This window comes from Pseudomonas sp. B6(2017), from assembly GCF_002112765.1.
Lineage (GTDB): Bacteria > Pseudomonadota > Gammaproteobacteria > Pseudomonadales > Pseudomonadaceae > Aquipseudomonas > Aquipseudomonas piscis.
The window spans coordinates 443,962-489,807 of sequence record NZ_NEIQ01000002.1; the positions used below are offsets into that span (position 1 = coordinate 443,962).

The 45,846-nt window shown below is 56.7% G+C and carries 40 protein-coding genes and 1 tRNA gene (1 of these 41 only partly in view); 30 read left to right on the forward strand and 11 right to left on the reverse strand.

From position 1 onward, the window contains the following. Positions 1 to 1,016, forward strand: partial view of a helicase HerA-like domain-containing protein gene (locus CAG11_RS05395; protein WP_085595221.1) — the 3' portion only. 469 nt of this gene lie to the left of the window's left edge; the window shows 1,016 of its 1,485 coding nt (coding positions 470-1,485); the start codon falls outside the window, past its left edge; its stop codon occupies positions 1,014 to 1,016. Between the two features lies 1 nt (position 1,017). Here CAG11_RS05395 and CAG11_RS05400 read toward each other — a convergent pair whose 3' ends face one another. Continuing rightward, positions 1,018 to 1,473 carry a DUF721 domain-containing protein gene (locus CAG11_RS05400; RefSeq protein ID WP_085595223.1) on the reverse strand — a complete coding sequence of 152 codons (456 nt, stop codon included), beginning with the start codon at positions 1,471 to 1,473 and terminating at the stop codon, positions 1,018 to 1,020. 323 nt (positions 1,474 to 1,796) lie between these two features. On the opposite strand from CAG11_RS05400, the gene secA reads away from it, so the two are divergent. The 3 genes from secA to CAG11_RS05415 all read left to right on the forward strand — a co-directional run bounded on the left by secA (position 1,797) and on the right by CAG11_RS05415 (position 6,935). Beyond that, positions 1,797 to 4,538 (forward strand): preprotein translocase subunit SecA, encoded by a 2,742-nt coding sequence (secA, locus tag CAG11_RS05405; RefSeq protein ID WP_085595225.1) that lies wholly within the window; start codon positions 1,797 to 1,799, stop codon positions 4,536 to 4,538. 119 nt (positions 4,539 to 4,657) lie between these two features. Continuing rightward, positions 4,658 to 5,875 (forward strand): bifunctional glutamate N-acetyltransferase/amino-acid acetyltransferase ArgJ, encoded by a 1,218-nt coding sequence (argJ, locus tag CAG11_RS05410; RefSeq protein ID WP_085595227.1) that lies wholly within the window; start codon positions 4,658 to 4,660, stop codon positions 5,873 to 5,875. Positions 5,876 to 5,990: 115 nt separating this feature from the next. Then, positions 5,991 to 6,935: a Nudix family hydrolase gene (locus tag CAG11_RS05415; RefSeq protein WP_085595229.1), complete on the forward strand. Its 945-nt coding sequence runs from the start codon at positions 5,991 to 5,993 to the stop codon at positions 6,933 to 6,935. 45 nt (positions 6,936 to 6,980) lie between these two features. On the opposite strand, the gene CAG11_RS05420 is transcribed toward CAG11_RS05415, so the two are convergent. Genes CAG11_RS05420 through CAG11_RS05430 form a run of 3 tightly spaced genes read right to left on the reverse strand, consistent with a single transcriptional unit; the run spans position 6,981 to position 10,558 of the window. Then, positions 6,981 to 7,556 carry a cob(I)yrinic acid a,c-diamide adenosyltransferase gene (locus CAG11_RS05420; protein WP_085595231.1) on the reverse strand — a complete coding sequence of 192 codons (576 nt, stop codon included), beginning with the start codon at positions 7,554 to 7,556 and terminating at the stop codon, positions 6,981 to 6,983. A gap of 2 nt (positions 7,557 to 7,558) precedes the next feature. Further along, positions 7,559 to 9,595 carry an ATP-binding protein gene (locus CAG11_RS05425; protein ID WP_085595233.1) on the reverse strand — a complete coding sequence of 679 codons (2,037 nt, stop codon included), beginning with the start codon at positions 9,593 to 9,595 and terminating at the stop codon, positions 7,559 to 7,561. A 45-nt stretch (positions 9,596 to 9,640) separates the two neighbouring features. Next, positions 9,641 to 10,558, reverse strand: a complete 918-nt coding sequence (locus tag CAG11_RS05430) for a putative 2-dehydropantoate 2-reductase (RefSeq protein WP_085595235.1) — start codon at positions 10,556 to 10,558, stop codon at positions 9,641 to 9,643. A gap of 144 nt (positions 10,559 to 10,702) precedes the next feature. Here CAG11_RS05430 and CAG11_RS05435 point away from each other — a divergent pair, with 144 nt between their 5' ends. Continuing rightward, the gene (locus tag CAG11_RS05435; RefSeq protein ID WP_022640522.1) at positions 10,703 to 11,188 is read left to right on the forward strand and encodes a YajQ family cyclic di-GMP-binding protein; all 486 of its coding nucleotides are present in this window, start codon (positions 10,703 to 10,705) and stop codon (positions 11,186 to 11,188) included. Between the two features lie 138 nt (positions 11,189 to 11,326). After that, positions 11,327 to 12,166, forward strand: a complete 840-nt coding sequence (locus tag CAG11_RS05440) for a mechanosensitive ion channel family protein (RefSeq protein WP_085595237.1) — start codon at positions 11,327 to 11,329, stop codon at positions 12,164 to 12,166. Positions 12,167 to 12,437: 271 nt separating this feature from the next. Here the strand turns inward: CAG11_RS05440 and CAG11_RS05445 are convergent, their stop codons facing one another. Next, positions 12,438 to 13,775 carry an OprD family porin gene (locus CAG11_RS05445; protein ID WP_085595239.1) on the reverse strand — a complete coding sequence of 446 codons (1,338 nt, stop codon included), beginning with the start codon at positions 13,773 to 13,775 and terminating at the stop codon, positions 12,438 to 12,440. Positions 13,776 to 14,699: 924 nt separating this feature from the next. On the opposite strand from CAG11_RS05445, the gene CAG11_RS05450 reads away from it, so the two are divergent. Both CAG11_RS05450 and CAG11_RS05455 read left to right on the forward strand, forming a co-directional pair. After that, complete coding sequence (locus tag CAG11_RS05450) at positions 14,700 to 15,125, forward strand: HIT domain-containing protein (RefSeq protein ID WP_085595241.1); 426 nt, start codon at positions 14,700 to 14,702, stop codon at positions 15,123 to 15,125. 3 nt (positions 15,126 to 15,128) lie between these two features. After that, positions 15,129 to 15,335 (forward strand): SlyX family protein, encoded by a 207-nt coding sequence (locus CAG11_RS05455; RefSeq protein WP_085595243.1) that lies wholly within the window; start codon positions 15,129 to 15,131, stop codon positions 15,333 to 15,335. A gap of 63 nt (positions 15,336 to 15,398) precedes the next feature. Here the strand turns inward: CAG11_RS05455 and CAG11_RS34350 are convergent, their stop codons facing one another. Continuing rightward, positions 15,399 to 16,004 (reverse strand): cold-shock protein, encoded by a 606-nt coding sequence (locus CAG11_RS34350; protein ID WP_022640517.1) that lies wholly within the window; start codon positions 16,002 to 16,004, stop codon positions 15,399 to 15,401. Positions 16,005 to 16,462: 458 nt separating this feature from the next. Here CAG11_RS34350 and CAG11_RS05465 point away from each other — a divergent pair, with 458 nt between their 5' ends. From CAG11_RS05465 to CAG11_RS05545, 17 genes are all read left to right on the forward strand, one after another. Beyond that, a complete protein-coding gene (locus tag CAG11_RS05465) occupies positions 16,463 to 16,936 on the forward strand; it encodes a Dps family protein (protein ID WP_022640516.1) in 474 nt (157 codons plus the stop codon). 181 nt (positions 16,937 to 17,117) lie between these two features. Continuing rightward, complete coding sequence (locus tag CAG11_RS05470; RefSeq protein WP_010457489.1) at positions 17,118 to 17,339, forward strand: FmdB family zinc ribbon protein; 222 nt, start codon at positions 17,118 to 17,120, stop codon at positions 17,337 to 17,339. Positions 17,340 to 17,434: 95 nt separating this feature from the next. Beyond that, positions 17,435 to 19,210, forward strand: coding sequence for an aspartate--tRNA ligase (gene aspS / locus CAG11_RS05475; protein ID WP_085595246.1), 1,776 nt, complete (start codon positions 17,435 to 17,437; stop codon positions 19,208 to 19,210). 113 nt (positions 19,211 to 19,323) lie between these two features. After that, complete coding sequence (locus tag CAG11_RS05480) at positions 19,324 to 20,070, forward strand: YebC/PmpR family DNA-binding transcriptional regulator (RefSeq protein ID WP_022640513.1); 747 nt, start codon at positions 19,324 to 19,326, stop codon at positions 20,068 to 20,070. 129 nt (positions 20,071 to 20,199) lie between these two features. Continuing rightward, the gene (gene ruvC / locus CAG11_RS05485) at positions 20,200 to 20,724 is read left to right on the forward strand and encodes a crossover junction endodeoxyribonuclease RuvC (protein WP_085595248.1); all 525 of its coding nucleotides are present in this window, start codon (positions 20,200 to 20,202) and stop codon (positions 20,722 to 20,724) included. Between the two features lie 114 nt (positions 20,725 to 20,838). Further along, the gene (ruvA, locus tag CAG11_RS05490) at positions 20,839 to 21,447 is read left to right on the forward strand and encodes a Holliday junction branch migration protein RuvA (RefSeq protein ID WP_022640511.1); all 609 of its coding nucleotides are present in this window, start codon (positions 20,839 to 20,841) and stop codon (positions 21,445 to 21,447) included. Continuing rightward, positions 21,448 to 22,506 carry a Holliday junction branch migration DNA helicase RuvB gene (gene ruvB, locus CAG11_RS05495; RefSeq protein ID WP_022640510.1) on the forward strand — a complete coding sequence of 353 codons (1,059 nt, stop codon included), beginning with the start codon at positions 21,448 to 21,450 and terminating at the stop codon, positions 22,504 to 22,506. It abuts the gene before it with no gap. A 140-nt stretch (positions 22,507 to 22,646) separates the two neighbouring features. After that, positions 22,647 to 23,114 (forward strand): tol-pal system-associated acyl-CoA thioesterase, encoded by a 468-nt coding sequence (gene ybgC / locus CAG11_RS05500; RefSeq protein WP_022640509.1) that lies wholly within the window; start codon positions 22,647 to 22,649, stop codon positions 23,112 to 23,114. Continuing rightward, the gene (gene tolQ / locus CAG11_RS05505) at positions 23,104 to 23,799 is read left to right on the forward strand and encodes a protein TolQ (RefSeq protein WP_022640508.1); all 696 of its coding nucleotides are present in this window, start codon (positions 23,104 to 23,106) and stop codon (positions 23,797 to 23,799) included. Before ybgC ends, tolQ begins: the two co-directional genes overlap by 11 nt. Before the next feature lie 13 nt (positions 23,800 to 23,812). After that, positions 23,813 to 24,265 (forward strand): protein TolR, encoded by a 453-nt coding sequence (gene tolR / locus CAG11_RS05510; protein WP_022640507.1) that lies wholly within the window; start codon positions 23,813 to 23,815, stop codon positions 24,263 to 24,265. Next, positions 24,265 to 25,326, forward strand: coding sequence for a cell envelope integrity protein TolA (tolA, locus tag CAG11_RS05515; RefSeq protein ID WP_022640506.1), 1,062 nt, complete (start codon positions 24,265 to 24,267; stop codon positions 25,324 to 25,326). Before tolR ends, tolA begins: the two co-directional genes overlap by 1 nt. A gap of 17 nt (positions 25,327 to 25,343) precedes the next feature. Further along, positions 25,344 to 26,624, forward strand: coding sequence for a Tol-Pal system beta propeller repeat protein TolB (gene tolB, locus CAG11_RS05520; RefSeq protein WP_152898525.1), 1,281 nt, complete (start codon positions 25,344 to 25,346; stop codon positions 26,622 to 26,624). A gap of 53 nt (positions 26,625 to 26,677) precedes the next feature. Next, positions 26,678 to 27,175 carry a peptidoglycan-associated lipoprotein Pal gene (pal, locus tag CAG11_RS05525; protein WP_022640504.1) on the forward strand — a complete coding sequence of 166 codons (498 nt, stop codon included), beginning with the start codon at positions 26,678 to 26,680 and terminating at the stop codon, positions 27,173 to 27,175. Between the two features lie 6 nt (positions 27,176 to 27,181). Further along, a complete protein-coding gene (gene ybgF / locus CAG11_RS05530) occupies positions 27,182 to 28,006 on the forward strand; it encodes a tol-pal system protein YbgF (protein ID WP_053131565.1) in 825 nt (274 codons plus the stop codon). A 165-nt stretch (positions 28,007 to 28,171) separates the two neighbouring features. Beyond that, complete coding sequence (gene queE / locus CAG11_RS05535; RefSeq protein ID WP_031320383.1) at positions 28,172 to 28,819, forward strand: 7-carboxy-7-deazaguanine synthase QueE; 648 nt, start codon at positions 28,172 to 28,174, stop codon at positions 28,817 to 28,819. Position 28,820: 1 nt separating this feature from the next. After that, the gene (gene queC, locus CAG11_RS05540; protein WP_053131563.1) at positions 28,821 to 29,522 is read left to right on the forward strand and encodes a 7-cyano-7-deazaguanine synthase QueC; all 702 of its coding nucleotides are present in this window, start codon (positions 28,821 to 28,823) and stop codon (positions 29,520 to 29,522) included. 63 nt (positions 29,523 to 29,585) lie between these two features. Continuing rightward, positions 29,586 to 29,661, forward strand: a tRNA-Lys gene (locus tag CAG11_RS05545). A gap of 414 nt (positions 29,662 to 30,075) precedes the next feature. On the opposite strand, the gene xerC is transcribed toward CAG11_RS05545, so the two are convergent. The 5 genes from xerC to CAG11_RS34435 all read right to left on the reverse strand — a co-directional run bounded on the left by xerC (position 30,076) and on the right by CAG11_RS34435 (position 36,931). Then, complete coding sequence (gene xerC / locus CAG11_RS05550) at positions 30,076 to 31,338, reverse strand: tyrosine recombinase XerC (RefSeq protein WP_256578546.1); 1,263 nt, start codon at positions 31,336 to 31,338, stop codon at positions 30,076 to 30,078. Beyond that, positions 31,335 to 33,221, reverse strand: coding sequence for a MobH family relaxase (gene mobH / locus CAG11_RS05555; protein WP_256578547.1), 1,887 nt, complete (start codon positions 33,219 to 33,221; stop codon positions 31,335 to 31,337). The genes xerC and mobH overlap by 4 nt, the downstream gene beginning before the upstream one ends. Before the next feature lie 397 nt (positions 33,222 to 33,618). Next, complete coding sequence (locus tag CAG11_RS05560; protein WP_085595252.1) at positions 33,619 to 35,193, reverse strand: FAD-dependent oxidoreductase; 1,575 nt, start codon at positions 35,191 to 35,193, stop codon at positions 33,619 to 33,621. Between the two features lie 21 nt (positions 35,194 to 35,214). Beyond that, positions 35,215 to 35,721: a PhzA/PhzB family protein gene (locus CAG11_RS05565; protein ID WP_085595254.1), complete on the reverse strand. Its 507-nt coding sequence runs from the start codon at positions 35,719 to 35,721 to the stop codon at positions 35,215 to 35,217. 880 nt (positions 35,722 to 36,601) lie between these two features. Continuing rightward, a complete protein-coding gene (locus CAG11_RS34435) occupies positions 36,602 to 36,931 on the reverse strand; it encodes an acyl-CoA dehydrogenase family protein (protein WP_085595256.1) in 330 nt (109 codons plus the stop codon). Between the two features lie 1,436 nt (positions 36,932 to 38,367). Here CAG11_RS34435 and CAG11_RS05575 point away from each other — a divergent pair. The 5 genes from CAG11_RS05575 to CAG11_RS05595 all read left to right on the forward strand — a co-directional run. Continuing rightward, positions 38,368 to 39,114, forward strand: a complete 747-nt coding sequence (locus CAG11_RS05575; RefSeq protein WP_158091409.1) for a class I SAM-dependent methyltransferase — start codon at positions 38,368 to 38,370, stop codon at positions 39,112 to 39,114. 30 nt (positions 39,115 to 39,144) lie between these two features. Next, positions 39,145 to 40,170, forward strand: coding sequence for an L-threonine 3-dehydrogenase (gene tdh, locus CAG11_RS05580; protein ID WP_085595260.1), 1,026 nt, complete (start codon positions 39,145 to 39,147; stop codon positions 40,168 to 40,170). Between the two features lie 49 nt (positions 40,171 to 40,219). Further along, positions 40,220 to 42,574 carry a GNAT family N-acetyltransferase gene (locus CAG11_RS05585; RefSeq protein WP_085595262.1) on the forward strand — a complete coding sequence of 785 codons (2,355 nt, stop codon included), beginning with the start codon at positions 40,220 to 40,222 and terminating at the stop codon, positions 42,572 to 42,574. Between the two features lie 628 nt (positions 42,575 to 43,202). Further along, complete coding sequence (locus tag CAG11_RS05590) at positions 43,203 to 43,523, forward strand: hypothetical protein (RefSeq protein WP_085595264.1); 321 nt, start codon at positions 43,203 to 43,205, stop codon at positions 43,521 to 43,523. 163 nt (positions 43,524 to 43,686) lie between these two features. Next, positions 43,687 to 45,846: GNAT family N-acetyltransferase (locus CAG11_RS05595; protein WP_143494504.1), on the forward strand; the 2,160-nt coding region annotated here is incomplete at its 3' end.

The following is a 45,846-nucleotide window of genomic DNA, read 5'->3' on the forward strand; positions in this document are numbered from 1 at the left end:
TCAAGGCGCTGCTCAACCACCTCAAGGACAATCCGCAACTGCTGGGCGAAGACGCGGCATTGATGACCACCGGCTCCAGCCAGGCCCTGTTGCGGCGCCTGGCTACGCTGGAGCAACAGGGCGCCGAATCGTTGTTCGGCGAGCCGGCCCTGCAATTGGAGGACATCCTGCAGCCGGCCGCCGATGGTCGGGGACGGATCCACTTGCTCGATGCCAGTCGCCTGGTGCACGAGGCGCCGAAAGTCTATGCCACCTTCCTTCTATGGCTGCTGGCCGAGTTGTTCGAGCAATTGCCTGAGCGGGGCGATGCCGATAAGCCGTTGCTGGCGCTGTTCTTCGACGAGGCGCACTTGCTGTTCGCCGGTACCCCCAAGGCCTTGCAGGATCGCCTGGAGCAAGTGGTGCGGCTGATTCGGTCCAAGGGCGTCGGGGTGTACTTCGTGACCCAGTCGCCAGGGGACCTGCCGGATGATGTGCTGGCCCAGCTGGGCTTGCGCATCCAGCACGGTCTGCGGGCGTTCACCGCCAAGGAACAGAAATCGCTGCGGGCGGTGGCCGATGGTTTCCGGCCCAACCCGGCATTCGATGCGCTCTCGGTGCTGACCGAGCTGGGCATTGGCGAGGCGTTGGTTGGCACCCTGCAGGACAAGGGCACGCCGGAGATGGTCCAGCGGGTGCTGGTAGCGCCGCCGCAATCAAGGATCGGGCCGTTGACCGAGGCCGAGCGCCAGGCCCTGATCGCCAGTTCGCCGCTGCTGGGACGCTATGACAAGCCGATCGATCGCGAATCTGCCTATGAGGTGTTGATGGGGCGCAAGGAGCTGGCGCCGCAGGGGCAGGTCGAAGCTGGCAAACCGCTGCCCGAGGAACCGAGCCTGGCCGACCGGGCTGGTGAATTCCTGGGGACCGCGGCCGGGCAGGCCTTGAAATCGGCGATGCGCCAGGCCGCCAATCAGTTGGGGCGGCAGCTGGTGCGTGGGCTGATGGGCTCGTTGCTGGGCGGCAAGCGCCGCTGACTCAGCTGCGCGGCTTGGCGTGGCTGGCCAGGCGCTCCAGGGCCGCGCGCAACTTGGGGTCGGAGATGCCGTCGGCAGTGGCCTGGATGGTCTCGGCGGCGCTGTTCGACAGGTCTATGCTGTGTCCGGCCGCTCCCCGCTGGACGGTGGGGGGCTGGACCTTGAACTGGATGCGCGTCAGGCGGGCGAATTCGTCGAACGCCTGGAGTTGGCGCTGCAGGCGCTTCTGCTGGTAGCGCAAGCGGGTAGCCCAGTGCCCGTCGGTGACGATCAGCAGCAGGCTGCCTTCGCGCCAGGAGGCGACGTGGCAATGTTCGCGAGCCGCCGGCTGCAACTGGCTGTCCAGCAGGCGCTGCAGGTGCGCCAGGCGCTGGGCGTGGCCGAGTATGGCTTTGAGAGGCTTGGCTTCGCGAAGAAGAACGGCGGGAGGACGTGCCGTAAGAGGGCGAAATGCCATGGTTAGAAACCTGAAGTTACAGAGGCACCATGGTAACAGAAAGCGTCCGGCGCACCCGGTTCGTCATTTTCCCGCCTGGCGCCGAGTTGGTGATCTTTTGCTGATCGTGATCAGTAACTTCTGCGGGGAATGTACTTGAAGTTCAACGAAAAGCCCTTATTTTAGGTGGGCCCCGTCAAAGCGCTGTGCCAGCATCGTGGAATAACGCCACTTTCCTCACCATCGTTTCCGGGTAGAATGCTCGTTCGCATGCGGCCATGAGGGCTGCTCGGGCGACTCACCGGGGCCGCCCTCCAACCCTATGTGTGGAAGATCCTGCCGATATGTTTGCGCCTTTGTTAAAGAAACTTTTTGGAAGCAAGAACGAGCGTGAAGTCAAGCGCATGCTCAAGACGGTACAGATCGTCAATGCCTTCGAAGAGCAAATGGTGGCCCTTTCGGACGATCAATTGCGTGCCAAGACTGCGGAGTTCAAGGCCCGTATCGCCAAGGGTGAAACCCTCGACAAACTGCTGCCCGAAGCCTTTGCGGTCGCCCGTGAAGCCGGTAAGCGGATCATGGGGATGCGCCACTTCGACGTGCAGCTGATCGGTGGCATGACCTTGCATGAAGGCAAGATCGCCGAAATGCGCACCGGCGAGGGCAAGACCCTGGTGGCGACCCTGGGTGTCTATCTCAACGCACTGTCCGGCAAGGGCGTGCACGTGGTGACGGTGAACGACTACCTGGCACGCCGCGACGCCAACTGGATGCGCCCGCTGTATGAGTTCCTCGGCCTGAGCGTCGGCGTGGTCACGCCGTTCCAGCCACCGGAGGAGAAGCGCGCCGCCTACGCCGCCGACATCACCTACGGCACCAACAACGAATTCGGCTTCGACTACCTGCGCGACAACATGGCTTTCAGCATGGAAGACAAGTTCCAGCGCGAGCTCAATTTCGCCGTGATCGACGAAGTCGACTCGATCCTCATCGACGAAGCCCGTACTCCGCTGATCATCTCCGGCCAGGCCGAAGACAGCTCCCGTCTGTACACCGAGATCAACAAGCTGATCCCGCGCCTGGTACAGCACATCGAGGAAGTGGAAGGCCAGGTCACCAAGGCCGGTCACTTCACCGTCGACGAGAAGACCCGCCAGGTCGAGCTCAACGAAGCCGGCCACCAGTTCATCGAAGAGATGCTGACCCAGGTCGGCCTGCTGGCCGAAGGCGAGAGCCTGTACTCGGCCCATAACCTGGGCCTCTTGACCCACGTCTATGCCGGTCTGCGGGCGCACAAGCTGTTCAACCGCAACGTCGAGTACATCGTGCAGGACGGCCAGGTGGTCCTGGTGGACGAGCATACCGGGCGTACCATGCCCGGCCGTCGCCTCTCCGAGGGCCTGCACCAGGCCATCGAGGCCAAGGAAAACCTCAATATCCAGGCCGAAAGCCAGACCCTGGCCTCGACCACCTTCCAGAACTACTTCCGCCTGTACAACAAGCTGTCCGGCATGACCGGTACTGCTGACACCGAGGCGTTCGAGTTCCATCAGATCTACGGCCTGCAGGTGATGGTCATCCCGCCGAACAAACCGCTGGCACGTAAAGACTACAACGACCTGGTGTTCCTGACCGCGGACGAGAAGTACGCGGCGATCATCAACGACATCAAGGACGGCATGGCCCAGGGTCGTCCTATCCTGGTCGGCACCGCGACCATCGAGACTTCAGAGCACGTATCCAACCTGCTGAACAAGGAAGGCATCGAGCATAAGGTCCTGAACGCCAAGTTCCACGAAAAGGAAGCCGAGATCATTGCCCAGGCCGGCCGCCCGGGCGCGCTGACCATCGCCACCAACATGGCGGGCCGTGGTACCGACATCCTGCTGGGCGGCAACTGGGAAGTGGAAGTCGCCTCCCTGGAGAACCCGACTCCCGAGCAGATCGCCCAGATCAAGGCCGACTGGCAGAAACGCCACCAGCAGGTTCTGGAATCCGGTGGCCTGCAGGTCATCGCTTCCGAGCGCCACGAATCGCGGCGTATCGACAACCAGCTGCGTGGTCGCGCCGGTCGCCAGGGCGACGCCGGTTCCAGCCGTTTCTACCTGTCGCTGGAAGACAGCCTGATGCGTATCTTCGCCTCCGACCGGGTGAAGAACTTCATGAAGGCCCTGGGCATGCAGTCCGGCGAGGCGATCGAGCACCGCATGGTGACCAACGCCATCGAGAAGGCCCAGCGCAAGGTCGAAGGCCGCAACTTCGACATCCGCAAGCAACTGCTGGAGTTCGACGACGTCAACAACGAGCAGCGCAAGGTGATCTACCACATGCGCAACACGCTGCTAGCCGCGGACAACATCGGCGAAACCATCGCCGACTTCCGCCAGGACGTGCTGAGCGCCACCGTCAGTGCCCATATTCCTCCACAGTCGCTGCCTGAGCAGTGGGATGTGGCTGGCCTGGAGGCTGCACTCCAGAGCGATTTCGGGGTGAACCTGCCGATCCAGCAATGGCTCGACGAAGACGATCACCTGTACGAAGAAACCCTGCGTGAGAAGCTGCTCAACGAGCTGATCGCCGCGTACAACGAAAAAGAAGACCAGGCCGGCGCCGAAGCGCTGCGCACCTTCGAGAAGCAGATCGTGCTGCGAGTCCTGGACGACCTGTGGAAAGACCACCTGTCGACCATGGACCACCTGCGTCACGGTATCCACCTGCGTGGTTACGCGCAGAAGAACCCCAAGCAGGAGTACAAGCGCGAGTCCTTCACGCTGTTCTCCGAGCTGCTGGATTCCATCAAGCGCGACTCGATCCGCGTGCTGTCCCACGTCCAGGTGCGTCGCGAAGACCCGGCCGAGGAAGAGGCGCGCCTGCGCCAGGAGGCCGAGGCCCTGGCCCGTCGCATGCAGTTCGAGCACGCCGAGGCTCCAGGCCTGGACCAGCCCGAAGCAATGGAAGAGGGCGTCGAGGTGGACGTGGCCCTGGCTTCCGCGCCGGTACGCAATGAACAGAAGCTGGGTCGCAACGAACTGTGCTACTGCGGTTCGGGCAAGAAGTACAAACACTGTCATGGCCAGATCAACTAAGATCCTCGCCAGACACTGAAACACCCACGCCGTGACGGCATCAGCCGTCGCGGCGTTTTTCCATTTGCAGCACCGTCTTTTATGCCGACGGTGCCCCATCTGATAAGAGGAGCGCATTCATGGCTGTTGGTCTTGGTCCTTTGCCAACGTTGCACCCGGTTGCCGGTTTCGAACTCGGTATCGCCTCGGCTGGTATCAAGCGCCCCGGGCGCAAGGATGTGGTGGTCATGCGCTGTGCCGAAGGCTCGACGGTGGCCGGGGTGTTCACCCTCAATGCGTTCTGCGCCGCGCCGGTGATCCTGGCCAAGCAGCGCGTGCAGGGGCCGGTGCGTTACCTGCTGACCAACACTGGTAATGCCAACGCCGGTACCGGCGAGCCTGGCCTGGCGGCAGCCAGCCGTACCTGCGCCAAGCTGGCGGAGTTGACCGGCGTCGACGCCAGCGCCGTGCTGCCGTACTCCACCGGGGTCATCGGCGAGCCGCTGCCTGTGGAGAAGATCGAAGGTGCCTTGCAAGCCGCCCTGGACGACCTGTCCGTGGATAACTGGGCCGCTGCCGCCACCGGGATCATGACCACCGATACCCTGCCCAAGGGCGCCAGCCGCCAGTTCCGGCATGACGGCGTGACCATCACTGTCACCGGCATCAGCAAGGGCGCGGGAATGATCCGGCCGAACATGGCGACCATGCTTGGCTACATCGCCACCGACGCCAAGGTCTCCCGCGAAGTGCTGCAGAACCTGCTGCTGGATGGTGCCAACAAGTCCTTCAACCGCATCACCATCGACGGCGACACCTCCACCAACGACTGCTGCATGCTGGTCGCTACCGGCCAGGCCGACCTGCCGGAGATCACCGAGGCCAGCGGCCCGCTGTTCGCTGCGCTGAAGCAGGCGGTGTTCGAAGTCTGCATGGAAGTGGCCCAGGCCATCGTCCGCGACGGTGAAGGCGCTACCAAGTTCGTCACTGTCCAAGTCAATGGCGGCGGCAACCACCAGGAGTGCCTGGACGTGGGCTACACCGTGGCCCACTCGCCGCTGATCAAGACGGCGCTGTTCGCTTCCGATCCGAACTGGGGGCGGATCCTGGCAGCCGTGGGGCGTGCCGGCGTGCCGGACCTGGATGTGAGCAAGATCGACGTGTTCCTCGGCGAGGTCTGCATCGCCAGTCGTGGCGCTCGGGCGGCCAGCTATACCGAGGCGCAGGGGGCGGCGGTGATGCAGCAGGAAGAGATCACCATCCGTATCGAACTGGGGCGTGGTACCTGCAGCGAAACCATCTGGACCACCGACCTGTCCCACGAGTACGTGAAGATCAACGCCGAGTACCGTACCTGATATTCGCTATGGCCGCCCCGGAACTATCCGGGGCAGGCCTTCGCGCTTGGCGACCATCATTTTTTCATCGGCTGGCCACCCGGGCCGGCCGAATGCCGGACCAGAGGAAAACGCGGTGAAACGAGTACATGTGGCAGCGGCTGTCATCCGGGATGCCAATGGCAAGATCCTGATCGCCCGACGTGCCGATACTCAGCATCAAGGGGGTCTTTGGGAGTTTCCCGGGGGCAAGGTCGAGGCCGGGGAAACAATGCAGGCGGCCTTGGCCAGGGAGCTGCAGGAAGAACTGGGCATTGCCGTGCAGGCTGCGCGCCCACTGATCAAGGTGCAGCACGACTATCCGGACAAGCAGGTTTTGCTGGATGTATGGGAGGTCTCGGCCTTCAGCGGTGAGCCCCATGGTGCCGAAGGCCAGCCCCTGGCCTGGGTGAGTCCACGGCAACTGGGCGATTATGAGTTCCCGGCGGCCAACCAGCCGATCGTCGCGGCAGCGCGTTTGCCCGAGCACTACCTGATTACTCCCGAGGGCCTGGAAACCCCGTCCCTGCTGCGTGGCATGCAGAAGGCCATTGCCCAGGGCTGCAAGCTGATCCAGTTGCGGGCGCCCGGTGGCTACGACCCGCAGTATCGCGACCTGGCGGTGGATGCGGTGGGCCTGTGCGCCGGCAAGGCGCAGCTGATGCTCAAGGGACCTTTCGAGTGGCTGGGGGACTTTCCGTCGGCCGGCTGGCATATGACGTCGGCCCAACTGCGCAAGTACGCCAGTGCCGGGCGCCCATTCGGCAAGGATCGCTGGTTGGCGGCCTCCTGCCATGACGCCGAGGAACTGGCCCTGGCGCAGCAGATGGACGTGGACTTCGTGACCCTGTCGCCGGTGCAGTCGACCCAGACCCATCCCGATGCCCAGCCCCTGGGTTGGGAGCAGGCCGGGCAACTGATCGTCGGCTTCAACAAGCCGGTGTACTTGCTAGGCGGCGTAGGTCCAGCCCAGTGCGAACAGGCCTGGGCCTGCGGCGCCCAGGGCGTGGCGGGGATCCGTGCCTTCTGGCCGCAAGACTGAATCAAGCAACGGCTTGCCGGTGCCGCCCCGCCAAGTCGTTGCCTGTCAGGGTTTGGCGGCGGCCTGCCAGAGGATCTCGGCGATGCCCTGGCGCTTGGCAATCAAGCGAGCAGCGACGAACAGCAGGTCCGACAGGCGATTGATATAGGCCAGCCCGACTCCCTGCAGCGGTTCGATCGCATTGAGTTGCTGGCAGCGGCGTTCGGCGCTGCGGGCCAGGCTACGGCAGACGTGGGCCTGGGCGATCAGCATCGAGCCTCCGGGCAGGATGAAGTTCTCCAGCGGGCCCAGCTCCTCGTTCCATCTATCGATGGCATCCTCCAGGCGCTGCACTTCCTGCTCATCGAGCGCCTGGTACACCGGCATCGCCAGCTCGCCGCCAAGGTCGAACAAGCGATGCTGGCAGGGCGCCAGGACCTCGATCACCTGGGCCAGCCCGGGATAAGCCATGCGCTGTTCTTCCAGGCCGGCCAGCAGCAGGCCCAGCTGGCTGTTCAGGGTGTCGACTTCGCCGATGGCCTCGATCCGCGGATGGTCCTTGGGTACTCGGCGCCCATCTCCCAGGCCGGTTTCGCCCTTGTCGCCGGTGCGGGTGTAAATCTTCGACAAGCGAAAACCCATGTCTAGTTCTCCAGTGGTAACGGTGCTTGGACCGGGGGCTGGTTGCTGGCCAGGGGCAGGCGCAGGGTGAAGCAGGTGCCCTGGCCCCGGGTCGATTGCACTTCCATCTGCCCTTTGTGGTTGTTGGTGATGATGAAGTACGACACCGACAGGCCGAGGCCGGTGCCCTGGCCAATTTCCTTGGTGGTGAAGAATGGCTCGAAGGTGCGCTTGCGCACGTTCTCGCTCATGCCGATGCCGTTGTCCTCCACCTGGATTTCCGCCCAGGGCGGATTGAGCCGGGTGCGCAGGATGATCCGTCCCGGCTCGCTGTCGTCGTCGCGCTGGTGAATGGCCTGGGCGGCGTTCTTGAGCAGGTTGAGCAGCACCTGCTCCAGTTCGTTGGCGGTGCCGGGAACCGGGCCCAGGTTCGGATCGAACTGGCGGATGATCGCCTGGCCCTTGAAGTCGAAGCCGATCGCCAGGTCGAAGTCGTTGCCGGCGATCTCCACTGCCTGGTCGATCAGCGCCGGCAGGTCGCAGGGCGCCATCTGCCGGTTGCTACGGCGACTGAAGCTGAGCATATGGGTGACGATCTTCGCCGCTCGGCCCCCGGCCTGTTGGATGCCATCGAGCAATTGCGGGACTTCGCGGCTTTCCAGGTAACGATTGACGGTTTGCAGCTCGACCCCGCTCTGTTGGGCATATTCGAGGTTCTTCGGCAGTTCCGGGGATAGCCGGCGGCGGATGTTCTGCACGTTGTGCAGGATCGCCCCCAGGGGGTTGTTGATCTCGTGGGCCATGCCGGCCGCGAGGCCGCCCACCGAGAGCATCTTTTCCGACTGCACCATCATTTCTTCCAGGGACAGGCGTTGGGTGATGTCGTCGATACGGATCACCACCCCGCGTCCGGCGCCGCCCATCAGCGGATAGAAGGTCAGTGCATAGTGCTTGGCTTCTTCCTCCTTGAACCAGGTAACCCGCTCGATCTTGGCCACCGTGTGCTGTTCCACGGTTTCCTTGAGTTGGGGCAGGAATGGCTTGAGCGGTTCGAAGGCCAGGAAGATCGGCTGGTTCAGGGCCTCGTCCAGGCGTGTCCCGGACAGGGCGCTGGCCTCCTGGTTCCACTGGGTGACGTACAGCTGTTCGTCCAGGGCGATCAACGCCGAGGGCATGGAGTCGATGATGCTGTTGAGGTAGTTCTGGAAGCCGGTGAGCTTCTTCTCGATCTTGCTGCGTACCTGGACTTCCAGTTCCAGCTTGCGGTTGGTGTGGCGGGTCTCTTCGGCCAGCCCCTGGGCCTGGTCGTAGGCGGCCTGGGAATCGTCCCGGGCGCGCTTGAGTTGCTGCTCCCGGGCTTCGATCCGCGACAGCATGGTATTGAAGGCCTCGGCCAGGCTGCCGATTTCGTCGTGGTTGCCGCGCGCCGCGCGCAGGGCGTAGTTCTCTTCACGGGTGACCTGGCGTGACAGCTCCTCGAGCTGGTGGATCGGCTGGGTGATCAGGCGCTTGATCTGTCGGGCGATGATCAGCCACAGCAGCACGCTGAAGATCAGGATGCCCAGGCTGGCGGTGAGGGTCCCGGTATAGAAGGCCATGGGCAGTTCGCTGCTGGCCACCAGCAGCAGGTGACCCGACTCCTGGCCCGGACGGGGCAGGGGGATCACCTGGTTACTGCGAAACTCGGTCAGCTGCCAGGCCTCGATATGCCGGTAGCGCTCGGGCAGCTTGAGGCGATCGCCGTGCTGCAACTGGGCGATGCGCTGGCCGCTGCCGTCATAGATGGCCGCTGCGCGCAGGGGCGAGTAGCTATCGAGTTCGCTGAGCAACCGTTCCGCATCCTGGGGCGAGTTCAATGCCTGGAGCGACAGGGTCGGATTGGACACCAACCGGCCGATGGTCTGCAGGGCCTGGGGCGCCATGCTTTCCTGGGAGATCCAGTAGGCGGCGCTGATGAAGGTCAGGTTGGCGACCAGCAGCACTGTGGTCAGCAAGACAAGCAGGGCCGCCAGGAGCTTTTGGCCCACCGGCAGGTTTTCGAGACGCTGGCGCAATGGCATCGGCTATATCGCTGGAAATGAGCAAGTGGGCAGCGTAGCCGCTGCTCAGTCGCTGGGCAATCCGTGCAGTTGCAGGTGTTCCTTGAGGCGCAGTTGCAATTGCTGCAGGTGCGGCAACGCCAGCCGATGGCGGTTGGCGACTGCGCAGGCGTGGCCCAGCAGGTAGCGGATTTCGGTACGCCGCTGGTTGGCCACGTCCTGGTACATCGAGGAGTAATTGGCGGCGGTGGCCTGGATCACCCGTTCGACTTCCTGTTGCAGGTCTTGCGCCGCATCGGGTTGCCCACAGCATTGCAGCAGCTCGCCCAGTTCGGCACACAGGGTGGCGACTTCACAGCGGTGTTGCTGCAGGCCGCCATTGCGGCAATCGTATAGCACCGTCAGGGGGTTGATGGCGCAGTTGAGCGCCAGCTTGCGCCAGAGCCGGGTGAGGATCTGGGTGGTCCATTCATGGGGAATGCCACTGGCACTGAGTTCATCCAGCCAGATCGGCGCGGTGGGGTGGCCGGCATCGCCGAGCCAGGTATAGCCATGTCCGGCGAACACCACGCGCCAGTCGCCATCGCGGAATGCCCCCTCGGTGCTGGAGGCGGCGATGCAGCGTGCCGCGGGAACCCGGGCGGCCACGGCGTCCTGGCTGCCCAGGCCATTTTGCAAGAGGATCAGCTCGGCCCCTGGCGTCAGGCGGGTGGCGATGCGCGCCACGGCCGCCTCGGCATCGTAGGCCTTGCAAGCCAGCAGCAGGCGCCGGATCGGTTGCGGGCTGTCGCAGGTTTCGCCGGGGATCGGATACAGGTGGCTCTGGCCCTGTTCGACCAGGGTCAGGCCGCCAGCGGCTTGGTAGTCCTGCAAGCGGGCCTGGTCCCGCAGGATCAGGCGTACCGGCAGGCCGGCGCGGGCCAGGCGTGTGGCCCAGAGAGTACCGAGGCTGCCGGCGCCGAGGACGTGCCAGGTGGTGGACATCAAGTTTTCGCTCTGTTTGGCAGGCCCGGGGAGGGCACGCGGTGAAGGAGGGGAAAGACCCGTTATAATGAGCGCGGATTTTAACCGCAAGCCGGGCGTGTTCGATGTTCTGAACAGCGCCCCTTTTTTATTTGGAGAGAGTACATGCCGTCGTTTGACGTGGTATCCGAACTGGACAAGCACGAAGTCACCAACGCGGTGGAAAACGCCGTCAAGGAACTGGATCGCCGCTACGACCTGAAGGGCAAGGGCAGCTTCGAGTTCAAGGACAAGGACCTGACCGTCAACCTGACCGCTGAAGCCGAGTTCCAGCTGGAAGCGATGATCGAGATCCTCAAGCTGGCCCTGGTCAAGCGCAAGATCGACGTCCAATGCCTGGAAATCAAGGACGCCTATGCCTCGGGCAAGGTGATGAAGCAGGAAGCGGTACTCAAGGAAGGGATCGACAAGGAACTGGCGAAGAAGATCGTTGCCCATATCAAGGAGGCCAAGCTCAAGGTGCAGGCCGCCATCCAGGGCGAGCAGGTCCGGGTGACCGGCAAGAAGCGCGACGACCTGCAAGAGGCCATCGCGGCACTGCGTGGCAAGGAATTCGGCATGCCGCTGCAGTTCAACAACTTCCGTGATTGATCGACGCTTCCGGGAACCTCCAGCTCTTGTTGGCGTCCGAGGCCGGAGCGATGGCAGAAACGATTTAGCTCCCCGGGAGCCGGTCGTTCTGCCTGTCAGTCATGCATCCTGCGCAATCGCGGAAACCTGGAGAGATAGATGGATTTGAATGCTGAAGTAGACAACCTGGTCCGGGCTTCCCAGGCCTGGATTCCAATGATCATGGAATACGGCAGTCGCGTGCTGCTGGCCATGGTCACCCTGGCCATCGGTTGGTGGCTGATCAACAAGCTGACCCATAAAGTGGGCAGGCTCCTGGCGCTGCGTAATGCCGACCTGGCGTTGCAGGGCTTCATCAGCAGCCTGGCGAACATCGTGCTCAAGGTCTTGCTGATCGTCAGCGTGGCTTCGATGATCGGTGTCGAGACCACTTCCTTCGTCGCCGCCATCGGTGCCGCCGGCCTGGCCATCGGCCTGGCGCTGCAAGGCAGCCTGGCGAACTTTGCCGGCGGAGTGCTGATCCTGCTGTTCCGTCCGTTCCGCATTGGTGACTTCATCGAAGCCCAGGGCATCAGCGGTACCGTCGACAGCATCCAGATCTTCCACACGGTACTGCGTACCGGTGACAACAAGACGGTGATCGTGCCCAACGGCAACCTGTCCAACGGCATCATCACCAACTACAACCGCCAACCCACGCGCAAGGTGGTATTCGATGTGGGCGTGGATTACGACGCGGACCTGCAAAAGGCACGTGAAGTGCTGCTGGAGCTGGCCAAGGATGAGCGTGTGCTGGCCGACCCGGCGCCGGTGGCTGTGGTTTCGACCCTGGGCGACAGCGCCATCACCCTGTCGTTGCGCGTCTGGGTCAAGACTGCCGACTACTGGGATGTCATGTTCCAGTTCAACGAGTTGTCTCGTGATCGTTTGAAAGCCGCGGGTATCGATATCCCGTTTCCGCAACGGGTGATCCGCGTGGTCCAGGAAGCCGCGGTGTAACAAGACGGTTTCATAAGTTGGCTGTTCGGTCAGCTAATGTTGTTCAAGACAAGGGGCCATGGGCCCCTTGTTTGTTTTGCGGCCTGGCAACTAAGTAGGTTGTTAGAGGTTGATGAGTATCAACTAGCGACAGACGGTTTATTAGTTAGCTTGCTATTTGTTTGCGTATTCTGATTGGTACTTTTCGTCGGTATAAAAAAACCGCCGCGCTATTTCAGTGCGGCGGTTTTTATTGATATCGAGCGTTGGCTTAATTAGCCGGATATCGGGATTACAAGATGCTCAGAGGATACTCGACGATGATACGAACATCGTTGTTATCCGACTGGTAGCCGCTGTAGGCATTATTGACGCGATACACTGCGCTACGCAGGCGGAAGGACAGGTCCTTGGCCGGACCTTCCTGCATGACGTATTTGGTCTCGAAGTTGAACTCCTTTTCCTTGCCTTCGCCCAGGCCATTGGTGGAGATGTTGTCACCAGTCACGTAGCGAGCCATGAAACTCAGGCCTGGCACGCCATAGGTGGCCATGTTCAGGTCGTAACGTGCTTGCCAGGAGCGCTCGTCGCGGCCCACGAAGTCGGAGATCTGGATGGAGTTGGCCACGAAGACCGTGCCGTTGCCGTCAACGCCGTAGTAGTAGCCGTTGTCGCCGCTGGAGCGCTGGTGGGCCAGGGTGAACTTGTGCGCGCCGAGGCTGTATGCCGCTGCCAGGCTCCACAGTTTGTTGTCTACGCCCTTGCGGCCATCGCCGATCATGTCGACCAGGTCGCCACGCTTGTCGCCTTCGGTCTTGTAGCCGTTGAAGTCGAAGTTCAGGGACTGCGACTCGGCGATCGGCAGGGTGTAGTTCAGGTTGATGTACTGCTTCTTGAAGTACTGGTCGACCTTGGAGGCTGCCAGGGTGCCAGTGAAGTTGTCGGTGAAGGCGTAGGTCGCACCGAAGATGTCCGCCGAAGGCAGGCCTTTGCCACCTTGGCCATCCAGGTCGGCCACGCCGCCGATGCTGTCCTTGCCCATGCCGGTCTGCTTGCTCAGCGCGGTGAAGCGGCCAGCGTTCAGTTCCAGGCCCTTGATTTCCTTGCTGGTGATCAGGGTGCCTTCGGCCACTTCCGGCAACAGGCGGCTATCGTCGGTGGCGAATACCGGGCTGGCGACGAATTGACGACCGTACTTGAGGGTGGTGTCGGAGATGCGGAACTTGATGGCGGCGCCAGTCTTGGACTGGGTCTTTTCCGGTTGGCCGTCGCTATTGACTGCGAACAGACCGTTGCCGGCACGACCTGCGCCGCCGTCCAGGCGGGCTGCACCCATGGCCATGGCATCCACGCCGACACCCACGGTGCCTTGGGTGAAGCCCGACTCGTAGGTCAGCAGTTCACTGATACCGGTATCTTGACGATAACCGCTCTTGTAGCCTCCACCTGGCTTGGAAATGTTACCGGCGCCATTCTTGTAGTCGCGATTCATGTATTCCAGGCGAGTCTTGGACTTCAGGCTCTGATCTTCGAAGAAGCCCTTGGACTCGTCCTGGGAGGACGCGATTGCGAACTGCGAGGTCCCTGCGGATACAGCCAGGGCGATCATGCTCCACTTCATCACGCGCATCGTGATTTGCTCCTTTGGTTTTTAGAAGACTATTGCCGTCCCACCTGTATTTTTATCTGGGCGGCTCTTTCTTTTTGGGTCGGCGCAAACTTATATCACGCTGACAATATTGGCGATACTTGCCTATCTATCCTTGCACCTTCTTTACGAGGCTGTCGCAAATTGCTCGACCGGTGTCGCAATTGTTTGGCCGGTATGTATCCGGCCCGACAACTTTAATAGCACTTTTGGGGAGGATGTAAGGAGGCCGTTAAGGCCCCGTTGCACAAACTTTAAAAGTACTTTAGGGCAGCCCTGCCACTCTTATCATGAGTCTGTAAGCTCTCACTTCCTGTGAGCCACCGCAGACGGTTCCGGGCTGAATGCAACAAACGTGCACAAATCCATTTTGCTCGGCGATTTTTGTTCCAGGCGTCATATGAGCCTGTAAAAATTGCATAAAACCCCTGTTCCGCTGGCTTTTCGTTTGGCTTGACGTGGCTGCACCCATGGTGCAGGGGTGTGTGCAATAAGTTGCACAGCTTTGCAAAATGTTACCGCTGCACACTGCAAAGTGAGTAAACGGCGGATGCTTGGGGTGTTCAGCGTAGACCCTTTGTGCGGTTTTGGTGCAAGGCCAACGAAACGCGGTGCGAGTCCCATGTGCACTGGCGCGCAAAGAACGAGAAACATCAAGGGCTTGCCTGGTCATCTTTCGAACACTTCTGACGTTTTGTAGGCAATGGGTGCGGGGCTTCGGAAAGTGTCCTGCCTCGGGGCGCAGTCGGTTGCATGCTGTGGCTCCTTGCCAAGTGGGGGTGAGGGGCGCAGGCTTATTGCCCATGAAGCGCGAGGCATTCGCAGGTATGCTGCGCCTCTGTCGCCTGGCAGGTGTCAGTAATACTGGACGGCCAGGCTGTAATGAGTTGAGCGGGAGCAAGCGCGGTGTTCACTTTAGATTCACGATTGCAGCAAGACACATTAGCCATCGGGGACTTCCCCCTTTGCCGGCTGCTGCTGTCCAATGATGCAAACTACCCCTGGTTCATCCTGGTGCCGCGTCGCGAAGATATCAGCGAGTTGTTTCAACTGGATGTCACCGATCAGCAACAGTTGTGGCGAGAAACCACAGCACTGGCCGAAGTGCTGAAGGACTCCTTCGATGCCGACAAGTTGAACGTGGCGACGCTGGGCAACGTGGTCAGCCAGCTGCACATGCATGTGATCGTGCGCAAGCGCGACGATGCGGCCTGGCCTGCACCGGTATGGGGCAAGCAACCGGCCAAACCTTACAGTGCAGAGCAGGTTGCACAGATCCGTGAGCGCTTGCGGTTGGTGCTGACCGATGATTTTCGCTTTCTGGAGGGCTGAACCATGAGTCTGGAAGCGCGGGTAATCGATCTTGAAAGTCGCCTGGCATTTCAGGATGACACCATCCAGGCCCTCAATGATGAGCTGGTGGCGCAGCACAAGTTGCTGGAGCGCCTGCAACTGCAGATGACGGCCATGCTCAAGCGCCAGGAGGAGATGGTCGGTCAGTTCGGCTCCTTCGAAGAAGAAGCCCCGCCCCCCCACTATTGAGGGGGGAACTGCAGAGCAAAAAAAACCGCGCCTCTTGGCGCGGTTTTTTATGCAGCGAGGCGGTCAGCGGCGCGGCAGAGCAGCGATCACGTCCTCGGCTTGCAGGCCCTTGTCACGGTTCATCACCGAGAACTCCACGCGCTGGCCTTCGACCAGGACGCGATGGCCTTCGCCGCGAATGGCGCGAAAGTGCACGAAAATATCATCGCCGGAGTCCCGGGAGATAAAGCCGAAGCCCTTGGAGGTGTTGAACCACTTCACGGTGCCGGTATCACGATTGCTCATGTCATAGGCAGGTGAAGCAGCGGCGGCTGGTGACGATTTGTAGAAGCTCACGGCCAGGTGCAGGGCCACGGCGATCAATGCGGTCAGCAGGCTGACCAGGACCGCAGGTTGACCACCGATCACCGGCATGGGAGCCAGCAGGGTGAGGGTTTGCAGGACAACGACCAGGACCAGCAGGGCGCTGACCAGGTTCTGCAGGTGCTGGCGCGGGCCTTTGTTCCAGTGGGGAGCAACGGGAGCCAGGGCCAGGTTGAGCAGGCCGAAAATGGCCAGGTAAAGAGCATCGGGTTGTTGCAGGTAGGGAACCGCGTCAGATCTCAGACTCGGAATCAAGGACAGCAGCAAGGCTGCAAGGCCTGTCAGCAGGTGGACGATTTTCAACATTTTGATTAACTCACGTTAAGAAGTAGCACTAAGGAAGAGCTGATCGCGCACGGTTCGCTTTGGAAAAAAAGGTTAAGGCGGGTACATGCGTGGTGTCAGCCTATGCGCGTTGGCCGAAGAAATAGGCAACAACGACACGGGCTCTATTTAACCGCAAAGCCCAGGCCTTCTCAAATCACCGACGCAGGCTGGCAAGAGGGGGCAACCCCATCGTGGGCGATGGTGATTCGGAGCATCAGGCAAAGGCCTGTGCTAGACAGGTGTTGGCGGGTTTTCCAAGGAACATGGGGTTTCCCCCGTGGTCAGAACAGGCTCGAGCCCAGCGTCTGAGGGGCCGGCTGGCCACGGGACAATCCACCGCAGGCCGGTCGGGGGACAGAAGCCGGCGCAGGGGCGATGCTCTTGCTAGAGTGGTCCGTCAGCGATTGGGTGAATTCATCTGGTTAACGGAGAGAAACATGGCAATTGATATCGGTATCAGCGAAGCGGATCGTAAATCCATCGTCGACGGCCTTTCCCGTCTGCTATCGGATACCTACGTGTTGTACCTCAAGACCCATAACTTTCACTGGAACGTCACTGGCCCTCAGTTTCGCACCCTGCACCTGATGTTCGAGGAGCAGTACAACGAACTGGCCCTGGCGGTCGACCTGATCGCCGAACGCATCCGTGCCCTGGGCTTTCCGGCTCCAGGTGCCTATTCCATCTACGCCAGGCTGTCCTCGATCAAAGAGGAAGAAGGTGTGCCGGCAGCCGAGGAAATGATCAAGCAGCTGGTCAGCGGCCAGGAGGCGGTGACCCGCACCGCCCGGGGTATCTTCCCGCTATTGGACAAGGTCAGCGACGAACCCACGGCGGACCTGCTGACCCAGCGCATGCAGGTGCATGAGAAAACCGCCTGGATGCTGCGTTCGCTGCTGGAAAACCGTTAAGCCCTCCGCTATGGATGGCGCCTTGCGCGTCATCCGTATCTGCGAGGCGCATCGGTTATGGGGCATTCGGCTGCACAGGGCCGATTTAATGGATATAATCCCGCTCTTTGCTACGTAGCCCGAGCTTTGGCGTGGGCTCTGGCTGTAGTTCAAGCAGTAACCTGATTGCCGAGACGCCCCCATGCCGATGTACGACTACCAATGCGCTTCCTGTGGTCATCAGTTGGAAGCCATTCAGAAGATCAGCGCTGCGCCGCTGGTCGACTGCCCTGCCTGCCAGGCACCTGAACTGAAAAAGATGCTGTCCATGCCCGGTTTTCGCCTGAGCGGCACCGGCTGGTATGAAACCGACTTCAAGACCGGCTCGAAGAAGAACCTGGCCGGTGGCGACAAAGCTGACTAAGTTGAACGACACGCGCGAGTTCTTGCACTATCCGGCCCCAAGTGGGGCGCAAGGCCTCCATCGAATTTCGAATTACGAGAAGTGAAACCACTACCATGATGCGCAGCCATTATTGCGGCCAACTGAACGAAAGCCTGGAAGGTCAGGAAGTAACCCTTTGCGGATGGGTCCACCGTCGTCGTGACCACGGCGGGGTGATCTTCCTCGATATCCGTGATCGTGAAGGCCTGGCCCAGGTGGTGTTCGATCCGGACCGCGCTGAAACCTTCGCAACCGCCGACCGTGTGCGCAGCGAATACGTGGTCAAGGTCACCGGCAAGGTACGCCTGCGTCCGGCCGGTGCCGGCAACGCCAACATGGCCTCGGGCATGATCGAGGTCCTGGGTTACGAGCTGGAAGTGCTGAACGACGCGGAAACCCCGCCGTTCCCGCTCAACGAATACACCGACGTAGGCGAAGAGACCCGCCTGCGCTATCGCTATATCGACCTGCGTCGTCCAGAAATGGCCGAGAAGCTGCGCCTGCGCTCGCGAATCACCAGCAGCGTGCGTCGCTACCTCGACGAGAACGGCTTCCTCGACGTCGAGACGCCGATCCTGACTCGCGCCACCCCTGAAGGTGCCCGCGACTATCTGGTGCCAAGCCGTACCCACGCCGGCAACTTCTTCGCCCTGCCGCAATCGCCGCAGCAGTTCAAGCAGCTGTTGATGGTGGCCGGCTTCGACCGCTACTACCAGATCGCCAAGTGCTTCCGCGACGAAGACCTGCGTGCCGATCGTCAGCCTGAGTTCACTCAGATCGACATCGAGACCAGCTTCCTCAACGAACAGGACATCATGGGCCTCACCGAGGGCATGATCCGCAACCTGTTCAAGGAAGTGCTGGACGTGGAATTCGGCGAGTTCCCGCACATGACCTGGCACGAAGCCATGCGTCGCTATGGTTCCGACAAGCCGGACCTGCGTATCCCGCTGGAACTGGTGGATGTGGCCGACCAGCTCAAGGACGTGGAATTCAAGGTATTCAGTGGTCCGGCCAACGATCCGAAGTGCCGTGTGGCGGCCTTGCGCGTTCCTGGCGGGGCGAGCATGCCACGCAGCAAGATCGACGACTACACCAAGTTCGTCGGCATCTACGGTGCCAAGGGCCTGGCTTACATCAAGGTCAACGAGCGTGCCAAGGGCGTCGAAGGCCTGCAGTCGCCGATCGTCAAGAACATTCCTGAAACCAGCCTGAACGTGATCCTCGATCGCGTTGGCGCGGTCGATGGCGACATCGTGTTCTTCGGTGCCGACAAGGCCAAGATCGTCAGCGAAGCCCTGGGCGCGCTGCGGATCAAGGTCGGCAACGACCTGAACCTGCTGACCAGCGACTGGGCTCCGCTGTGGGTCATCGATTTCCCGATGTTCGAAGAGAACGACGACGGTAGCGTCAGCGCCGTGCACCACCCGTTCACCGCGCCCAAGTGCTCGCCAGCCGAGCTCGAGGCCAACCCGTCCGAGGCCCTGTCCCGTGCCTACGACATGGTGCTCAACGGCACTGAGCTGGGTGGCGGTTCGATCCGTATCCATCGCAAGGAAATGCAGCAAGCGGTATTCCGTCTGCTGGGCATCCAGGAAGCGGAGCAGGAAGAGAAGTTCGGCTTCCTGCTGGACGCCCTCAAGTACGGCGCGCCACCCCATGGCGGCCTGGCCTTCGGCCTGGATCGCCTGGTGATGCTGATGACCGGCGCGCAATCGATTCGTGAAGTGATCGCCTTCCCGAAAACCCAGAGCGCGGCCTGTGTCATGACCGAAGCGCCGGGTGCGGTGGATGCCAAGGCTCTGCGCGAGCTGCACATCCGTCTGCGCGAACAGCCAAAGGCTGAGTAAGCTGGCCCGACAAGGCGCACCTTCGGGTGCGCTTTTTCTATGGGGCGAGTTTTTGTTATCCGCCTGCCTGATGGCAGCGCTGGTAAGGTTTCAAGGAGAATTTGGAGCAAATTATGGCCGGTCATTCCAAGTGGGCGAACATCAAGCACCGCAAAGAGCGTCAGGATGCCAAGAGAGGCAAGATCTTCACCAAATGGATTCGTGAGCTGACCGTCGCAGCCCGCCAGGGTGGTGGTGAGCCCGGTTCCAACCCACGCCTGCGCCTGGCCCTGGACAAGGCCCTGGGCGCCAACATGAGCCGTGACATCATCGATCGGGCTATCGCCCGCGGTACCGGTGCTGCCGGCAGCGACGACGTGGTCGAGCTGACCTACGAGGGCTACGGTCCCAATGGCGTGGCAGTGATGGTCGAATGCATGACCGATAACCGCAACCGCACCGCGGCGGCGGTTCGTCATGCCTTCAGCAAGTGTGGCGGCAACCTGGGCACCGACGGTTCGGTGGCTTATCTGTTCGAGCGCAAGGGCCAGCTGACCTTTGCCGAAGGTGTCGACGAAGATGGGCTGATGGAAGCAGCGATGGAGGCCGATGCCGACGACGTAGTGAGCAACGAAGACGGCTCGGTCGACGTATTCACTTCCTTCGCCGGTTTCTATGGCGTGCGCAATGCCCTGGAAGCTGCGGGCTTCAAGGCGGCGGATGCGGAGATCGTCATGTTGCCGACCACCAGTGCCGAGCTGGACCTGGACGGTGCGGAGAAGGTCTTGAAGCTGATCGACATGCTGGAAGACCTGGATGATGTGCAGAACGTCTATTCCAACGCGGATATTCCAGAGTCGGTTGCTGCCCAGTTGGGCTGATTCGACTGCACCGACCTTGAAGCCGGATGCGCAACGCCGCGATGATTGTGCGGCAGGGCGCTTCCGGCTTCGCTCTTTTCGCTATCCCGGTCATCCCCGGCATGGCTTTTCACTCCAGCAGCAGGCGTTATGACTCTTATTCTTGGCATCGACCCCGGTTCGCGCATCACCGGTTATGGCGTGGTTCGCGACACCGGGCGCGGTTGCGTGTATGTGGCCTCGGGGTGCATTCGCACTGGCGCCGGCGAACTGCATGAGCGTTTGCAGATCGTCTATCGCGGGGTGCGCGAGGTGATCCAGAGCTACGGGCCAGTGACCATGGGCATCGAGAAGGTGTTCATGGCGCGTAATGCCGATTCGGCGCTGAAGCTCGGGCAGGCACGGGGCGCGGCCATAGTGGCCGCGGCCGAGGAGGGCCTGGAGATCGCCGAGTACACCGCTACCCAGGTCAAGCAGGCCGTCGCCGGCACCGGTGGCGCCAACAAGGAGCAGGTGCAGATGATGGTGATGCATCTGCTCAAGCTGACCGCCAAGCCGCAGATAGACGCATCGGACGCCCTGGCCATCGCCATCTGTCATTCCCATACCCGCTCCAGCCTGTTGCCCCACGGCTTGGGGACGGCACGCAGTCGTGGCGGCCGCTTGCGTCTCTGATAGCATCGGCGCAGTCATTTCAAGAGTGGAGCATCGTGGCGCCAGGGTGCCCGGCCCGGATGCCTGCTCAGTGAGTCGCCAGCGAACGCTGGCCATCGCCTTAAGGATTCGAACGTGATTGGACGCTTGCGCGGCACCTTGGCTGAAAAACAGCCGCCGCACCTGATTCTTGATGTCAATGGGTTGGGATATGAAGTCGAAGTGCCCATGACCACCCTGTACCGCTTGCCGTCGGTCGGCGAACCACTGACCTTGCACACTCATTTGGTCGTGCGCGAAGACGCGCAGTTACTCTACGGCTTCGCCAGCAAGCGCGAGCGAGACTTTTTCCGCGAGTTGATCCGTCTCAATGGCGTGGGGCCAAAACTGGCACTGGCCTTGATGTCCAGCCTCGAGGTGGATGAACTGGTGCGCAGCGTGCAGGCCCAGGACACCTCGGCCCTGACCAAGGTGCCAGGGGTCGGCAAGAAGACCGCCGAGCGCCTGTTGGTGGAACTCAAGGACCGTTTCAAGGCCTGGGAGGCGGTCCCGAGCATGTTCGCCCTGGTGCCGAACCAGCCGGATGCGCCGATGCCGGTGGCCAGTGCTGAATCGGACGCGGTCAGTGCGCTGATTTCCCTGGGCTACAAGCCGCAGGAGGCCAGCAAGGCAGTGTCCGCGATCAAAGAGAAAGGCTTGAGCAGCGAAGAAATGATCCGCCGGGCCCTGAAGGGAATGATCTAAGTGATAGAAGCTGATCGTCTGATCGCCGCCACGGGCCCCCGTGAGCGCGAAGAAATCCAGGACCGGGCGATTCGTCCGGTCAGCCTGGCCGACTACATCGGCCAGCCCGGCGTGCGCGAGCAGATGGAACTGTTCATCCAGGCCGCCCGCGGGCGCAACGAATCCCTGGACCATACCCTGATCTTCGGTCCGCCAGGGCTGGGCAAGACCACCCTGGCCAACATCATCGCCCAGGAGATGGGCGTCTCGATCAAGAGCACCTCCGGGCCGGTGCTGGAGCGTCCCGGTGACCTGGCGGCGTTGTTGACCAATCTCGAACCCCATGACGTGCTGTTCATCGACGAGATCCATCGCCTGTCGCCGATCGTCGAGGAAGTGCTGTATCCGGCGATGGAGGATTTCCAGCTCGACATCATGATCGGCGAGGGCCCGGCGGCGCGTTCGATCAAGCTCGACCTGCCGCCCTTCACCCTGGTCGGTGCTACCACGCGGGCCGGGATGCTGACCAACCCGCTGCGGGACCGCTTCGGTATCGTCCAGCGCCTGGAGTTCTATAGCATCACGGACCTGGCGACCATCGTCAGTCGTTCCGCCAGCATCCTCGGCTTGCCGCTGGACCCGGACGGCGCCATCGAAGTGGCGCGTCGGGCGCGGGGCACACCGCGGATCGCCAACCGCCTGCTGCGCCGGGTGCGCGACTTCGCCGAGGTGCGAGCCAAGGGGCATATCACCAAGGCGGTGGCCGACCTGGCGCTGAACCTGCTGGATGTCGACGAGCGTGGCTTCGACCATCAGGACCGGCGTCTATTGTTGACCATGATCGAGAAGTTCGATGGCGGACCGGTGGGGGTCGACAGCCTGGCCGCCGCGATCAGCGAAGAGCGCCATACCATCGAGGACGTGCTGGAGCCGTACCTGATCCAGCAGGGCTACATCATGCGGACCCCGCGTGGTCGGGTGGTGACCCGGCATGCTTACCTGCATTTCGGGCTAAACATTCCGTCACGATTGGCAGAAGCGCCCGTGGTAGACGAGTTTCTCGATGCCGTGGACGATTGATCGGACACACTTTTCGTCGACTTATTCGGAGTTTGTGCTGTCCTAGGGGCTGGCTTCGTCGAAACTTCAGCAAAAGTCGTCCAAGAATGAAAAAACAGTTGCCTGGCCGGATTGGCAACCCGAGGAGTAAGCACTAGAGTATGCGCGCGCAAAACGGGCTTGAGCCGTTCGCACATCGTTGTCGCGTTTATTACGAGGACACCGATGCCGGCGGCATCGTGTATTACGTCAATTACCTTAAGTTTATGGAGCGGGCTCGAACCGAGCGGCTACGACACCTGGGCTTTGCCCAATCGCAGCTGGTGGGGGAGAACCTGTTGTTTGTCGTGCATTCCAGCGAAGCGCGTTACCACGCGCCGGCGCGGCTGGACGACGAGCTTCTGATCAGTGCCCAAGTCACCGAGCTGAACCGGGCCAGCCTGCGATTCACCCAGCAGGTCAGGCGGTCCTCGGATCATGTGCTGCTCTGCGAGGGGCAGTTCCTGGTGGCCTGTGTACGCGCCGACAATTTCAAACCCCGCGCCATTCCAGACGCCCTGCGTACGGCCTTCGCCGACGAGGGCAGCGCGGGTACACACTCAGAGCAGGAGATAAAGCGTGGAAGCTAACGTCGTCGACCATTCCTCCATGTGGAGCCTGGTCAGCAATGCCAGCGTTGTAGTGCAGTTGGTAATGCTGACCCTGGTAGCCGCATCGGTGACTTCATGGATCATGATCTTTCAGCGCAGCAACCTGCTGCGCGCCGGTCGACGTGCCCTGGAGAGCTTCGAGGAGCGCTTCTGGTCCGGTATCGACCTGTCCAAGTTGTATCGCCAGGCGGGTAGCAATCCTGATCCGGACTCTGGCGTCGAGCAGATCTTCCGTGCCGGCTTCAAGGAATTCTCCCGCCTGCGCCAGCAGCCGGGCGTCGAACCCGAGGCGGTGATGGAAGGCGTGGCCCGGGCCATGCGCGTAGCCATCTCCCGCGAGGAAGAGAAACTCGAGCAGAGCCTGCCGTTTCTCGCTACCGTCGGCTCGGTCAGCCCGTACATCGGTCTGTTCGGTACCGTATGGGGGATCATGAACTCCTTCCGTGGCCTGGCTTCCGCCCAGCAAGCGACCTTGGCCACTGTCGCCCCGGGCATCGCCGAAGCGCTGGTAGCGACTGCCATCGGCCTGTTCGCGGCCATCCCGGCGGTGATCGCCTACAACCGTTTCTCCGCTCGCGGCGAGACGCTGATCAGCCGCTACTACACCTTCGCCGACGAGTTCCAGGCGATCCTGCACCGTAAAGTGCACACCAGCGAAGAGTGAGCAGGTAAACCCAATGGCCCGAGTTCGCCACAAACGCAAGCCGGTTGCCGAGATGAACGTAGTGCCCTACATCGACGTGATGTTGGTACTGCTGGTCATCTTCATGGTGACCGCGCCGATGCTCAACCAGGGTGTGAAAGTCGACCTGCCCAAGGTTTCCAGCGAAGCCTTGCCCCAGGACAACAACACCCAGGTGCTGACCATCTCGATCAAGGCTGACAAGACCTACTACTGGAACCTTGGCAGCGAAGTCGATACCGACAAGCAACAGGACAAGGCAATGACCTTGCCGCAGATGACCGACGCGGTGACCAAGATCATCCGTGCCGGCAACGAAGGCGGCAAGCACACCCAGGTGTTCATTCGCGGCGATAAATCCGTCGACTACGGCGCCGTGATGGGTGCCATGGGCGGCCTGCAAAAAGCCGGCGTCGGCAACGTTGGCCTGATTACCGAGGCGCCCTGATGCAGCAACAGCGAGAGCCGTCCGCTTCGGAAAGCTACTTCTGGCCTAGTGTCTGGGCGATCGCCCTGCACGTTCTGGTGTTCGGCATGCTGTTCGTCAGCTTTGCCATGACTCCAGAGTTGCCACCGGCCAAGCCGATCGTCCAGGCGACCCTGTACCAGCTGAAATCGAAGAGTCCGGCGACCACCCAGACCAATCACAAGATTGCGGGTGAGGCGAAGAAATCCGCCGCGCGCCAGACCGAAGCCGAGCAGTTGGAGCAGAAGAAAGTCGAGCAGGAAGAGATCAAGGCCGCGGAACAAAAGAAAGAAGAGGCTGCCCAAAAAGCCGCGGAAGCGAAAAAGGCTGACGAGGCCAAGAAAGCCGATGAGGCGAAGAAGGCTGATGAAGCCAAGAAAGCCGCTGAAGCGAAAAAGGCCGAAGAGAAGCAACTGGCCGATGTAGCCAAGAAAAAGGCCGAAGAAGAAGCCAAGAAAGCTGCTGAAGAAGAGGCCAAGAAAAAGGCCGCTGAAGAAGCGAAGAAGAAAATCGTCGAAGACGCGAAGAAGAAAGCCGCGGAAGACGCCAAGAAGAAAGCCGAAGCTGACGAGGCGAAGAAAAAGATCGCCGAGGATGCGAAGAAGAAAGCTGCCGCCGACGCCGCGAAGAAAAAGGCCCAGGAAGCAGCGCGCAAATCTGCCGAAGAGAAAAAGGCCCAGGCCCTGGCGGACTTGCTTTCCGATAAGCCGGAGCGTGAAGCCACGAAATCGGATGAGGTAGGTGACAGTGTCGCAGGCAGTTTCGATGACCTGATTCGTATTCGTGCGGCGGAAGGCTGGGCTCGTCCTCCTTCGGCGCGCAAGGGCATGACGGTGGAACTGCGGATTGGCATGTTGCCAGATGGTACGGTGACCACGGTCAGCGTGATCAAGTCCAGTGGTGACGGTCCGTTCGACGCTTCGGCGGTAGCGGCAGTCAAGAACATTGGACGTTTGACAGAAATGCAGGGTCTGAGTCCGAAGGACTTCGCTCCCTATCGTTCATTCAAGATGACATTCACACCTGAGGACCTAGCCTTGTGAGAAACCTTCTTCGAGGAATGCTTGTCGTTATTTGCTGCATGGCAGGGATAGCGGCGGCGGATGAAAAAAACATTCTGGTCACCAGTGGCAGTGACCGGGCGACGCCGATCGCGGTGGTTCCGTTCGGCTGGCAGGGCGGTAGCGTCCTGCCGGACGACATGGCGCAGATCATCGGCGATGACCTGCGCAACTCGGGTTACTACGCGCCGATTCCCAAGCAGAACATGATCAGCTTGCCGACCCAGGCCAGCGAAGTCATCTTCCGTGACTGGAAGGCCCTGGGCGCCCAGTACGTGATGGTCGGCAGCATCGTGCCGGCCGGCGGTCGCCTGCAGGTGCAGTACGCGCTGTTCAACGTCGCCACCGAGCAGCAGGTCCTGACCGGCAGTGTCTCTGGTGGGGTTGACCAACTGCGGGACATGTCGCACTACATCTCCGACCAGTCCTTCGAGAAACTCACCGGCATCAAGGGTGCGTTCTCCACGCGCCTGCTGTACGTGACCGCGGAGCGTTTCTCCACCAACAACACCCGCTACACCCTGCAGCGTTCGGACTACGACGGTGCCCGGGCGGTGACCCTGCTGCAATCCCGCGAGCCGATCCTGTCGCCACGTTTCGCCCCCGATGGCAAGCGTATCGCCTATGTATCGTTCGAGCAGAAGCGTCCGCGTATCTTCGTCCAGCACATCGATACTGGCCGTCGTGAGCAGATCACCAACTTCGAAGGCCTCAACGGTGCGCCAGCCTGGTCGCCGGACGGCAGTCGCCTGGCGTTCGTGCTGTCCAAGGATGGCAACCCCGACATCTATGTGATGAACATGGCTTCGCGCCAGATCAGTCGTGTCACCAGCGGCCCAGGCATCAATACCGAGCCGTTCTGGGGCAAGGATGGTTCGACTATCTACTTCACTTCCGACCGGGGCGGAAAGCCGCAAGTATATAAAAGCAATGTCAACGGCGGTGGCGCTGAGCGTGTGACCTTTATTGGTAACTACAACGCCAACCCGAAACTTTCTGCTGACGAAAAGACCCTGGTAATGATTCACCGCCAGGATGGTTTCACCAACTTCCGGGTGGCTGCCCAAGATTTGCAGCGCGGTAGTGTAAAAATCCTTACAGATACCAACCTTGATGAGTCAGCTACTGTTGCGCCCAACGGCACCATGGTAATCTACGCCACCCGCCAGCAGGGCCGGGGAGTCTTGATGCTCGTGTCCATTAATGGACGTGTGAGGCTCCCGCTTCCTACCGCTCAAGGCGAAGTCAGAGAACCGTCCTGGTCCCCTTACCTGAACTGACGCGGCGCTACAATGTTTCACTTAACACACTGGGGTTCATTAGGAGTTTCACGATGGAAATGTTGAAGTTTGGTAAGTTTGCTGCGCTGGCTCTGGCCATGGCTGTGGCTGTAGGTTGCTCCTCCAAAGGCGGCGACAACGCTGGTGAAGGCGCTGTTGATCCAAACGCTGGTTACGGCGCTAACACTGGTGCTGTTGATGGCTCCCTGAGCGAAGAAGCAGCTCTGCGCGCAATCACCACCTTCTACTTCGAATACGACAGCTCGGATCTGAAGCCAGAAGCCATGCGCGCTCTGGACGTTCACGCCAAGGACCTGAAAGGTAACGGCGCTCGCGTTGTTCTGGAAGGCAACACCGACGAACGTGGTACCCGTGAGTACAACATGGCTCTGGGCGAGCGTCGTGCGAAAGCCGTTCAGCGCTACCTGGTACTGCAGGGCGTGTCCCCAGCTCAGCTGGAGCTGGTTTCCTACGGTAAAGAGCGTCCAGTTGCCACTGGCCACGACGAGCAGTCCTGGGCTCAAAACCGTCGCGTCGAACTGCGTAAGTAATTCGTCATGCGAACGTGCCGTCGTGCTGTAACTATCTTGGCTCTCAGTCTCACGCCTCTTGCGGCGTGGTCTGCGGTTCCTGTGGTCGATAGCAACTCTGGCTATGGAAATAGCGGGAGCAGTTATCCACCAGCGGGTTATGGCACGAACGGCGCCTATGCCGGGGGAGGGGTTTCGACCCCTGTCTCGGCACAGGGCGAGCTGTTCCAGCAACTGCAGCAAATGCAGGAGCAGATCGCACGGCAACAGGGTGTGATCGAAGTTCTGCAAAATGATGTAGCGCGCATGAAGCAAGAAAGCCTGGAGCGTTACCAGGATCTTGATCGGCGCATAGGAAGCGGTGTGGCACCTGCCGCGACTCCTGAGAATTCTTCCGCCGCTGGCAGTGCCAGCGCCGCCGGTACGGCAGCCGGAGCTGCTGCTCCAGCGCCTGCCGCCAGTAGCGAACCGGGTGATCCGGCCAAGGAAAAGCTCTATTACGACGCTGCCTTCGACCTGATCAAAGCCAAGGATTTCGACAAGGCCAGCCAGGCCTTCTCGGCATTCCTGCGCAAGTACCCCAACAGCCAGTACGCTGGTAATGCCCAGTACTGGTTGGGTGAAGTGAACCTGGCCAAGGGCGACCTGCAAGGCGCTGGCCAGGCATTCGCCAAGGTTTCCCAGCTCTATCCCAAGCACGGCAAGGTGCCGGATTCGTTGTACAAGCTGGCTGACGTAGAACGCCGCCTGGGTCATACCGACCGGGTCAAGGGCATCCTGCAGCAGGTCGTGGCCCAGTATCCAGGGACTTCCGCCGCACAATTGGCTCAACGGGATTTGCAGCGCATGTAAGTGTGCTGGCGCCCGTAACAAGAAACCCGCGCTTGTCGCGGGTTTTTTCGTTAGAATCTGCGCCCTTTTATGACACACGCTTCCTGGGATCTACGCGTTGACGGGGTTCCTTGAAGTGCCTGATGGAGGCGGACAGCCTGTTTAGCTGTTACGCCCGTGGCGAATATGCAAGACACATTGAGAATCACCGAAGTTTTCTACTCGTTGCAGGGGGAAACTCGGACTGCCGGGCTGCCTACGGTTTTCGTGCGCCTGACCGGTTGTCCGCTGCGTTGCCAATACTGCGACAGTGCCTATGCCTTCAGCGGCGGCACCCAACGTACCCTCGACAGCTTGCTCGAGCAGGTTGCCGGATTCCGTCCGCGTTATGTCTGTGTCACCGGTGGCGAGCCGCTGGCGCAACCCAACGCCATTCCTTTGCTCAAGCAGTTGTGCGATGCCGGCTACGAGGTTTCGCTGGAGACCAGCGGCGCCCTCGATATCTCGGCGGTGGATCCACGGGTCAGTCGGGTCCTGGACCTCAAGACCCCGGGCTCCAAGGAAGCCCAGCGCAATCGTTACGAGAACATCGAGCTGCTGACGGCCAACGATCAGGTCAAGTTCGTCATCTGTTCTCGCGAGGACTATGACTGGGCGGTTTCCAAGCTGATCCAGTACCGCCTCGAGCAACGAGCCGGTGAAGTGCTGTTTTCGCCAAGTCATCACGACCTGGATGCACGGGAACTCGCTGACTGGATTGTTGCCGACAACTTGCCGGTGCGCCTGCAGTTGCAGTTGCACAAGTATCTTTGGAACGACGAGCCGGGGCGTTGAAATGACCAAGCCAGCAGAACACCAAGCAGTACCTGAAAAACGTGCAGTAATCCTCCTTTCCGGTGGCCTGGATTCGGCCACCGTGGTCGCCATGGCTCGCGCCGAAGGCTACTGCTGCTACACCATGAGCTTCGACTACGGCCAGCGCCACCGCGCGGAGCTGCAGGCTGCCGAACGAGTGGCCCGTGACCTGGGAGTGGTGGAGCACAAGGTCATTGGCCTCAACCTCGATGGCATTGGTGGCTCGGCCCTCACCGACAGCTCCATCGACGTGCCGCAGGCACCTGGTGAAGGGATTCCTGTCACCTATGTGCCGGCGCGCAATACGGTCTTCCTTTCCCTGGCCCTGGGCTGGGCGGAAGTCCTCGAGGCTCGGGATATCTTCATCGGGGTCAATGCGGTGGATTACTCCGGCTACCCGGATTGCCGTCCCGAGTTCGTCGAGGCCTTCGAGCGCATGGCTAACCTGGCGACCAAGGCCGGTGTCGAAGGGCAGGGCTTTCGGATCAAGGCGCCCCTGCAGAACCTCAGCAAGGCCGACATCATCAAGGCCGGGGTACGCCTTGGAGTCGATTACGGGCTGACTGTCTCGTGCTACCAGGCGGATGACCTGGGCCGCGCCTGCGGTAAATGCGACAGCTGCCGCCTGCGTGCCGATGGCTTCCGCGCAGCCGGTGTCAGCGATCCAACACCCTATTTTTGATTTTTTTCATCTAGGGTGTTGAATTATCGTTAGAAATCAGTATTATACGCGCCACCACACAGCGGGTCGTTAGCTCAGTTGGTAGAGCAGTTGGCTTTTAACCAATTGGTCGTAGGTTCGAATCCTACACGACCCACCATATTCATGGTCGGAAGCGGTACTAGGAAGGGGGGCTTGCCAGGGCCAGTCTACTAGTCTTGCAGCCGTCTGGAGCGAACCATAGGCGCGCTCCGTGATGATGTCAATATGAAATAGCCCACTGCCGGACCCGGTCAGTGGGTTTTTTCGTTCAAGCGGTCAAAAATTCAGCTCCGCCTTAGCGCGAACTGGTCCAGCTCGACGCTCTTATCAGGAATCCTTGTGCAAACATCGACTTACTGATGTCCGGCGCCGATCGGGCGTGCACAGTTCATCCTGCCGATGCCGACATTCCTGAAGCTGAACCTAAGCTGAACGAAGCTGGGCGTTTAGCTAGCTGTCAATTCCACCGGAAACTGCCGATGGCGCTTCTATCCGGTAAGAGATCCATCAGAGCTGCTGGCTCAAACGAATCCTACATCGACTGGCAGGGAGGTATTCCTAAATCCGCCCAGAGCGTCCCAGGTCCGTCCCAACTCAGCTCATGAGAAAGCCCTGTGCTGGGCTTGGATATCTGTTCCAGCGGATATTTCTCAGGCCGTCTCTGCCTGGGCAGTGCTGCAAGCAGCTCAGAGGCCTTAGCGGGTTGCTGGGTGGGTGAGTCCTCCACTGTTGCGGCAATACCTTGCCCAAGCCCCTCTGGCATCTCCTCTGGGGCCGGTAAGTGTTCGGGTAGAGGTAAAGGCTTAGGCTCAAGCGCCTGAGGAGCTATGGCGTCCTCACGTCGCTCAAGCCTTATCGCACCCTGGTGCCAGCTACGTTCATCGAGCACTGCCCGCATATGTTCGTAGTCAGCCTCGATGTAACTCATCGTCGTGGCGATGTTCGAATGGTTCAGCAGTGTCTTGGTCAGGTGAATATTGCGTTCTGGTTGCCGCATCAAATCGGTAGCTAAGGTGTGCCTGAACCGGTGCGGCGTCATGCGTATACCGAAGGCGCTTGTCAGTTTTTTGTACATGCCCTCAACTTGATCGATGTTCATGGTTTTAGATCTATAGTGGATCGAGAACCGATTAACATTGAAAAGCTGATCTTGGCCCGAAAAGCCCTGGGATGAAGCAGCGTTCAAAAGTTTTTGTATGTGTGGTTCCAAACCTTTCATGATGGGAACGCAAAACTCTCTGTGAGTCTTTTCTGTATCAGCATTCACGTAAACGAGTCTGTTGTCCCAGTCCACGTCTTGAACCCTAAGGCATAGCAGTGCATTCAGGCGTATCCCGGTGTAATAGAACATCTCGAATGTGGCCAGCCAGAACCACGCAGGCGTTATCGGGCTGCGCTGACCAGAGCTCTTCTCCTGGTCGACTAGGGATTGCAGCCAATGGCGTGCCTGGCGTATCCCGTCTCCCGAGATGATCTTGCTTGGCCGCTTCGGAGCAATGAGCGTGCTTTTCTTAAATGGGTTGGTTAGCGAGCTGGGTATGATTTCGTACTCAAGCGCATAAGCCCAAATAGTACGAAGATGGTTGGAGTATGTGTTCCAACTGCGTCTAGACAGTCCCTCTTCGACAGCGATACTTCTCCAGGAAAGTATATTTCTTCGGTCAAGTGTTGTTATGTCTATTTCTTCACCGAAATTTTTAGTAAGAGCTTTCATGGAGGCTCGATAGATTTTAATAGTTGCTTCGCGCAATACATGATCCATTAGGTATTCTTGTAGCAGCGCAACCGGAGTCATTGGCTAACCCCTTCTTCAACTCTAGAGATACTAGGGTTGTCCAGGACAACTTCTGTGAAGATAGTGCTAGGGTCTCTTAGTAAATAGCCTTTAAGTTGTTTGGTTTTCCTTGGGCCTGAAACGTTGAAGGTCCAGATATTCAAACTCTTCTTCGTTTTCTCATGCAGCTTTTCCTTCTCGAACGCACGCTGAACTTGCTGCCAGGCAACTGTCCCGTTCTTGGTTGCGATCTGCTCAAGGGTCGGATGCTCTTGTATATAGCGTTTGAAGATACCTGGAGTAACGAGCATCGCTGTGCCGTCAACGGTATGAACCAGCGCTTTGGCATCATTGATGATGATTTTTCGGGAGGTGATTCCGGCCTTTAGCCACGCGACGAATCCCTGTCCCAGACTGATACTGGAAGGCATTGTGGTTACATCTTCTAGTACTTGAGGCTCAGAACTGGCCTCAGAAGTGTATTCAGACTGCGTCATCCCTGATTGAAGGGGCGATGCAGCCCCCGGGCCAGCGCTAGAACTTAGTACCTTTGCTGGCGCCGTGATATTACTATAGAGTTTCAATAGCTCATCGATATCGGAGTTTTCCGAATCGATGCTCTGCAAGATCTGAACTGGCTTCTGCCCTTTGGCTGGAGTAACGACAGGATCGGCCGCCGCGACATGGAGAGTTGGCTCGGCTGTAATCGGTTCGTCTGGAACTGCGCATGTCGTCTCCTGACGAGCTTCTGAGCCGTCTTGATCGACTTCGACCGTGACGGTGCCCGCGTAAGCCTCAGGACGATCAGCTGGATCAGCCCAGATTAGCGAAGGTGTGACTTTCAGTACGGTAAAGCTATGCTTCCAACCACGCCCTGTATCGACGGCCACCTTCCAGACAGCTTTATCCTTAGCATTCGTCTGAATAATGGCCTGGTCCTGCAGCATGTTGAAGAAAGGTGCATTGGAGGACGGAATGTTGTCGCTGCCCTGCGAGAGCATGGCAGCCCTCAGGTGGTCCGCAGTCGGCTTGCTTACCAGCCAAAGAGCATCCTGTGCCAGCCAGCCGTCAGCAGGACCGTCGGGGTGGTTGAGCTTGAACTTCTCACGCACCAGGTACCTGAGACATTCCACCAGTTGCCTTTGTAGCGATTGTTTGGGTGCTGCCATCGCACGGTCTGGATTGCCTCCGAGCTCCTGGGCCACCGATGCACTATCAGCCTTGATCACAATCTCACCGAGAATGCTGGCATTTTCGAACTGTCCTGCGACCAGGTAGATCAATTGCGTCCACAGTTCAGGAAACCCGCACAGCCAATCTAGAATCTCTGGGGCCAGGATCTGCGAATAGATCAAGGCAGTAGCTGCACCGTGAAGCTGGTACTCACGACCTTTGACGTACTTGAATCGATAGGGCTTTGTGATTGGCCCATGCCATGGGTGCCAGATCTGTCCACCTTGAAGCTCGACACGAATATCGACTGCTACTTTGCCGAGGTCATGTAGCAACGCCCCATAGGCTGCCGCTGTTGTCCAAGCTTCAGCTTGGGCTGATTGCGACTCAGGCGGGGCGCCGCTCGGTAGAAGGTAGGTTTGACGGATCTTCAAGGCGTAAGCCACGATCTCCAGTCCGTGATCGAGCAGGCCACCTAGATGGGCGTGGTGATGATTTTCTGAAGCCGGCATCAGCTGTACTAGCTCTGCGTACCGCTCAAGCGGCTGGCGGTAGAGCGTGTTGAATTGTTGGTGTGAGAGCGAAGCGCGGCGCCAGATGTTCTCCAGAAGCTCTTGGCGTCGGGGAGTGTTCAGCAGCGCAGCTGCGTTTGCCGGTGGGTGGAAGCCTTGCGGAGTTGCTTCTGAGGGTGGCCTAGCCGGTTTTCGGCTGAGCCAGGAAAGAATTTGCATTGGGCGCTCCATGAGGATTCATGGCGCGGGTTTTCCTCTACAGGCGGAATGCCAGCAACAGGAAACCATTTTTAGCGGCGAGAAGGTTTTAGGGCATTGTGCCACTACTGGATAGATACGGGAATCGTTGTGGCGTTATCGTTCTTTTCGACTATCGACGCTGTCTATGTTGACCACCAAGTTTGAACGCTAATGGAGATCAAAGATTGGCACTAGATATATTTTTTGGCCTGAGAGCTTATTTCTACTTTTTCAATGACCATGGAGATGATTTTTCATGCCAAAGGTCTCGAGTTCGTAAAGTGGTCACTCAACGCCTTGCGTCAACTACGGATGATTTCAGCATTGAGTGACTTTGGTTTAAACCAAGTTTCTAGTATAGCTTGTCAAAAGATAACTAGTCTGTAGCGGCAGTCCTTCCAGCTATGGCTCCGAAGGTAAGGGCTGGTCCTATTGTCGCGCCCATACCTGGGTAGGCGAATCCGAATGGATTAGCAGCAACGTTTCCCGCCGCATATAATCCTGGAACCGATCCACCGTTGATATGTTGGACGCGTCCGTGGACGTCTATACGTGGACCGCCTTTGGTGCCTCCTAAACCTGGATGCACTCGAGCAGCGAAGTAAGGCGCATTAGTGAGTGCCCCTAGAGTAGGATGAGTGGCCAGAGGGTCCCCAATAGCAAGATCAAATGCTTTGGAACCACGCCCGAAATCTGGATCATTACCTTTTTCCGCGCCGAGATTGAATCGAGAAATAGTTTGAAAAAGTGTGGAACCAAGAACGCCAATAAGTTTCGCTAGCTCCTCAATAGTGTCAGCGGTTATCAACCACGCCGGTGATGGCTGGCCCGGATGCGCTGTGGCTATAGAATACTTATTGCGATAGTTTGAATCAAAAATAAGCCAGGTGGATGCCCTTTCAAACGTGTATCTTGCAGATTCGAAAGAATGCAAAGAGCGCCCAATATCATTGTAATTTTGTGCTTCATCGCAAAAGCGCCGACCAAGGCTGTCTACCATAATGGATCCAGGACGAGCCCGTTCAACGAAGAGCATGCGATGCACTATTTCACCATCGATCTCGTCACCTGGAATCTCTATCGTAGGACACCACCAGGCTTCTGACATGTTGCCAAGGGCCGCACCTGCTCCCATTGCAATACGTAGACCATCACCATGTGCAATAGGTGCACCTAGGACACTATTATTTGGAAAACGTAGAAATGTATTGGCCAGTTTTGTGTTCCGTTCGAATCCTCCCGTCGCTAAGATTACACGTCCTTCGATATGTTCTCCGTCTACCTGAATACCGCCGTCGGTGAGTTTCGTTACTCGTGTTGAAGTTTTAACGTGTATTCCGGACGCCAATACGCTAGTTAGTAGAGAACCAATCAAGGCTTGCCCTAAAGTCACTATTCCATTTTCACATCTTTCCTCAAGAATAGATTTTGAGATGTTATTTGTCATCATCTCGGTAAGTGTCGCATTGGGCCTCCATGGCAAGGGAGGACGCATCAAATTTTTAACTTCTGGACTGAGCTTTAATGGAAGAGGCTCGAGTGTACGACCTGCTACAGTCATTCCCCCAGGTAGCTCACCGTGGCAATCCGGGCAAGGCACAGTACCCATTCGTAGTTGGGTAGAGCTTTCTAGCCATTGTAAGGTGCGTGGTACTTCTTCTAAATACCGATTTATCAGATCAATATCTACATCACCAATTGTCAGTGACTTTAAGTATGTTCGGCCGAGTTCGAAACTAACCCTCTCGGAGGCAGGGCTTTTTACATGATTATTGGGTGCCCAAACTGCACCGCCAGACAACGCGGTCGACCCTCCAATAGTTGATGTCGCTTCAATTACTGTAACATCAGCGCCGGCTTCATGAGCAGCTAGAGCTGCGGTGAGCCCCGCTGCACCGGAGCCGATAACAATCACGGAGCGTTGACCTACGTGTCTGTGGTGATAAATCATTTCAGCTGATCCCTGTGTAGTTTAAGCCTGAGACTTTTCTGGAAAGCCACCACGAGTGATTTGGGGAATAGGGATACCCAGAGCTCGCATTTGTTCACAGGGATTCATAAACTCCCTTACTTCGGTGATTTTTCCGTTATTAAGTCGAAACGAATGGATGAAGTGATTCTTATAATGTCCCGGCGAGTAGTCAGGAAAAAGAATTTTTCCTTCTCCATCACACTCGACCCAGAAATGGTTAGGATCTTGCGTTTCAAAAATCTTAACGTTATGCCAACGCCAGTCGGGAAAACACTCAAGTGACCAGGCAGCCATACGGTAAAGATTGTTCTTGCCACTCACTGCGATAGGTGCTCCTGTATCGTTAGTCCACAACCCCCCTCGTGCGTCTTCGGTGCACAGATTATGCCGCTCCAGCCGAGCTTCGCCCTCTGTCGCACGGAGGTACTCTTCGACAGTCTCGCGGTTACGGCGACGCAAATCCATATTGGTGTCAAAGCCAACGTGTACGTCAGTTTTTGTGGACATAATGTAAATTCTTTTAAAGTTAATCTGCTAATTTGGATTGCATTTAGGTTGGTGCTATAGGTTGATTTGATTCTTATCGGTGTAGAGTGTTTCCTCTTTAAGTTTATTTTTTGGTGTTGTTTAAGTGTTTCGGTTGTTGTATTGGCGGGCGCTCCTTGAATTGGGTAAAAAATTGCATAATTTGAAGCGCTATATTGCTATTGCCAACTGCCTAGTTGTTGAGTTGAAAGATGGATGGAGTCTATAATGACTTGTGCTCTGACTCCTTTTTTTGCTTGGATGAAATATGAGTATCTGGAGCGAAAATGTAATTTACTATGGCGTGTTCGATGTATGTGGGGCTTTGCTGTAACTAATAAATACGAAATAATAAAGATCTGAATGTCATTGGTTGATTGTGACTTTTTTGGTTTTTTTAATGTGTTTTTTCGAATAATAATTTTTCTTGTAGTGATCCCAATTTCGCTGCTAGGTTACAAGCCTGCTCGTGTACTTGGTGCATATCAAATATTTCATCACCTTGGGTTTCTTTTCCGAGTACCAAATTATGTTCAACCCCATAATTGTTAAATTTGACTTCTAGAGTCTGATTTAGTTGGGTTGATAGGTTTTTTTTAAAGTGATTTATTTGAGCTTATAAGATGTTGTTTTCAATTAAGAATGCGGTTGTTGCTGTGCTGTTTTCAAGGGCTGCATATGCTATGAAAATATCTACTCTGGGGAAGTTTGTTGTGTACTCAATTTTGCCATTTAGTATATATCCACTATTTGTTTTGTGGGCTGTTGCTTCTTTGGTTACTAGTTTGCTATTTTTTTGTTTGGTGTGATTGGGCTAATCAATGTGCAATCTATTAATCTTGGTAAATAATGTTCTTTTTGTTTATTGGTGCCAAATATTCAAAATAGGCATGCACATGCTCCATAAATGAGAGCTAAGTGAATATGGTAACATTAAGCTTTTACAGCCAAAGCCTAGTCCTTCCATTACTACTATATATTCTTTGAAAGATACGCCTAATCCTCCATATTCGACTGGAAGTATTAAGCGTGTGAAACCAAATTTGCAAAGTCTATTCCATTTTTCAATAACAACTTTATGGCTTTGCTTGGTATGATTTTTTTTGAAATCGCTAACGCAGAGGAACATTTTGGAAAAGAGAATTACATCTGACCTGAGAGTTCTATAAATAGATTTTTGGGGTGGAAACATTTAATTCACCAGTACTATGATACTCAATATTTTGTAGTGGGATAGTTTTATAGTGCTGGGTCTGTGGTTGATTTTTATTGGAGGTTTCTAGAGCTTTTGATCATTTTACTATCGCTATGGCTGTTGAACTTGTCTTGAGCGATTGAGTGTATGGTGATGTTCACAAAGTTAAAACTACAATTTTGTTAGTTTTTCTTGTCTTGATTTTTTTGGGGAATGAGCTAACTAGGTAGGTTAAGGTGCTATTTTTGAGTCGAAATGGCTATTTAGAATGTTAGTGGATATTTCGAACAGATATATTGGGATTTTTTGCGAGATTGCCTTATTTCGAAAAAATAATGCTAATTAATTATTTGTTAGCAGTATGGTCTCTTCAGGATCTGGTGAGTATTTTCTAAAAAACTACTGTTCTTTTGGTGCAGATAAAAATCAGAAAGGGCGGAGATTACCTAACGGTCAGTGACGGAGACGGTGATAGTAAAGCGGATACAGACGAACAGTCCCGTTTTCGCGTTTGCGTCATTGAAATGGTGCATTAGGTGCATCCGGCCGGCCTTAAGCAATCGGAGGAAATATTCTGCCGCTGCGCGGGCGCAGAAGTTCCTGTCCGTCAATAGCTGTGCACGGCTCGATGCCGCTGAAGCAACAATTGAGTAGTCGCCCGCGTAATGTCGGTATTTAGCTATGCGGGGCTGCAGTACTTTCGTTTTCGGCTACGGATATGCGACTAGGGTCTCAAGTATGACTCATATCAAGGTCTGGTGTATTCGGTGATGCACCTTGCAGCCGACGACAGTACGTGAATAGAGATCTAATGCAATGCCAAATACTGCCGGCTTGAGCCGTTCTAACGTACAACATGTTCGCGACCTAGCGTCGATTGGCGAGATTTGATGCGGAGCGACTGAACCAGTGCAAGTTCCAGTCGGGAATTCGCCATTACTCCGAGATGACACGCGACAGTGTACAACTTCTGAAATTGTACAAAAATGCCTTGCGATATATCTAACTAGGGTGGGTGTTATTTTATGCTGCTCTTTTAGTGCATGACGGGGCGTATTAAGTTTGTTTGTGGGGTTGAGTCTATTTATCTTGAGTTGCATTTTTAACTGAGTTAATGTTTTTGTTTTTGATTGTCAAGATAATTATGCGTAAGTATTTTTAATTTTTATTAGGCCGAGTTTAGATACTTGCTGAAGTGGAATTGTAGTTGCTGTTATTGTGCTAATGCTTTTTTGTTATATGTTTATTTTTTTTATTTAGAAAAGTGATTAGAGAATTTTTTTTATTGTCTACAATTCACACAGGTGAACTTCTTTGAATTGTCAGGATAGATTTTTTATGGCGTAGAGAACTGTTTGTTCGGTGGAGTGTAGAGTCTTGTTTGGTTTGATAAAATGGCTTTATATGGAAGTTGAGATAATATGGAGTTAAGGATGCCCAATACAAATCATAGTCAGTTCAAAAAACTTCCTGATATTTACACCAGTATGGCGGAATGGCCATTCAGAAGGGAGATTGAGATACCAAGTGTCTTAGAGTCATTAGGAGATATAAATGGGAAGAAAATACTTGACTATGGTTGTGGTGAAGGAACGTATTCTAGGCTGTTAAAAATGGCTGGGGGGCAAAGAGTTGTTGGATTCGATCTTGAAAAAGGAATGCTGGCTCATGCCGAAAATAGAGAGCATGTTAGTCCATGTGGGATAGAGTATGTTTCGGCGTTAAATACTTCGCTAGACGAAGCTTTTGATGTTGTATTAGCTGTTTATGTGCTTCCTTATGCTAATAGCAAAGATCTTTTAGTGTCGATGTGTAAAAGCATGGCAAGAGTTTTGAAACTGGGGGGGAGATTGGTAGCTTTGCCAGTTCATCCACGATTTGAAAAAAATCCTAGCTTTTACGAAAAATACGGCTTTTCTATGTCCCAGTCTCCAGCATATCAAGACGGTGGAGAAATACAGTTAGATTTAATTCACTCAGGATCTAAATCTACAGTAAAAGCTTGGTATTGGTCTTTCTCAACACTTGAGGAGGCTCTTCTCGAGGCAGGTTTTGCAAATGTAAATTTTACTAATCCAGTTCCTGAAAAGTACAAGGATATTAAGCGAGCTCCTGAGTTTCTTCACGATTACTTAATGGTTCCTCACGCTATAATTGTCGATTGTATTAAGGCCAATTGAGTCGATTTCTAAGAGTAAAGGAGAGGCTCTATGTTGGCTCTTGTTAAAGCGGAGGAGTCTCCTGGGTTGTGGTTGTATGATGTGCCTACACCAAAAATACTAGAAAATGAGGTGCTCATAAAGATTCACAAAACAGGAATTTGTGGCACTGATTTACATATTTGGAATTGGGACGCTTGGGCTCAGAAGAATATTTCGGTTCCCCAGGTAGTTGGACATGAGTATTCTGGTGAAATTGTTGAGTTGGGAAAGAGCGTTAAAAACTTTCGGTTGGGTCAGCGTGTCACAGGTGAGGGACATCTAGTCGATCTAAACTGTCGTTCATCCAGGGCTGGGTGTTTTCATTTGGACCCACATACTCGAAGTGTAGGTGTAAATCATCCTGGTGCCTTCGCCGAATATTTGGCTTTACCTGCTTTTAACGTCATTCCTTTACCTGATGAGATAGATGACGAACTTGGAGCAATACTCGATCCTTTGGGGAATGCTGTACACGCGGCGCTAGCCTTTAATGTGACAGGTAATGATGTAGTCATAACTGGCGCCGGACCTGTTGGTATTATGGCGGCAGCCGTGGCTCGTCATGCTGGCGCGGGACGCGTTTTCATCGCCGACCTTGAGCCGTTTCGTTTGGATTTGGCCTGCCGGTTAGTTGATGTAATTCCCATTGACGTGAGGCAGAGCAGCCTGGCAGAAGCTGCTCGTTTACATGGGCTCAAGGAGGGGTATGACATTGGGTTCGAAATGAGCGGAAGTAATTCCGCGTTGGACTCTTTAATCGAATCAATGGCTACTGGTGGTCGTCTTGCTTGTTTGGGGTTACCTGCAGGTAGTATCAAACTAAATTGGGAGGCTGTTGTCTGTAAAAGTCTTCGTATTGAAGGCATTTATGGTCGTGAGATGTTTGAGACTTGGCGTAAAATGTTAAGTATGTTGAGTGGCGGGCTGCAGGTGAAAGGCATAGTTACACATCGATTTGAGATCGAAGACTTTTCTAGTGCATTTAACACGATGGGCAGAGGACAGTCTGGGAAAATTATTTTGAACTGGTGTTAAGTGCTCGAAGTACTGTGTTAAATTGAAACGATTCCAAGGAAGGGGTGTTATGATTGTTGAAGTGGAAGTTTTCAATTCATTTGAAGAGTTGGATGTGGATGAGTATCGCTCGTTTGTTAGGGCATGTTCGGCTCCCTTTTTTTACGATCTAAGATTCATTCGTGCGGCTGAACGCTCACCGCTGATAGATTTTAAAAAAGTTTTCTATGTGTTAGCTAGAGTTGACGGCCTGCTTGTAGGTTTTTTGCCAGCATATTTACAAAGCCTTAGTGATGTTGACCCTTTAGGGATGTTGTCGAAAAACTGCGGCTTAAATAATGATGGTGATGATTTAGGTCTTTTTAGCCATGTCATGCATTGTTACGATAGTCGGCTACTCTCTAGCAGTGATGACAGTAAGGTCCATACCGCGATCTTGTCAGCATATGAAGAACTAGCGATTCAGCACGGAGCACGCTATTTCGCCATCCTCAATGTAGATGAAGAGCCTTTGCTCAAGATGGCTAAGGAGTATGGGCTAAATGTGTTGTATATGGTGGACCGCTATTACAATAACCTACAGAATTATTCTGATCTTGACTCGATTGTGAAGTCTTTCCCCCAGAAGGGGCGCAATGAGTTGCGTCGTCAGTTACGAAAGTTCGAGGCCGACCAACACGCAGAGATAAAAATACTCACGCCTCCCTTCGATCATCGTCTAGAAAAACTAGCTGAGCTGTGCCATTGCACTACGGCTAGAAGAGGTACGCCGAAGTTTTTTCCAACGCACGCATTGGTCGATTTTGTTCGAGTCTGTGACGGTTTGGCTAGACTGTTCATCATCGAGCGTGACGGAAACTTGGTCAGCGGAATGATTTGTTATGAGCTAGATGATACTTTATGTCTTTGGTCTGGAGGGATGGAATATCATCACACGGAATTTAGTCCTTACACAGTCCTAGTTTATTTTGCTTATAGGTATGCCTTAGAGAAAGGTATTCGACATATTGAATTTGGCCGGCTCAACGACAAGACAAAGACGCGTCTTGGTTTTTCTGCTAAGCCAATGCAAGCAATAATCAGTCGAGACTTGAAAGTCCTGAAGCAGCAGGTTCCTATGAGTCAGCGGAACTATTTACCAAGACTAACTCAGCAATACGCTAAATGGTATGCAGCGAGCGTCTGGAACGGACGTGATTTCAGGCGCATGCCGGCCCTGGTGGTTTGCGCAAGCAATGAGTCTGAGGTGGTTGAAGCCTTGAGTTATGCCCGTAAAAATAATCTGAAAGTCACAGTAAAAACCGGAGGACATAGTTATTCAGGTAGCTTCCTACATCATAATACTCTATTGATTGATCTCGCCAATTTGAACGAGCTAGAAGTTGACTTTGAGAACTTTAGGGTTAAGGCCCAGCCTGGTGTAACGAGCCAGCAACTTGACGAAGCTCTCGCCAAATATGGTTTGGCATTCCCAACAGGTCATGCGAGGAATGTTGCACTTGGCGGATTTTTATTGGGGGGAGGGCTGGGGATTAATTGTAGCCAATGGGGAGGTATGAGCACTTTTAATGTTGAGGCATTGGAGCTTATTACTTCCGATGGTGAGTTGCACTATGTTGATGAGCTCAATAGTCCAGATTTATTCTGGGCTGCTCGAGGTGCAGGGCCTGAGTCATTCTTTATAGTTACCCGATTTTATCTTAAGTGCTGGCAGCGCCCAACAGTTATTACATCTAGCTCTTATTCTTTAGGGCTAGAGAAAGTACCTGATTTTTTGACCGACTTGGAAAACGCCAGTCCGCAGAAGAATATACAGATCATGCTGGCAGTCGTTCCTAAATCTGAAGGTGGACACGAACTACTATTAAATATTCTAGTTTTTTCCAATAACCGCGGCGACGCGCTTGACCTTCGAGTCTCGCTTGTCTCGTGTATTGGAAGCGCATTGCAAGTAATAGAAGAAGACAAATCAGCAGATTTCGAAACTTTCTACAAGCAAAGCGATGAGATGCTGATTTCTCAGCGCTACCGTACAGATAACATACTCACTGACAGCGGCGGAGAGGCAATAAAAATATTGACTCGCAATCTTGAGTTGTCTCATTCAAGAGCTACTGTTCCGCTAATTATATGGCGCGGAGAATATACGTATCCAGAAGCTGCTTTCTCCGTGAAGGGTAAGTATTTCATCTCTACTTATGCTCAATGGGATGACCAAGAAGATGACAAACTAAATAGTGATTGGTTGAGGTCGCTATATGATCAGCTAAGCGAGATTGCGACTGGTAGCTATATCAACGAGTTTGATCTAGAAGCTCGTAGGCAACACGTATCTCGCTGCTTTAGCAGTGCTGCTTGGCGGCGTTTGACGACGCTGAGAGAGTATTACGACCGAGATCAAATATTTGCTTCCTCGTCTCAATAATGCTTTGAGGACTTAAGTAAACAGTACTTGATGTTGAGGATTTAATCTTCAAAGTGATTGGTTCTAAATATCGATTTATCCGAGCGTGCCAGGTCACTAAATAAGTGTCATATTATCCTTGCTGTGGAGAGGGGTTTGCGGAAGGTTTGGGTTTTGCTAATTCGTAAGCCCTGGTTAGATTTATCCTGTTAGCAATTTTGCTGATTTCAGCTCGACCTAGCCTGTGGTTGTTGTGAGTTTCGGGTATAAACCTATTGTTATGGGCGTTAGGGATTATAGCGTGCTTATTGATTTCATTTGGTTGTCGGAGCTGTGTTTTCCTTCCGTTCGTCAGGTGTAGGCTGAATTTTTTATGTGTAGGTGGAAAAAATACAAACTTGAACTATTGTTTTATATCTAATAATGCAGCCGCTTTTAAAGTGAGTAAGATTTGTCGCCAATCTTAGGCTTGGTTTTCAGGGTCGTTAAATTTTTTATTAGATATGGTTGTCGATCATTTTTCTGTATGTGCATACAACTCCTAAACTCCATGTTTTGTTTATGTATCCATCAGACTGATCCATGGCTAATGGAAAGTTAATATTAAAAACTGCTAAGAAGTAGCGCTTCTGTAAGTAGAGGATAAGTCATGAACATTACCAGGGACGGTGGATATCACATCTTTGGCGTCTGCCATGAATCCGACAGCCGCTTGTTCGTCGACTACGCGGTCGACGACCCCGGCGCATGCGAGCCCCGACTCCTGGATTTCATCCGTTGCTCCAGCGATCCCGCGCTGGCCCGCTGGCCTGCCCGGACACAACTGGCCAGCGGCGATGTCTTCGAAATCGAATGCGTGCAGGACGTGAGTGCCGCGCAGGAAGCGGTGGAGTTCTGGCGTGCGTACTTTCGCATGCTCGGCATGACCGTCTTCGAGGCCCGCCATCTGGTGGACCGGACCGGCGAATGATCCATCCGGGGAGTGCCATGCGTTCGCGCGTCGAGCATTCCAGTTCCTGAGCACACCTCAAGACCTGGCCTGTACCGGGGCCAATGCCCTCACGTCCCTGCATGAACCCCATGCCGCCAAGACGCTGGCCACTAGCTGCTGCGGATACCGCTGGAGGTATGTCGTGACCGATCTACTCAATCGCCTCGCCGATGGTTGGCTAGCGCTGCCGGTGCTCGAGGTCCTTGACCAACATGGCGTGCTGCGCGCCCTGGAAAGCGCGCCCGACGGCATCAGCGCCCGCAGCCTGGCCCGGGCCTGCGCCGCCAACGAGGGCCAGTTGCGGGTGGCCTTGCGTCTGTTGCTGGAGCTGGGATGCCTGGTGCAGCTGGCCAACGATCACTACGAGCTGACGCCAGGGATGAGCATTCGCATCCCGGCCGGCGCCGACGCGCTGATCCGCCTGTCGCTGCCGCAGTTGCTGGGCGAGCCTGCCGGCCACGAACTGCGCTCCTGGCTCGAGCGTTCCGCTGGTGGCTGGGAAAATGCTCCCGAGCCGATGGCGACCTGCCTGGATGGGGCGCTGTTGGCACCGTTAGTGATGGCGCTGGAACAGGCCGGCGGCGCGCAGGTCTTGCAAGAGCAGGGGGCTAGCACCGGAGGGCCGGCCACAGGGCTGTCCAGTGCGGTGCTGGAGGCGCTGCGCCGATACTTCGAGCAACGTACCTGGGGATATTGGCAAGGCAACGGTTTTTGCCTGAACGATGCCGGCCGTGCACTGCTGGAAGGCACTGCGCAGTTGCGCGCGAGCCTGGCCTGGCAACCGCTGCCGGGCCAATTGCAGGTACTGCTGTTCGGCGATGCCAGCTCGATCCAGGAACCCAAGGAGGAAGATGCAGGTTCTTGGCCGACCGAGTATCTCGCTGCGTTCGAGGCTGCCGTCGTCGCTCGATTCGACCAACAGCCGCTGGAGCAACAACCAGGTTATCTCGTCGAGGTGGGCTGCTCCGATGGGGCGTTGCTGCGTCGCCTGTACCTGGCCATCGCCAATCACAGTCGGCGTGGCCAGCACCTCGAGCGCTACCCGCTGCGGCTGATCGGCGTCACGGCCAGCAGCAAGCAGCACGCCCGGGGGCAGCAAACCCTGGAAGGCCTGCCGCACCTGTTATTGACCGGTGACGTCGGCGATCCCCAGGGGCTGCTTGCCAGCCTGGGCGCCAACGGTATCCGCGACCTGGAGAACATCCTCTATATCCATGCCTTCCAGGAACATCGGCGGGCCTGGCAGCCGCCAGTCTCGACCCGGGGCATCGACGACCAGCGCCATGCGCGCCCAAGCAGTGTTCATGTGGATCGGCATGGAGCCTGCATCGAACCGGCGGCAGCCTTGCAGGGCCTGGTCGAACATCTGGCCCGCTGGCAGGAAATCACCACACACCACGGCCTGATACTGCTGGCCGCCCATTGCCTGCACCCTGGTAGCGCGCAACAGCATGCCCGGCGCAGCGGGGCGCTGCATCTGGACGCCAGCCACGGTTTTGCCGGGCACCAGCTGTTCGAGGCCCCGGTGTTCCTGCTGGCCGCGGCGCAAGCCGGATTGTTTCCGGATCGGGCCGTGGCCCAGGGCTTGCCCCGTGGCGAGTTGTTCACCCAGGCCAGCCTGAATCGTCTGTTGCCACGGCATTACCGTATCCGCCACCCATTACCCAGGGACTTGCCACGGCTGCGAGAACTGGAGCTGGCCTGCTGGCCCAGCGGGCTGGGGGCTACCGAAGCGGTGTTGCAGCGCCGGTTGGAGCTCTACCCCCAAGGCCAACTGGTGCTCGAGTACCAGGGGCAGCTAGTGGCGGCGATCTATTCCCAGCGCTTGGCGGCGGTCGAGCAGCTACGCCACAGCGATTGCTTTCAGGTCGAGGCCTTGCATGATCCGGCCGGCCCCGTCGCACAGCTGCTGGGTATTTGCGTGCACCCGGAACACCAGGGCGAGGGGCTGGCCGATGAGCTGATCGATTTCACGCTGGTATACCTGGCCAGCCTCGACGCAGTGCGCAACGTGGTCGGGGTGACGCGCTGTCATCACTATGACGCCCGCCGAGCTGACGCCTTGTCGCTCAAGGACTACATCCGCCGCAGGGACGAGGTTTCCGGGCGCTTGCTCGAACCCATGTTGTGGTTTCACGAAAGTCATGGCGCGCAGGTGCGCGAGGTACTGGAGGGCTATCGGCCCGGCGATGCGGTCAACCGCGACGCCGGGGTCCTGGTGGAATACCCCGATGTGCGGAACATGCCCCCGCCACTCAAGACAACGGCAGCGCCATCACTGGCCGTCCCGTCCGGACAGTGG

Excerpts from the sequence above, each read along its gene's own strand:
- CAG11_RS05445 (WP_085595239.1), bottom strand. The coding sequence starts at position 13,775 with ATGCGCGTGATGAAGTGGAGCATGATCGCCCTGGCTGTATCCGCAGGG.
- CAG11_RS05560 (WP_085595252.1), bottom strand. The coding sequence starts at position 35,193 with ATGATTTATCACCACAGACACGTAGGTCAACGCTCCGTGATTGTTATC.
- CAG11_RS05575 (WP_158091409.1), top strand. The coding sequence starts at position 38,368 with ATGCCCAATACAAATCATAGTCAGTTCAAAAAACTTCCTGATATTTAC.
- CAG11_RS05400 (WP_085595223.1), bottom strand. The coding sequence starts at position 1,473 with ATGGCATTTCGCCCTCTTACGGCACGTCCTCCCGCCGTTCTTCTTCGC.
- CAG11_RS05470 (WP_010457489.1), top strand. The coding sequence starts at position 17,118 with ATGCCGATGTACGACTACCAATGCGCTTCCTGTGGTCATCAGTTGGAA.
- tolA (WP_022640506.1), top strand. The coding sequence starts at position 24,265 with ATGCAGCAACAGCGAGAGCCGTCCGCTTCGGAAAGCTACTTCTGGCCT.
- CAG11_RS05585 (WP_085595262.1), top strand. The coding sequence starts at position 40,220 with ATGATTGTTGAAGTGGAAGTTTTCAATTCATTTGAAGAGTTGGATGTG.
- CAG11_RS05420 (WP_085595231.1), bottom strand. The coding sequence starts at position 7,556 with ATGGGTTTTCGCTTGTCGAAGATTTACACCCGCACCGGCGACAAGGGC.
- CAG11_RS05440 (WP_085595237.1), top strand. The coding sequence starts at position 11,327 with ATGGATTTGAATGCTGAAGTAGACAACCTGGTCCGGGCTTCCCAGGCC.
- mobH (WP_256578547.1), bottom strand. The coding sequence starts at position 33,221 with ATGCAAATTCTTTCCTGGCTCAGCCGAAAACCGGCTAGGCCACCCTCA.
- xerC (WP_256578546.1), bottom strand. The coding sequence starts at position 31,338 with ATGACTCCGGTTGCGCTGCTACAAGAATACCTAATGGATCATGTATTG.
- CAG11_RS05435 (WP_022640522.1), top strand. The coding sequence starts at position 10,703 with ATGCCGTCGTTTGACGTGGTATCCGAACTGGACAAGCACGAAGTCACC.
- ybgF (WP_053131565.1), top strand. The coding sequence starts at position 27,182 with ATGCGAACGTGCCGTCGTGCTGTAACTATCTTGGCTCTCAGTCTCACG.
- queC (WP_053131563.1), top strand. The coding sequence starts at position 28,821 with ATGACCAAGCCAGCAGAACACCAAGCAGTACCTGAAAAACGTGCAGTA.
- CAG11_RS34435 (WP_085595256.1), bottom strand. The coding sequence starts at position 36,931 with ATGTTTCCACCCCAAAAATCTATTTATAGAACTCTCAGGTCAGATGTA.
- tolR (WP_022640507.1), top strand. The coding sequence starts at position 23,813 with ATGGCCCGAGTTCGCCACAAACGCAAGCCGGTTGCCGAGATGAACGTA.
- CAG11_RS05590 (WP_085595264.1), top strand. The coding sequence starts at position 43,203 with ATGAACATTACCAGGGACGGTGGATATCACATCTTTGGCGTCTGCCAT.
- argJ (WP_085595227.1), top strand. The coding sequence starts at position 4,658 with ATGGCTGTTGGTCTTGGTCCTTTGCCAACGTTGCACCCGGTTGCCGGT.
- CAG11_RS05565 (WP_085595254.1), bottom strand. The coding sequence starts at position 35,721 with ATGTCCACAAAAACTGACGTACACGTTGGCTTTGACACCAATATGGAT.
- tolB (WP_152898525.1), top strand. The coding sequence starts at position 25,344 with ATGCTTGTCGTTATTTGCTGCATGGCAGGGATAGCGGCGGCGGATGAA.
- CAG11_RS05480 (WP_022640513.1), top strand. The coding sequence starts at position 19,324 with ATGGCCGGTCATTCCAAGTGGGCGAACATCAAGCACCGCAAAGAGCGT.
- secA (WP_085595225.1), top strand. The coding sequence starts at position 1,797 with ATGTTTGCGCCTTTGTTAAAGAAACTTTTTGGAAGCAAGAACGAGCGT.
- ybgC (WP_022640509.1), top strand. The coding sequence starts at position 22,647 with ATGCGCGCGCAAAACGGGCTTGAGCCGTTCGCACATCGTTGTCGCGTT.
- CAG11_RS05455 (WP_085595243.1), top strand. The coding sequence starts at position 15,129 with ATGAGTCTGGAAGCGCGGGTAATCGATCTTGAAAGTCGCCTGGCATTT.
- aspS (WP_085595246.1), top strand. The coding sequence starts at position 17,435 with ATGATGCGCAGCCATTATTGCGGCCAACTGAACGAAAGCCTGGAAGGT.
- queE (WP_031320383.1), top strand. The coding sequence starts at position 28,172 with ATGCAAGACACATTGAGAATCACCGAAGTTTTCTACTCGTTGCAGGGG.
- CAG11_RS05430 (WP_085595235.1), bottom strand. The coding sequence starts at position 10,558 with ATGTCCACCACCTGGCACGTCCTCGGCGCCGGCAGCCTCGGTACTCTC.
- pal (WP_022640504.1), top strand. The coding sequence starts at position 26,678 with ATGGAAATGTTGAAGTTTGGTAAGTTTGCTGCGCTGGCTCTGGCCATG.
- tdh (WP_085595260.1), top strand. The coding sequence starts at position 39,145 with ATGTTGGCTCTTGTTAAAGCGGAGGAGTCTCCTGGGTTGTGGTTGTAT.
- CAG11_RS05465 (WP_022640516.1), top strand. The coding sequence starts at position 16,463 with ATGGCAATTGATATCGGTATCAGCGAAGCGGATCGTAAATCCATCGTC.
- ruvC (WP_085595248.1), top strand. The coding sequence starts at position 20,200 with ATGACTCTTATTCTTGGCATCGACCCCGGTTCGCGCATCACCGGTTAT.
- CAG11_RS34350 (WP_022640517.1), bottom strand. The coding sequence starts at position 16,004 with ATGTTGAAAATCGTCCACCTGCTGACAGGCCTTGCAGCCTTGCTGCTG.
- CAG11_RS05425 (WP_085595233.1), bottom strand. The coding sequence starts at position 9,595 with ATGCCATTGCGCCAGCGTCTCGAAAACCTGCCGGTGGGCCAAAAGCTC.